The sequence below is a fragment of the Paractinoplanes globisporus DSM 43857 genome (assembly GCF_000379645.1).
GTDB classification, from domain to species: domain Bacteria; phylum Actinomycetota; class Actinomycetes; order Mycobacteriales; family Micromonosporaceae; genus Actinoplanes; species Actinoplanes globisporus.
This window is the reverse complement of record NZ_KB903306.1, coordinates 276003-329606: the sequence shown is the minus strand read 5'-3', so window position 1 is coordinate 329606 and position 53604 is coordinate 276003. Positions and strand designations below refer to the sequence as shown.

Here is a 53604-nt window from a genome sequence, read left to right as displayed (position 1 = left end):
TGGCCTGCACGACCTCGTCACGGAACGCGCGGATCGTCAGGTCGGGCGCCTTGGCCTGGTAGCTCGTCTTGGCCCGGGCCGGCACGTCCTTCGAGTACGGCCGGGCGTCGAGCTCCCACTTCTTGCGGCCGCCGTCGAGGAGCTTGACCTGGTCGTGGCCGTAGAGCTTGAAGTACCAGTACGCGTACGCGGCGAACCAGTTGTTGTTGCCGCCGTAGAGCACCACGACGTCGTTGTTGGCGATGCCACGCTCGGAGAGCAGCGCCGAGAACTGCTCCTGGTTGACGAAGTCCCGCCGGACCGGGTCCTGCAGGTCCTTCTTCCAGTCGATCTTCACGGCGCCGGGGATGTGGCCGCCGTCGTAGGCGGTCGTGTCCTCGTCGACCTCGACGAAGACGATGCCCGGAGTTTCGAGGTTCTTCTCGGCCCAGTCTGCCGAGACGAGTGCGGTGTCGCGACTCATCGGTTCACTCCCTTGATGGGTGAGAGATGGGGGAAGAGTCAGCGCACGGAGGTTTTGTCGCACCCCGCGCGGGACCCTGGACAACAGATCTCGTGCTTGTGCGACGGCGCCACTGCCGGGCTTTGAAGAGCTAGAAGGTGCTCAGCACAAGTGGCCCCGTCAGATGACAGGGCGACACAGGCAGGCGGCCATGCGGCACAGGTCGACCGCACGCCTCTTGGTGAGCAACGGGCTCATGGAAAACGACCCTACCAGCGGTTCCAGACCGCGGAACAGCCTCGACCACGATCCGGGAACGAGTCTGCGGTCACAGCCCGGCCGAGTTGAGCGCCACGTCGGTCGCGCCCGCGGTGATTTTCAGGCCGTCGGCCTGCGGTTCCACCGACTTGAGCTTGAGATTCAGCGGCAGGGCCGGGACCTTCAGGTTGAAAGCCAGCTTCTGTACGTAGGAGTTGACGAGTCCCCGCACGAGCGCGTTATCGGGCAGACCCTCGGCCTTCACATCGCTGAAACTGACCTGGACCGTGTCGCCGTTGACCTTGATGGCCGCCGTGGCGCTCACCTTGACGGTCTGGCCGAGCACCTGGACGGGCGCCGAGCCGACGAGCTTGCCGTTCTGCTCGCCTAGCGTGACGCCCGGCTGGCCGATCAGCTGGCCGATCTGCGCGTAGTCGATGAGCCCGGTGCCGGTGACCGTGCCGGCGGTGATCTGCCCGTCCCCCGAGCGGATCGTCGAGAGCGGGGCCCGCACGTCGTTGGCCCGCACGTCGAGCAGCTTCATCCGGATCGTCCGGCCCTCCCCGGCCGGTCCCGAGAAGTCCGCGAGCTCGATCTTGATCTCGTGGTACAGGCCGCGGGCGACCTGGGTCAGGAACGGGAAGCCCTCGATCGTGACGTCCGGCTGCTCGCTCGTGCCCTTCTGGTCGGCGACCTGCTGGGCCACCCGGTCACTGATCGTCCGCTCCGCGTAGGAGGCGGCAACCCGGTCGGCCACCGCCAGCAGAGCGCCCACGATCAGCAGCAACACGATGAACGTGATCAACAGGCGCCTGCCCCACCGTCGCCGCGGCCGGACTCGCGCCCCGTACACCTCGCCCACCGGCCCTCCCAGGGATCGACTGTGGTGGACGGTACATGCCCTTTCCCAGGGTTTCCTGAAACGCCTATGACAGGTACCAGTGGGCCAGGGCGTAGGCGGCCGGCGCGGTCAGGGCGAACGCGCCCAGCGGGCCCTGCATGTGCCGGGCCACCCAGAAGGTCGGCGCGTCGCCGGCCAGCCGCCGGCCCGCCTCGCCGAAGTTGACCGCGAGGTCGACCAGGCTGGCGACCACCGCGGCGACCAGGCCCACGATGGCGCCCTTGGCCGGAGTGAAGGGCAGAACCAGCACGCTGCCCAGGCCGGCCGCGGCCAGCGTGCCGAGCATCGCGCCCAGCACCACCCCGGTCGCGCCGCGGGGCACCTGGAGGGCGATCCGCGGTTTCGGGAAGATCGCGTCGGTCACCCGGGCGACGAAGAGCGCCACCCCGGCGCCGGCCGCGCTGACGATCATCGTCTGGGTGCCGACGGGCTGGCGGGTGAGGACCATCGGGATCGCGTACGCCACGACGCCCAGCACGATCAATAGGGTCGTGCGCCAGGAGTCGGTGACCCGGGCACGGTCCTCGGCCCGGAAAAGCTGACCGATCAGCGCCACCACGAAGCCGCCGACGGCGACAAGGATCAGCGGGAGCAGTGCCGCGGGCGTACTCGTGACGGCAAGATAGTCGGCAGCCACCGCGACCAAACCGCTGACCGCGGCCGTCGCGCCCGCCGCCGGTGGGTGCAAGGCCATGATCCAGGCGAGCAGGTAGAGAAGCTGAACACCGAACAGGACGATCGCGTACGGGAGACGGTTGTCGGGCGCCGACGTCTGCGCGCCGAGCGCGAGGCCGAGACCGAGCAGCGCGGCGAACCCGGCGATGGCCAGCGACAGCTGCCGGCGGACCGGGACGAACTCGATCTCCTCGAATTCCTCCTCGTCCTCGCCGGGCTCGTCGCCGTTGTCGGACGGCGGGTCCTCGTCGGGCACGGCGCCGTAAAAACCGGCCGAGGGGCGGCCCGGACCGGAGCGCGCGATCTCGCGCGACGCGTCGGCATCCCAGGCGTCGTCCTGCGGCATGGAGGGGAACACGCCTGCGATGGTACTGAGCTGGCTGGCTCCGCTGCGCTCCGCGGGCGATCGCCCCTCTCACGCTGATGAGGAGGCAGCCAATTTCCGGCACCGCAAACCCCGCGGCGACGAAAATCGACTACCTCCTCATCAGCGGGGCGATCGCGGGCCGTGCCCTGATATGGGGTCCACGGTGATGACGGGGTTAGCTCCGGCATTCTGGATGATCACCAGCAAGCGCGGTCGTGTAAAAGGCTTGTTAAGAGTCGGCCATTCGGCCACCTTACGAGCGTTTACTACATCACTCGGCCGTTCGTTTAAGGCGTCGGACCTCATGTATCGGTTAAGGTAACGCCAGCCCACCCGTCGGTGACGCCGGGAAAAAGTCCTCCGGGAGCGGTTTCACGAAACACCGCATACCGGGTCACCCGAGCGGCCTGACGCCGCAAGGACGGAGGTGAGTGTGGAAATCCTTCTCTTGGTGACGGCACGTGCGGGCGAACCCTCGGCCGTGCTCCCCGCGCTGGATCTACTTCCCCACTCCGTACGCACCGCCCCCCGCGACGTCCGCACCCTGGTGTCCGGGCCGAGCCCCGACGCCGTGCTCGTGGACGCCCGCTCCGAGCTCTCCGAGGCGCGTGCCACCTGCCGCATGCTGCACGCCACCGGCATCGGCGTGCCGCTGGTCGCCGTGGTGACCGAGGCCGGGCTCATCGCGCTGAACGCCGACTGGGGTGTCGACGACGTCATCCTGGCCAGTGCCGGTCCGGCCGAGGTCGAGGCCCGGCTGCGCCTGGGCGTCGGCCGGCTCAACAACGCGACCGCCGGGGCCGGCGGCTCGATCCGCGCCGGCGAGCTCAACATCGACCCCGACACGTACGCGGCGAAGCTCAAGGGCCGCCCGCTCGACCTCACGTACAAGGAGTTCGAGCTGCTCAAGTTCCTGGCGCAGCACCCGGGCCGGGTGTTCACCCGCGACCAGCTGCTGCGCGAGGTCTGGGGCTACGACTACTTCGGTGGCACCCGCACGGTGGACGTGCACGTGCGGCGGCTGCGCGCCAAGCTCGGCTCCGAGTACGAGTCGATGATCGGTACGGTCCGCCAGGTGGGCTACAAGTTCGTGACGCCGCCCAACGGCCGCCAGCTGCCCGACAACGAGCCGGTCTCGCTGCCGGTCTAAGTTTGCCGTATGACGAAGATCCGGTCGGTTGACCGGCTGGACGCACCGGTGGTGGCCGACGTGCTCGCGTTGGCCACCGCCGCGGAGCAGGCGGACGGGGTCTATCCGCTCTCCGAGGACGTGGTTCTTCGCGTACGCAATGGGGGCGGAACCCACCTGCTCGCGTTGGCGGACGACGGTGCCCTTGCCGGCTATGCCTTTGTAGATTCCGCAAATTCTGGGGAACTGGTCGTTCACCCCGGATACCGTCGGCGCGGTTATGGATCGGCGTTGCTGGCCGCCGCGGGTGACGGGGAGCTGGCCTTCTGGGCTCACGGCGACTCACCCGGCGCCGCCGCCCTAGCCACCAAATCCGGATTCATCCGTTCTCGGGTGCTATGGCAGATGCGGCGGTCTCTTGCCGATTTTTCCGCCGAGGCGATCCTGCCTGACGGCGTGACGCTGCGACACTTCCGCCCCGGTCACGACGAGCAGGCCTGGCTCGCGGTCAACGCCCGGGCCTTCGCCCACCACCCCGAACAGGGCCGCTGGACCCTCGACGACCTGCGCCTGCGTGAGGCCGAGCCGTGGTTCGACCCGGCCGGTTTCCTGCTCGCCGTCGACATCGAGGACACGCTGCTCGGCTTCCACTGGACCAAGGTCCATCCGCCGGCCGGCGACGACCCCGCGCTCGGCGAGATCTACGTGCTCGGCGTCGACCCCGGCGGACACCGGCGCGGGCTCGGCGCCGCGCTGAGCGTGGCCGGCCTCCGTCACCTGGCGGACACCGGCCTCACCCAGGCCATGCTCTATGTCGACGAGTCGAACGGAGCGGCGGTCAGTCTCTACCGCAAGCTCGGCTTCGACATCTACAAGACCGACATCATGTACTCGCGGCGCGGGTGATCACTTCGGTGAGCACCCGGTGCGCGGCGGCCAGGTCGTTCTCGTCCATCCCCGCGTAGAGCCGCGTCGTGGTCTCGGCGACCTGCTCGGCGACCCGCTGATAGAGCTCGGTTCCCGCGGGGGTGATCGCCCCCTCGACCAGCAGCCCGCGCATTTGCAGGCCGCGCACCAGCGCGGCGGCCGCGTCGGCGTCGAGATTCAGCTGCGGCTGACTCGCGAGAAAGCCCGCGAGGTCGTCCGCCCGGCGCGCGATCGCCACGCGCAGGGCCACGTACTCGTTGCTGTCCAGCCCGCTGCCCGCGAGCGTCCGGTCGAGCAGGGCGCGCACCGCGCCCTGCGCCTCGGCGATGGTCTGTCCGGTCAAAGTGGGCATGTCACTCCAATCCCAGCAGCACACGAAGGGTGTCGGCGAGCTCCCGGGCGCGTACGCCCTCCGGCCCGCCGATCGGCGCGGTCAACTCGGCCTGCAGCCCCCGGACGACCGGAATCGCCTGGCCGATCACCTCGACACCGCGCGTGGTGAGCGCGAGCCCGAAGGCCCGCGGATCGTGCGGATGGCGGGCCCGCTCGAGCAGGCCCGCCTGCTCGAGCCCGCGAGCCACCTTGGAGACGTACATCGGCTCGAACCCGGCCCGCTCGCCGAGCTCCCGCTGACTAGGGGTCAGCCCCTCACGACCCATGCCGTACAGGGTGGCGAGCAGCGAGTACTGCGCGTGGGTGAGCCCGACCGGCGCCAACGCCCGATCGACGGCGGCCCGCCACCGGTTGGTGACCCGCCACAACAACGCCCCCACCGTCTCCATGTCCCAAGCTAAACATGGCAACCATAAACATGGCAACTATCCCGTCGCTATGGGACGACGGTGACCGGCCAGCGGCCGTAGCGGACCAGGCGGACGGCGAGTGAGCCGGCGATGCGGTGGCCGACGCTGGCCGAGGAGCCGACGATGACCGCGTCGGCGCGGGTTTCCTTCGCGACCTCGGCGAGCACCGTGAGCGGGTCGCCCTGGCGGACGATGAGCTCGGTGTGCGCGCCCCACGCGCCGATCTCGGCGCGCAGCTGGCGTTCCGTCTCCTCCTGCGCCTCCAGCACCGCCTTCATCGCCATGCCACTGTGGTCGGCCAGGGTGATCAGTGTGGTGGGCGCGCTGCGGGCCCAGACCGCGATCAGGCGGGTGCGCTGCCGCCGGGCCAGGCCGGCCGCGTAGGCCGCGGCGCGCATCGACGTGGGGGAGCCGTCCACTCCGACGAGGATCGCGCCGGGGCCGTCGGTGCCGAGTTCGAAGGAACCCATGGCGGCAACCTAAGCCCGGCGCGCGGTGGCCGGCACCACCGTGTGCGGCTGGCGCGGAGACCGCTTCGGCGCCCCTCCCGGAACCATAGCTGCATAATACAGCTAAATGGTTGAAGATTAGAGTCTCACGCGTCACGGGACGGACAAGCGCGGGTCTCGGGGCGATAAACACCCGGGCGACATAAAAGACATGTACGACTTCTTTCACCGGGTTAACGGAACGGACAACTCGGGCTCGTCAGAAAGCAAACTTGAGTGGCATACGTGTTCACCACGCGTTCATTTGCGGCCGGGTAACCGGCTACCTGGCCCTCCTAGCTTCGGGGTGTGCCGATGAGAGATCGGCATGCGCACCTCACCCCGAAGGGACAATCGTGAAGTTCCAGCGGTCCGGTTACCTGGCCGGCATTGCTTTGACTGCGACGCTCGCGCTCGCCGCCTGCGGCTCGGACAACAACGACGGTGGTACCGGGAGCACCGGTGCTTCCGCGGCCCCTGGCAGCTGCGGCACCGGCAGCCTCACGGCGCAGGGCTCGACGGCCCAGAAGAACGCCATGGACGAGTGGATCAAGAACTACCAGGCGCAGTGCTCCGGCGCGAAGGTCGACTACCAGGGCACCGGTTCCGGCGCCGGCGTTCAGGCCTTCATCTCCGGGACGGCCGACTTCGCCGGTTCCGACTCGGCCATCAAGGAAGACGACCTGACCAAGGCCAGCGCCAAGTGCGGCAGCGGCCCGGCGATCAACCTCCCGATGGTGGTCGGCCCGATCGCGGTCGTCTACAACGTGGACGGTGCCGACAACCTCCAGCTCGACGCCTCGACCATTGCCAAGATCTTCTCCGGCAAGATCACCAAGTGGAACGACCCGGCGATCGCCGCCCTGAACTCGGGCGCCAAGCTGCCGTCGACCGCCATCCAGGCCGTCCACCGCTCGGACGAGTCGGGCACCACCGACAACTTCACCAAGTACCTGAGCAAGGCCGCCGAGGCCGACTGGACCTTCAGCAACGCCAAGGCGTGGAAGGCCCCGGGCGGCACCGGCGCCAAGGGCTCCGACGGCATCGCCAGCCTGGTGAAGAGCACCCCCGGCACGATCAGCTACGTCGAGCTCTCCTTCGCCGAGAACAGCGACCTGAAGAAGGCGAAGATCAAGAACGGCGCCGGTGAGTTCACCGAGCTGACCGGCGACAGCGCCGGCAAGACCATCGAGGGTGCCAAGGTCACCGGCACCGGCAACGACCTCACGCTGTCGATCGACTACAACACCAGCACCGCCGGTGCGTACCCGATCGTCCTCGTCACTTACGAGATCGCCTGTGAGAAGGGTTCGCCGAAGGCCGCCGACATCAAGGCCTTCCTGAACTACACCTCGAGCACCGGTGGCCAGTCCGCGCTCGGCGACCTCGGCTACGCCCCGCTGCCCGAGTCGGTTCGCGCGAAGGTGGCGACCTCGGTCGCCGCCATCAGCTGACCCGGAACCACCAGCTGATAAGTCAATCCCTCCGAGACGACAGCGAGCGAGCAGATGGGTGACAACCCCTCCGGCTCGACGAACGCCCCAGCCGGCGGACCGGGTGTGACAGGACGTCACGCCCGGGCCGCCGGCAACGGCGTTTCGCCGAGTAGTTACGACGAACCTCCGATTGGCGGCGGGGGCGCCCTGCCCAAGAAGGCCCGGTTCTCCATGGAGACCGGGTTCCGTGGCCTCTCCACCTCGGCCGGCGCGATGGTGCTGGTCATCATCGTGGCCATCGCGATCTTCCTGATCGCGAAGGCCGTCCCGGCCCTGCGCGCCAACACGGTCAACTTCTTCAGCTACGAGCAGTGGTTCCCGAACGACGCGCAGCCGAAATTCGGCATCGCGGCCATCGCGTTCGGCACTGTGCTCTCCTCGGTGATCGCTCTGATCGTCGCGGTGCCGATCGCGCTGGGCATCGCGCTGTTCCTCTCGCACTACGCCCCCAAGCGGCTGGCCAACCCGCTCGGCTTCTCGATCGACCTGCTCGCGGCCGTGCCGAGTGTCGTCTTCGGCCTCTGGGGCCGCGACGTGTTCGCCCAGCCGGTGCAGGACTTCTCGATCTGGCTCAACAAGTACTTCAGCTGGATCCCGCTCTTCGGTGGCGACGGCCCGTTCGGGCGCTCGATCATGCTCGGCTCCCTGGTGTTGGCGATCATGGTGCTGCCGATCATCATTTCCCTCTCTCGCGAGGTCTTTCAGCAGACCCCGACAGCGAACGAGGAGGCGGCTCTCGCCCTGGGCGCCACCAAGTGGGAAATGATCCGCACCGCCGTTCTGCCGTACGGCAAGCCCGGCGTGATCGCCGCGGTCATGCTCGGCCTCGGCCGGGCCCTCGGCGAGACCATCGCCCTGGCGATGACCCTCGGCACGGTCTTCAACATCTCGTTCAACCTGATCCAGACCGGCGGTAACTCGATCGCCGCCAACATCGCCAACACCTTCGGCGAGGCCAACGACACCGGCCGCGGCGCACTCATCGCCTCCGGTCTGGTGCTGTTCGCCATCACTCTGGTGGTCAACATGGCGGCCCGCGCGATCATCTACCGCCGTCGCGAGTTCCGGGACGCCGCCGCATGAGCACGATGACGCAGAGTGATCTCCCCGGCGTCGGGATGACGCCGGGCAACATCCGCAGCAAAAAGCTGCCGCTGGCCATGAACCTCGCGGTCGCGGTCGTCGCGTTCGGGCTCGCCGCCGCGATCGTGTACGGCTTCGGCATCGGCAACTGGGTGCTGGTCGTCGTGCTCGGCTGGGTCCTCTACCTGGTCGGCCTCCTGATCGCCGCGAGCCGGGTCGAGGGTCGCCGCGCGGCCCGCAACCGGGCCTGGCGGTCGCTGATCTACTCGGCCTGCATCCTGGCGATCCTGCCGCTGGCCTCGGTGGTCTGGACGCTGATCTCCAAGGGCGTCCAGCGCCTGGACGGCGACTTCTTCAACTCGTCGATGAACAACATCGGCGCGCGTGACCCTGGCGGCGGCGCGTACCACGCGATCATCGGCACGATCCAGCAGGTCGGCATCGCCACCATCATCGCGGTGCCGCTGGGCGTGCTCGGCGCGATCTACCTGGTCGAGTACGGCCGGGGCCGGTTCGCCAACACGGTCCGCTTCTTCGTCGACGTGATGACCGGTATCCCGTCGATCGTGGCCGGTCTGTTCATCCTGTCGTTCTGGGTGCTGATCGTGAGCCCCTGGTTCAACAACGGTGAGCCGCGCTTCTCCGGCTTCGCGGCCGCGCTGGCCTTGTCGGTGCTGATGTTGCCCACGATCGTCCGCTCGACGGAGGAGATGCTGCGCCTGGTGCCCGGGCCGCTGCGGGAGGGCGCCTACGCGCTCGGTGTGCCGCAGTGGAAGACGATCCTCAAGATCGTCGTGCCGACCGCGCTTCCCGGCATCGTCACGGGTGTCATGCTCGCCATCGCGCGTGCGGCGGGCGAGACGGCCCCGGTTCTCCTGGTCGCCGGCGGCGCTGCCGCGATCAACTTCGACCCGTTCAACGGCAACCAGTCCTCGCTGGCACTCTTCGTGTACCAGCAGGCCGGAGACGCCTCGAAGTACGCCCCGGCGCGGGCCTGGACGGCCGCGCTGACCCTGGTCGCGATCGTCCTGATCCTCACGATCGCCGCCAAGATGCTCGCCCGTCGCAACAGTTTGACCCGTTAAGAGGTATCTCCCATGGCCAAGCGCATCGAGGCGAGCAACGTCACCTCGTACTACGGCTCGTTCAAGGCTATCGACAGCATTTCGATGACCGTCGAGCCCAAGTCCATCACCGCCCTGATCGGCCCGTCCGGCTGCGGCAAGTCCACGTTCCTCCGGTCGATCAACCGGATGCACGAGGTGCTGCCGGGCGCCCGCATCGAGGGCCGGCTGACCATCGACGACCAGAACATCTACGACGCGGACGTGGACGTCACCGCCGTCCGCCGCATGATCGGCATGGTCTTCCAGCGGCCCAACCCGTTCCCGACAATGTCGATCTACGAGAACGTCGTCGCCGGCCTCAAGCTCAACGGCGTCAAGAAGAAGTCCCACCTGGACGACGCGGCCGAGGCCTCGCTGAGGTCGGCGAACCTCTGGGAAGAGGTCAAGGACCGGCTCGGCCGGCCCGGCGCCGGTCTCTCCGGCGGCCAGCAGCAGCGCCTCTGCATCGCCCGCACCATCGCGGTCGAGCCGCAGGTCGTGCTCATGGACGAGCCCTGCTCGGCGCTCGACCCGATCTCGACGCTGGCGATCGAGGACCTGATGTTCAAGCTGAAGGACCGCTTCACGATCATCATCGTCACGCACAACATGCAGCAGGCCGCCCGGGTCAGCGACAAGACCGGGTTCTTCTCGATCGACAAGACGGGCGACCCCGGCCGCCTGATCGAGTACGACGACACGCAGAAGATCTTCAGCAACCCGACGCAGAAGAAGACCGAGGACTACATCACCGGTCGCTTCGGCTGAGTCTCACGAGGTTTCACGACGGCGGGAGCGCTATGTGCAAGATGGCGCTCCCGTCGTCCTTCACTTCCACGCGCGGCATGACCGGGGTCACCGCATCACGGCGACTCGCGGCCGCGATGACTTCCGCGATTTTCCCGTACGCGAGCAGAGAGTTCACGGTCGACCTCGTAGGTGGGAGCATGGCCAGGCCGTTGGCGGCCGCCGGGCTGACCCACGTGGCCGACTCACTCTCCCCGGACACGTCGCGCGCCGTCTGGTCCTGCGGCAGGAGAGCGACGAAAAACCAGGTGTCGAACCGCTTGGGCTCGAATTCCGGCGTGATCCACCGCGCCCACGGCAGCAGCAGGTCGTCGCGCAGTCGCAGTCCGCGCCGCCGGAGCAGCTCCGTCATGGTCAGCTCGCGCGCGGCCAGGGCGGCCCGGTCGGCCTCCCAGTCCTCGGCGCTGACGTCGCCGACCACCCCGTTTCCCCCGGCGGCTTCACTCCCGTGGGTGACGATGCCGGTCAGGCTGCCGTCGCTGACCGTGCGGTCGGGCTCGCCGACCGGGCCGGCCAGCAGAATGCCGGCCTCCTCGAACAGCTCGCGGGCCGCCGCGCCGACCACGGCCCTGGCCTGCTCGTCGGGGATGCCGAGGTGGTGCGACCAGTCCGGACGGATCGTCTCGGGCCGGTCGGACGGATCCACGCCGCCGCCGGGGAAGGCGTAAAGGCCGCCGAAAACCATCGTCGCGGCGCGCTTCAGCACGTACAGCTGAAATGTCTCGCCCTCGGGGCGCAGGAGAACGACGGTGGCCGCGGGCTTGGGGGTTGCTGGGTCTCCGCGGAACTCGCGGGCCCGGCGCACCATGGCCTCCGGAATCGGAAAACTCAGGGTCGCGGGGTTCGAGTCGGTCACGGCTCGATCCTCGCACTATCGGAGGCCATCGGAGGGATACGGTACTGATCATGACCGAACAGAAGGTCCGCTGGGGCATCGTCGGCCCCGGCGGGATCGCCGCCCAGTTCGCCAAGGACCTCCCGCTGGTGGCGGGCGCCGAGCTCGCCGCCGTCGGGTCGCGGTCACTCGAGACCGCCACCGCGTTCGCCGAGCGGTACGGCTTCGCCCGCGCCTACGGTTCCTACGCCGAGCTCGCCGCCGACCCGGACGTGGACGTCGTCTACGTGGCCACCCCGCACGCGCAGCACTTCGCCGCGGCAATGCTCTGCGTCGAGGGCGGCAAGGCCGTGCTGGTGGAGAAGCCGATCACGCTGGACCTCGCCTCGGCGGCCCAGCTGATCCAGGCCGCGCACACCAGGAACGTCTTCCTCATGGAGGCGATGTGGATGCGCCTCAACCCGGCCGTCCGCCGGGCCGCCGAGCTGGTCGAGGAGGGCGCGATCGGCTGGGTGAGCGCGATCCACGCCGACTTCGGCCTGCAGGGACCGTTCCCGGCCGAGCACCGCCTGCGCAACCCGCAGCTGGGCGGCGGCGCGCTGCTCGACCTCGGCGTCTACCCGATCAACTTCGCTCACCTGTTCATGGGCAACCCGACCGTGGTGAAGTCGTGGGCGCACCTGACCCCCGAGCGCGTCGACGAGAACACCGGCGTACTGCTCGGCTGGGAACCCGGCGCGGTCGCGGCCCTGACCTGCAGCATCAACGGCGAGAGCCGCAACGCCGCGTCGATCACCGGCACCGACGGCCGGATCGACTTCGGCCCGGGCTTCTGGGTGCCGCGCGAGTTCACCCTCACCCGATCGGGTAAGGCGCCGGAGACGTTCTCGTTCCCGTTCGACGGAAACGGCTACCAGTTCGAGGCGGCCGAGGTGCAGCGCTGCATCCTGGCCGGCGAGCGGGAAAGCCCGCTCATGCCGCACGCGACCACATTGGAGGTCATGGGCCTCCTCGACACGATCCGCGAGGAGATCGGCGTCGCGTACTGACTACAGTGGCTCCATGCCGTCGAGAAAGGTCGGCGGCAAGCCGACGTCCAGCGATGTGGCCGCGGCCGCGGGTGTCTCCCGGTCCGCCGTCTCGTTCGCGTTCAACAACCCGCAGCGCATCTCGGCGGCCACCCGCGAACGGATCCTCGCGGTGGCCACCGAGCTCGGGTACACCCCCAACACGCTGGCCCGGATGCTGCAGGCGGGCACCACGAACTCGATCGGCGTCCTGCTGCCGCAGCGCCTGGCCCAGATCCTGGAGAACCCGTACTACGCCCGCTTCCTGATGGGTGTCGGGCAGATCTGCGACCAGGAGGGCTACACGCTCCTGCTCACCCCGCCCTTGCAAGACTCGGTTCTCAAGGCCATCCCGTACGCGGCGGTGGACGGCTTCATCGTCTGCGGGCTCGAGACCGAGGGCGCCGAGGTCGTCGAGCTGGAGCGGCGCGACATCCCGTTCGTGCTGATCGACTCCGACCGGTACGAGAACGCGCCGAGCGTCGAGGTCGACGACCGCGGCGGTGCCCGCGAGGTCACCCGGTACCTCCTGGAGCTGGGCCATCGCCGCCTCGGGGTGCTCTCGATCGACCCGGGCGCCGACGTCGCCACCCGCGGTTATCGCGGGCCCCTCGGCCGCCGGATGACCGGCATCACCGAGGCGCTGGCCGGTTCGGACCTGACCATGGCCGACGTGGCGCTGGCCGAGGTGCCGGTGACCCGGGTCGACGGCTATCGGGCCACCAAGGCGCTGATGGCCGGCGATCCCCGGCCGACCGCGATCATGGCCCTCTCCGACGTGCTCGCGTACGGCGCGGTCGACGCGCTGCAGGAGCTCGGGCTGTCCGTGCCCGATCAGGTCTCGGTGACCGGTTTCGACGACCTCGCCGAGTCGGCCTGGTTCCGGCCGCGGCTGACGACGGTGCGCCAGCCCATCGTCACGAAGGGCCGTAGCGCCGCCTCGTTCCTCATCTCCGCCATCCGGGGGGAGGACCAGCATCCCCATCAGCTGCTCGGCACCTCGCTGATCGTTCGTGACTCGGCGGTCAAACCGTTGATGTAACACGAGTTAGTAACCTGATACCGTCGCGTCATGAGCGATCTACCCCCGGCCTGGTGGCGCGACGCGGTGATCTATCAGATCTATCCGCGCAGCTTCGCCGACGCGAACGGCGACGGCATCGGCGACCTGCCCGGCATCCGCAGCCGGCTGCCCTACCTGCGCGACCTGGGTGTCGACGCGGTCTGGCTCTCGCCGTTCTACCTGTCCCCGCAGGCCGACGCCGGCTACGACGTCGCCGACTACCGCACCGTCGACCCGATCTTCGGCTCGATCGACGACGCCCGGTCCCTCGTCGCCGACGCCCACGACCTGGGCCTGCGCGTGATCGTGGACCTGGTGCCCAACCACTCGTCCGACCAGCACGAGTGGTTCAAGCAGGCGCTCGCCGGGGGCCCCGGCTCGCCGCTGCGCGCCCGGTACCACTTCCGCGAGGGCCGCGGTTCGTCCGGGGAGTTGCCGCCCAACGACTGGCCCTCGATCTTCGGCGGGCCGGCCTGGACCCGGGTGGCCGACGGCGAGTGGTACCTGCATCTGTTCACTCCCGAGCAGCCCGACTTCAACTGGGATCACCCGGCCGTCGCCGACGAGTTCCGTACGATCCTCCGCTTCTGGCTCGACCTCGGCGTCGACGGATTCCGGATCGACGTGGCGCACGGCCTGGTCAAGGAGAAGGGCCTGCCGGACATCGGTCGGGACACCACATGGCACCTGCTGGACGTCGGCGAGAGCCCGTGCTTCGACCAGGACGGCGTGCACGACATCTATCGCAGCTGGCGCGCGATCCTCGACGAGTACCCCGGCGACCGGATCGCCGTGGCCGAGGCCTGGGCGCCCACGCTGGCCCGGGTCGCCGACTACGTGCGTCCCGACGAGCTGCACCAGGCGTTCAACTTCAGCTACCTGAGCACCGCGTGGAAGGTCCCCGCCCAGCACTCCATGATCGACGCCTCGCTCACGGCCAACGACGCGGTCGGCGCGCCCACCACCTGGACGCTTTCCAACCACGACGTCGTACGGCACAGCAACCGCTTGATGCAGGAGGAGCAGGGCGAGGTCGCCGGCAAGAAGCCCACCGAGGTCGACCCGATCGCCGGCCTCCGCCGGGCCCGCGCCGCCTCGCTGCTGCTGTTCGCGCTGCCCGGCTCGGCCTACCTCTACCAGGGCGAGGAGCTGGGCCTGCCCGAGGTCGTCGACCTGCCGCCGGAGGCACGCCAGGACCCGGCGTTCCACCGCGCCGACGGCCAGGACGGCTACCGCGACGGGTGCCGGGTGCCGATCCCGTGGTCGGGCACGTCCGCGCCGTACGGTTTCGGCCCGGACGGCGGCCCGTCATGGCTGCCGCAGCCCGACTCGTGGGCCGAGCTGAGCGTGGCCGCCCAGGACGGCGTGCCCGGCTCGACGCTGACCATGTACCGCGACGCGCTGGCCCTGCGCCGCAAGGTCGTCGCCGGCCCGGAGCCCCTGACCTGGCAGGACGCGCCGGAGGGGATCCTCGCCTTCGACCGCGGCGCCAACTTCCGCTGCACGGTCAACATGACCGCGTCGCCGGTGCGCCTGCCCGCGCCGGGGGAGCTGCTCATCGCCAGCGGCCCGGTCACCATCGAGGACGACACGATCGTGATCCCGCCCGACACGACGGTCTGGTGGTCGCTGTAGCAGTCACCGGGTGAGGTGCCGGCCCCCGGCCAGGGACAGCACCTCACCGTTGACGTGCCCGTTCGCGGCCGAGCCGAGGTAGGTGACCGCGGAGGCGACTTCCTGGGGCGTACAGATGCGGCCGGTCGGGGTCTTGGCGCCCTCGGCGTCGATCACGGATCGTCCGAAGCCCGGGGTGGTCAACGCCCGCTCGGTGAGCGTGAAGCCCGGCCGCACCACGTTGGTGAGGATGCCGTGCCGGGCCTCTCGCGCGGCGAGCACGCGGGCGGCCGTCTCGAGCGCGCCCTTGGCCGCCGGATAAGACGCGGCGGCCGGCAGCGGCTGCTCCACCACGTCGGAGGAGATCAGCACGATCCGGCCCCAGCCGGCCGCCCGCATCCCGGGCAGGACCGCCTCGACCAGCGCCAGCGTGCCGACCACGTTGGCCGTGAGGCCGTCGAGAAGCGACTCCCACGTGTCGGCCGCGGCCCGCTCCGGCCAGGCCACGGCGTTCGCGACCAGCACCGCCACCGGGCCGAGCCCTTCGGCCACCCGCGTGATCGCCTCCGCGGGCTGCTGGCTCAGGAGCCCGCCGGCCTGACCGTCTCGGAGCTGGCCTGCCGCCTCGGCGTCGAGCCACCCACCGCCACCCGCGGCCTGTCCCACTTGGGCGGCGGCGGCTGGTTCCGCAGAGAGGCGGTCCCCGGCGACCGCCGCCAGGTCCGCATTGTCGTGACGGAGGCCGGCCGCGACGTCCTCCCCGAGATCGAGCAGGTCTGGTCCGACCTCGCCGAGCTGGCCCTGGACCCGACCGCCCCCGATCGCCGCGACCAGGCCCTCACCGTCCTGGAGGAGGCCAGCGACCGTCTACGCGGCGCAATCGGCGACGGCCCCCTGGCCGAGTAGCGGCGGCTATCGACTCTGTGGTCGAGCCGGGGCGGGGCGCCGCGGTGCCGACTCTCGCGTGTCCCACCGGGTGCTGGCGAGCTGGCGCTCCGTCGACGTCAACAGGTCGAACACGTCACGGGCGAGGTAGGCGGTGGTACCCCGGTCGACCTGTTTCCGGCCCAGGATGCCCGCCTCCGCGAGATCCTCCAGTGCGGCCCGCGCGGCCGGGAAGGAAAGCCCCAGGAGGCGCTGCGCCGACTGAGTGGTGAGCACCGGCGCCTCCGGTAGCAGCGGCAGCAGCCTCATCACCGCGGAATCCGCCCGCGGCTGGGGGCGCGCGCCCGCGCGTAGCCGGTGCGCCGAATGTCGCTCCGCCCACAGGCGTTGGAGCTCGGCGAGCTGGGTGACGAACTGCCGCGCCTGCTCGACGGCCACGCTGACGGCTTGGAGGAAGGTCTCGAACCACTGAGCGACACCCCCCGCCGCCTCCGGGCTGCCCGCGGCGCCGAGGTACCGGTAGGCGGTCAGCCCTTGGATGTACTCCTGTGACCTGGTCAGAAGGACGAGGCTGACCGGCAACACGGCCGTGCGGGTGAGCCCGCGGCGAGTCAGAACGGTGTGGATCAGCGCCCGGCCGACTCGTCCGTTGCCGTCAGCGAACGGGTGAATAGTCTCGAACTGGGCGTGAACGAGCGCGGCCTGCAGGAGCGGCGCGTGAACCGCCCCGCTCAGGTAGTCGGCCAGATCCTCGATCAGCCGAGGGACCTCCTCCGGAGGTGGGGGCACGAAGTCGGCGGTGAGCGGATGCCAGTCGCTGCCGCCGATCCAGTTCTGGCGATCGCGAAGACCCTGCTGGGGATGCTCGGGGAGGAGTGCCTGGTGGAGGTCGCAGAAGCTTCGCGGTTTGATCGCGTCGCACTTGGCCAGATCACCGGCGGCCTGCCGCAGGGTGACGATGTTGTTGGCAACCAGCCGAGCGTTCTCGGTGAATCCGGCGATGGGAGTCTGCTCCATGGTCGCCAACTCGGCGAGCGCCACCTGTTGTGCCGAGACCTGGAGTCCCTCGATGCGGGACGAGGCGATCGCCTCCGAGCGCAACAGGAACCGGGCAAGGCTTTCCAGGCCCATGGAGGCGGGTGCGTCGGTCAGCCCGCGGACGGCGTTCTCCACCTGAGCGGCCGTCCTCGCCAGCGTCGGGCTCAGCACGATCGGCCTGGTGAGCAGGTCGTCGGGAACATAGGTTTTGAAGTGTCCGCCGCGCTGATCCCGGCGCGCTGGGGCGTGCCAGGAGATGTCCCAATGTGCTTCGCGGAGCTCAGCCATCGTCGCTAACCTTTACTGAACCGGCACTCTGTTAAAGGATAGCCACTAAGGTTACATGGGCTGCCGATCCATTCAAGGAAAACGCCCATCGCGGCCGAGTCGGATGGCCGACTGATCAGGCGAAGAGGGGGCGGGTGGCGAAGTAGCAGAGGGCGGCGAGCAGGCCGGCGCCCGGGAAGGTGAGGAGCCAGGCGCCGACGATGTTGCCGGCCACGCCCCAGCGGACGGCGGAGAGCTTCTTGGTGGCGCCGACGCCCATGATGGCCGAGGTGATCGTGTGGGTGGTGCTGATCGGGGCGCCCAGGCCGATGCCGAAGGTGAAGAGCAGGGTGCTCGCGACGGTCTCGGCGGCGAAGCCCTCGGGTGGGCCCAGGTCGATGATTTTCCGGCCCAGGGTGCGGATGATGCGCCAGCCGCCCGCGTACGTGCCGAGCGCCAGCACCGTCGCCGACGTCCAGTACGTCCACTGCGGGATGTCCGTGGTCGTGTCCTGATAGCCGCCCACGTAGAGGGCCAGGACGATCACGCCGATCGTCTTCGCGGCGTCCTGGAGGCCGTGGCCGATCGACATTGCGGCCGCCGACACCGTCTGGGCGTACCGGAAACCGCGGTTGAGCTTGCTCGGACGGCCGGTTCGGAAGATCCACATCAGGGCGAGCATGAACAGGAAGCCGGCGACGAAGCCGGCCAGGGGTGACGCCACCATCGGGATGACGACCTTGTCGAGGATGCCGTCCCACTTCACTGTGTAGCCGGCGCCGAGGGCCGCGCCGACCAGGCCGCCGATCAGCGCGTGCGTCGAGGATGACGGCAGGCCGAAATACCAGGTGACCAGGTTCCAGAGGATCCCGCCGATCACGCCGGCGAAGACCACGCCGAGGCCGCTCATCGTCTGCGGCACGTCGATGATGCCGCTGCCGACGGTCTGCGCGACCTTGCCGCCGAAGTGGGTGCCGATGAAGTTGCCGGCCGCGGCCATCAGCAGCGCCACGCGCGGGGTCAGGGCGCGGGTGCTGACGCTGGTGGCGATCGCGTTGGCCGCGTCGTGGAAGCCGTTGGTGTAGTCGAACACCATCGCCACCACGATCACCGCGAGGACGGCGACGAACTCGGCGGACAAGGTCTACGACTCCTTGACCGCGATGGTTTCGACCGTGTTCGCCACGTGCTCGAAGGCGTCGCAGGCGGCCTCGAGCTCGTCGGCCACCTCCTTCATCTTGAGCACGGTGAGCGCGTCGTACTCGCCGGAGAAGAGCCGGACAAGCAGCATCCGGTACGCCCGGTCGCCGTCGTTCTCGAGCCGGTTGATCTCGATCCAGTACTCGTCGAGACCCTTCATCGAGCGCAGCCGCGGCATCGCCTCGGCGGTCACCTTGGACTGCTGGTCGAGCACGTTGATGAGCTCGTGCATCTCGCGCGGCAGCGAGGGCAGCTCGGTCAGCCCGTACAGGTAGAGGAGGTTGCCGACCGCCTCGAGGTGGTCCATCACGTCGTCGAGCTGGGAGCCGAGCGAGTAGATGTCGGCCCGGTCGAACGGGGTGATGAAGGTGGAATTGATCTTCTTGTACAGATCGTGGGTGATCTGGTCGCTGTCGTGCTCCACATCGGTCAGCCGCTCGCTGACCGACTGGACGTCCACTCCGGGCAGTGCCAGTTCGTTGAGAAGCTCGGTGCCCTTGACGAGATTGCGCGCGGCGGCGGTGAAGAGATCGTAGAAGGCGCCCTCGACGGGGCGGAAGGAGAACTTCACAGCGCGGACCTCGATCGACGGGCTTGGGATGGATCTCCACGCATGCTAGCGGTCCTTCCCGGTTCACCTCGTGTTTGCCCGCCCGGGTGAAGGGTGATACCTGTCGCTACACCGATTCCGTACGGCGGTCGGGCCGGGGCGCGTGCGGTCGAGGCGACGTGCGCCGGACCGCCCGGGTCGGCAGCGTAGCGGCCGGCACCCGGCTGACCGGGTGGCGGCGCAGGTGACGGACCAGGCCGCGCTGGTCACGGTCCGCGATCACGTCGACCCCGGCCGCGCCCAGTTCGGTCCAGATCGCCCGCCGCGCCCGGCCGGAACCCGCCGGGAGACCGGCGATCCGCACGATGCGGCCGTCGTCGTGGGCCTGGCGGACGATCGCGTGCAGCAGGTGACGCTCCTCGGCCGGGATCGGCTCGCGGCCGTCCCAGCCGAACCGGCGGGTCCACGGCTCGCTGATCACCGGGACCAGGGTGGGCGGCGCCGACTGGGAGCCGAGATCGTCGAACGTGCCGTCGGCGAAGGCGTACCGCGTGCGCTGGGTGGCGAGCAGTTCGCGTACGTCGACGATGCCGCACACGGACACGGTGACGGCGCCCGGGACGAGGGTGTCGCCGTCGCAGTGGCTGAGCAGCGCGGCGTGGTCCCGCAGCTGCTGGTCGAGCATCGCGTACGCGCGCAGCAGAGTCTCCGCCTCGCGGTTGGCGCCGGTGAACTCGACGACGAGCCGGAACGGCGTCTGCTGCTCCCGGGCGAGCCGCCCGCCCCGGCTCTTGGCTCGGGCGAAGAGCGGGGTCAGCACGAGCCGGCGCAGCGTACGCCCCGGCTGTGGGCCGCCGGGTCCGATGAAGAGCTCGCCGTGCGGACCGGGCGTGACCGGCACCGTGAGCCCGCCCAGCCCGCGCCGGAGCACCTCGGGGAGCGGGTCGGCCGCCTTCGGCCCGGGCAGGGCGTGCCCCGACGGCTGGTACGGCCCGGGCCGGCGGAGCAGGATCGTCCGGGCGGAGACCGCACCGGCCACTGCGGCGAGGCCGGTCAGCCCCCCGGCGATCGTCGCACCGTTCACCGTGCACCATCCGATTAGTCCGAAATGCGTGTTACTACTGTGTCACATCCGATACCCGTGCCCGGGCAATGTCGCGCAGAATTCCCCCATGCCGTCCCTGACCACCACCGAGTTCGAGGCCGAGCGGCCGCACCTGATGGCCGTCGCCTACCGGATGCTGGGCAGCCGGGCCGAGGCCGAGGACGCGGTGCAGGAGGCGTGGCTGCGCTACGCCAAGGCGCGCGACGGCGGCGAGATACGCGATGTGCGCGGCTGGCTCACGACGGTCACCGGTCGCATCTGCCTGGACGTGCTCAAGTCGGCCCGGGTGAGCCGCACCGCCTACCCGGGACAGTGGCTTCCGTCGTACGTGATCGAACCGGACGCCGGACCCGCCGCCCGCGCGGAGATGAGCGACCAGGTCGGTCTCGCCCTGCTGGTGGTCCTCGAAAAGCTCACGCCGGAGCAGCGCGTGGCGCTGGTCCTGCACGACGCGTTCGGGATGCCGTTCGAGGACGTGGCCACCGTACTCGGCACCACCGAGAGCGCCGCGCGGCAGCACGCCTCCCGGGGCCGCCGGGCCGTCGCCCAGGACGGGGTGCGGCACACCGCCGACCTGGCCGAGCAGCGCCGGGTGCTCGACGCGTTCCTCGAGGCGGCCAACGGCGGCGACCTGCAGGCGCTGGCCGCGCTGCTCGCGCCGGACGTGGTGGCGATCGGCGACGGCGGCGGCCTGGTGCCCGGCGTCGGCACCCGCCCGGTCCTCGGGGCCGACAAGGTGGCCCGCTTCTACCTCGGCATCCTCGCCGGGCTGGGCGAGGTCGAGGTCGAGACGGTGCTGGTCAACGGCTCGCTCGGGCTGCTCGCGACCGGACACCATGCGAGCGGGCGGCCGCTGCGCGCGGTGCTCGCGATCGCCGTCGACAACGGTCAGATCACCGGCCTGTTCAGCCAGCTCAACCCGGAGAAGCTATTGCTGAGCGACCTGCTGTAGGTATTTGTGGTACTGCCCGGCGAACGGCTCGCTGCCGTCGCCGAGCGCCACGAGCAGCCGGCTCGCCGCGGCCCGGGCCTCGTCGACCAGGTAGTCGGGGTAGCCGAAACCGACCCGGTGGTCCTCGAACTCGTCCTCGTCGCGCAGCTCGACCAGGCCCGTCTCGCGCCGGCGCACCACGTCGAGGTCGAGGTCGATGATGTGCACCGTGTCGCCCTCCCAGCGGGCGGGCGTGGTGATGTCGCAGTACACCTCGCTGGTGCGCGGCTGCGGGTTGAACATGCCGGTCCACCACGCGTGGTGGGGGATCAGCAGCACGAACGGGATCTGCTCCACGGACGGCCGGCCGTGATAGACCGACGGTGTGCCGCGCGTCACACCGACCCAGACGCCCAGGTCGTCGGAGTCGAAGCGGCGCGCCGGATAGTCCCGGTGGGCCGAACCGTCGTACTTCGTGTAGACGACCCGGACCATGTCGTCGTGCGGCATGCGAGAACCCTAACGGTGGTCGGCTTCTGTCGGTGGTGGCGGGTACCGTCTCTGCGTGCCCGCAGCTACCAAGAAGGCGACCGCCGAACAACTTCTCTCGGCCGCGGTCGGCGCGGTCCCGGGTGGCTCCGCCCGCCCCGGTCAGCAGGCGATGGCGAGCGCCATCGACAAGGCCGTGCGCGACCGCGAGCATCTGCTCGTCCAGGCCGGCACGGGCACCGGCAAGAGCCTGGCCTACCTGACACCGGCCCTGCTGGTCGACGGCCCGGTCGTGGTCTCCACCGCCACCCTCGCCCTGCAAAACCAGCTCGTCGAGCACGACCTGCCCCGGCTGGCCGACGCGGTCGAGCCGGTCCTCGGCCGCCGCCCCACGTTCGCCGTGCTCAAGGGCCGCCACCACTACCTGTGCCTGGCCAAGATGGAGCACGCCGACGAGGAAGAGCCGACCGACACCCTCTTCGACGACGCGCCGCGGCGCGCCACCCAGTGGCTCGGCGAGGCGGGCAAGCTCGGCAAACAAATTCAACGCCTGCGTACGTGGTCGGAAAAGACGGACACCGGCGACCGCGACGAGCTCGACCCCGGCGTCGACGACACGGCCTGGCGGCAGGTGTCCATGCCGGCCCGCGACTGTGTCGGCGCCTCGAAATGCCCGTACGGCGCCGAGTGCTTCGCCGAGGCCAGCCGCGTCCGCGCCCGCGAGGCCGACGTGGTGGTGACCAACCACAGCCTGCTCGCGGTCGACATGCTCGCCGACCGGCACATCGTCCCGCCGCACAAGCTGCTGGTCATCGACGAGGCGCACGAGCTCGCCGACCGCGTCTCCTCGGCGGCGCAGGCCGAGCTGACCCCCGACGCGATCGAGCGCTCGGCCCGCCGCTCCGGCAAGCTCATCCCGCCGGCCGCCTCCGAGTCGCTGGCCGAGGCCGCCGACGCGCTCACGGTCGGGCTGGCCGACATCCCGGCCGGCCGGCTCACCGCCGGCCTGCCCCCGCCCCTTCATCAGGCGGTCACCCTGCTCGAATCGGCCGCCCGCGCCGCGCTGAGCGCGATCGGCGAGATCAAGAGCGACGACCCCGATCCCGTACGCAAACAGCAGGCCAAGGCGGCGCTCGACGACCTTTTCGAGACGGCCCAGCGACTGTTGGAGGAGTCCGATTTCGACGTGGCCTGGGTCGAGAAATCCGACCTCGGCACCGGCCGCCGTGCGCTGGTGGTCGCGCCGCTCTCGGTCGCCGGCACGCTGGCACAGGGGCTGTACTCCGACCGTACCGTCGTCGCCACCTCGGCCACGCTGACCCTCGGCGGCCGGTTCGACACGGTGGCTCGCTCGCTCGGCCTGCCGGTCGCCGCGCCCACCGTGCCGTCCGCCCGGGGCGCGGTCGCCGAGACGGCCGCGCCCGGCGCGCTCACCCCGCAGGCCCCGCCGACGGCCGGCGACGGCTGGACGTCACTCGACGTCGGCTCCCCCTTCGACTATCCCAAGCAGGGGATTCTGTACGTGGCGGCGCACCTGCCCCGCCCCGCCGCCTCCGGCCTGCCCGACGCCGCCGGCGAGGAGCTCATCACGCTGGTCACCGCGCTGGGCGGCCGCACGCTGGGCCTGTTCTCCTCCCGCCGGGCCGCGACCCAAGCCGCCGAGCTGCTGCGCGCCCGCACCGACCTGCCGATCCTGCTGCAGGGCGAGGAAGCGCTGCCCCTGCTGGTCCGCAAGTTCCGGGAAGACAAGGCCAGCTGCCTGTTCGGCGTCATGTCCCTGTGGCAGGGCGTCGACGTCCCCGGCGAGGCCTGCCAGCTGGTGGTCATCGACCGCCTCCCGTTCCCCCGCCCCGACGAGCCGCTCGCGGCCGCCCGCTCCGCCGCCGTCGACGCGGCCGGCGGCTCCGGTTTCGCCGCGGTCAGCGTCCCGATCGCCGCGATCCGCCTGGCCCAGGGCGTCGGCCGCCTGATCCGCTCGTCGGGCGACAAGGGCGTCGTCGCCGTCCTCGACTCGCGGCTGGAAACCGCCCGCGGCTACGGCGCTTTCTTGCGCAAGTCGCTACCGCCGTTCTGGTACACGACCCGCCCCGACGTCGCCGTCGGCGCCCTCCAACGCCTCGCCAAGAGCTGAGCCCGGGGCTCAGCGCATCCTCAACCACAGGCCTCCGAACCGGGCGCCGACCTCGACCTCGCCGCCCAGGCCGGCCACGTACTTCCGCAGCACGTCCAGGCTGACCGGCTCGCCGCGCTCGATCTGGCTGATCCGGCCCCGGCTCAGCCCGATGGCCGCGCCCAAGGTGGCCTGGGTCAGCCCGGAATCCTTGCGGATCTGGGCCAGCTGGGCACAGCCCACGGTGACCAGGAGCTGCTCGCAGACCCGCCGGCGTTGCTCGGGACCGTCGCCGGTCGTCTCCGCCCAGTTCCTTGACCCGCCCATGTGCGCTCCCTCTCCGCGACGCCCTCGGTGGCATCGATTCTAGTCCTACGACTAGCTGCTCCGCGACAACGCACCCCGAGTTGGCGTCCCCGATGACGCGGCGTGTCACCATGGCTGCCGTGACGGCTCAGCTGGGAGAGGCGCCGCCGGCCGGCAAGCGGCGGCGGTGGCTGGTTGGGCTGGTTGTGGCGTGGATTGTCGTGATTGTGGTGGTCGGGAGCTGGTCGGTGTGGCATTCGCCGGCGACCGTGCCCGAGCAGCGGGACATCGCGCAGGCCGTGCCCGAGCTGCAGCGGGCGGCGGGAGTGGTCTACGCGGCGGCCGACGGGGACGGGCGGGTCGTCGTGCTGGGCGAGCTGGAGCTGATCGGGGACTGCCGGATCACGCCGGTGCGGCACGGGTGGATGGCGGCCCGGGACCTCACCGTCTACGTGCGCGAGGGGGACGCCAAGGGTGTGCTCGACGCGATCGCGGGCGGGCTGCCGGCGGCATATCAGGCCGGCGTCGGCGAGAGCCGGGGCGGGACCCGGCTCGGGATGCACGCGGACGCGGGGAACTTCATCGGGATCGACACCTCGGCGGCGGCCACGGCGAAGGTGCTCACCCTGCGGCTGACCAGCGGGTGCCGGCCGGGGCCGGAGAGCACGGTGAACAAGGCCGACCCGGCGGCGGGGGCGGTGCCAGGTGAGCTGGTGACGGTGCTGAGCGGGCTGGGGGCCAAGGACGCCAAGCCCGAGGTGCGGGCTGTGGACTGTCCGGATGGCGGGGTCGCGGCCAGCTACACCGTGGACGTCCCGCCGCCGTCCGATCTCGCGGCGCGGATGGGGACGCTGAGCGCGGGGGCGGCCATCGTGCGGTCGGATGCGGCCGCGTGGGCGTACCGGAAAACGGGTTTGTCAGTCGTTGTGGTGCCCGACGCCGAGCAGCTGCGGGTAAGTCTGAGCACCGGTTGTCAGTAGACCAGGGCCTGCGCGCCCTCGGCGGTGACCTCCTCGACGAAGACCGCGGCGCCGGCGATGCGGATGCCGGGCAGGACGTCGCCGGGGGTGATGTCGCGGCGGGCGGCGCACTGGGTGCAGGCCGTCACCCGGCCGTTGGCCAGCAGGATGTCGAGCAGGTCGGGCAGGGGCGCCGCGTGCGGCAACTCGAACTCGGCGGCCCGGCCGGGCAGGGCGAACCAGGTGGACTCGCCGGTCAGCCAGAACGAGACGTCCACGCCGGACGCCACGGCGGTCGACGCCACCGTGAAGGCCTGTGAGCAGCGCTCGGGAGCGTCCGCGCCGGCGGTTGCCTTGACGACCAGCAAACGTGCCATGCCGGTCAGCATAAGATGGGCCGGTCATGGTTACGGAGATCGGGTTCGTGAGCCTGCTGGTCGCCGGTTTGGGCGCGCTGGCGGGTGGGTTCGGCTATCTGGCCATTCGGATTTCGAGGGGGCGTTGGTGAGCGGCGAGTCGGAGAACCCCCTGGGCCCACCTCCGTGGTTGAACGCGCCGCCGGTCGACCCGTCGCCCTACGAGGACACCCACGACCTGCGCCAGGGCGCCGACCTGCACCCCGCGCTGCTCGGGCTGCTGCCGTTCGTGGGGTTGTGGCGCGGGCGCGGGCAGGGCGGCTTCCCCGCGGACGACGACTACAACTTCGCCCAGGAGATGCGGATAAGCCACGACGGGCGGCCGTTCCTGCGCTTCGAGTCGCGCTCGTGGCTGCTCGACGACGAGTCGAAACCGATCGGCCCGTGGCTGGTCGAGTCCGGGTTCTGGCGGCCGGTGCTGGTCGACGGCCGGGCCGGCGACGAGATGGAGGCGACGATCATCTCGCCCGAGGGCACGGCCGAGCTGTACCTGGGCAAGGCGATCGGCACCACCCGGCTCGAGATGGAGGCCGACGCGGTGGCGTACACCCCGACCGGCCTGCACGTGACCGGGGCGCACCGGCTGTTCGGCGTGGTCGACGGCGCGCTGCTCTACGCGCACGAGATTGCGGTCGACGACAGCGGGCTGCGGCCCCACATGTCGGCGCGGCTGCTCCGGATCGGCGGCTAGACACCTTCGGGATCCGCGTCCCCAGCGGTTCGCCGCGGCCTTCCGAGTGGTTCGGCTGCGCCGACCACGACTGAACATTGATACGCACGTGTTCACCACGCACACGTAGCCGTCATTGTTCGCCGGCCGTCGCCGAACGTTGCGACGCACGCGTCCGATGCGCACACCAAGCCTTCAAACTTGCCCCGTACCGCCGCCGCAACGCCGACCGCAACCGGCCGCACCCCGCGCAACAGGTAGCCGCCGGGCCGTGGCACGCCCGGCCCAACCGTCCACCGAGCCGGCCGGGCCGCACCCCGCGCAACCATGCAGCGGCCCGGGCCATGGCCCCCCGGCCGAGCCACCGGCTGTGCGTGACCGGCGCGAACGGCGGTTCAGCAGGTGGGACGGCGGCGGGGCACGAGCGCTGTGCGGAAGACCGCGGGACCGATCGGCGGCTAGTAGCCCAGGAGGTCCCGCAGGATCGGCGTCCAGGGGGAGGGGCGGCGCGGTGCGTCGTCGAGTGCCGTCACGGAGGCGAGGCCGCGCAGCGCGGAGGCGAGCCAGATCGCGTCGGCCCCGCGCAGTTCGTCGATCGTGATCATGCGGTGGGCGGGGCGCAGGCCCACCGACGGCGCCAGCGAGAGCAGGTGGGCCGCGGTCGTGCCGGGCAGGATCTGTGCCTCGGCCCACGGGACCGTGCAGAGGTCGGAACCGGCCAGCCAGACCAGGGAGGCGGTCGGGGACTCCAGCGCGTAGCCCTCGGTGGAGAGCCACAGCAGGTCGTCGGCGCCCCGCTCCCGCGCCCAGCGGCGGGCCGCGAAGTTCGGGGCGTACGACAAAATCTTGGCCTCCCAGAGCGACCAGGGTGGCTTGCCGCCGAGGGCGAAGCCGAGGCCGGCGCTGATCACCCGGACACCGGCATCCCGCTCGCGCAGCGTGTCCGGCGGAATCGGGGAGACCGTGACGTGCTGCGACCGGCGGGTGCGGATGATCCGCAGTGCGCTCTCCGGACCGTCCGAGACGAGGCCGGTGAGATCGAGTGGCAACGGCTCGAGATCCAGGAGAGCCGCCGAGCGCGACAGCCTTTCCACATGAGCCGAGGCCAGGAACGGACCCGACGGGCGCAGGTGGATCGTCTCGAAGACGCCGTCGCCGAAGAGCTCGGCCGGCGAGACCAGGACTTCGTCGGGCACGGGCGGAGCGTAACCGTCGGCCTATGCTTGTCACGTGTCCGCCACTTCGCTAGCCGAGATGCTCCGGGAGCGCGGGCTGAGGCTCACGCCACAGCGCCAGCTGATCCTGGAGGCGGTGCACGACCTCGGCCACGCCACGCCCGAGCAGGTGCACACGGCGGTGCGTGAGCGCGTCGCCGGCGTCAACATCACGACCGTCTACCGCACGCTCGAGCTGCTCGAGGAGCTCGGCCTGGTCAACCACACGCACCTGTCGCACGGCTCGCCGACCTATCACGCCGCGGGTGAGGATCAGCACGTTCACCTGGTCTGTCGTGGATGCGGATCGATTTCTGAGGTAGACCCGACAGTGATGCTGCCGGTGACCGACCGGCTGCTGGCGGAGCGGAGCTTCCGGGTCGACGTCGGGCACGTCTCGCTCTTCGGTGTGTGTGGCCAATGCAAGGAGTTGTAAATGACCGTCGTGATGGTCGAGGACCTCGATCCCTCGTCCGCCGACGCGGGGGTGGCCGCGCACTACGGCGACCCGATGCGGGAGCAGCGCACCCTGGCGACCGCGGTCGGCCTGGTCGACCGCTCGAACCGCGACGTGATCGCGGTTCCCGGCGAGGAACGCGCGTCGTGGCTGCACACTCTCACCACTCAGCATCTATCGGATCTGTCGGCCTTTTCGGGCTCTGAGCTGCTCGTCTTGTCGCCGCACGGGCACGTCGAGCAGCACGCCTACGTCACCGAGGACGGCGAGACCGCCTGGCTCGACACCGAGCCGGGCGCGGGCGCGGGGCTCCTGAAATACCTCGAGATGATGCGCTTCTTCACCAAGGTCGAGCCGCGCGACGCCACCTCGGAGATCGCGGTGCTCTCGCTCGTCGGCCCCGGCGCCGCCGATCTCTTCCCCGAGCTGGAAAACCCCCGGGTGGGCGCGGTGCCGGGTCCGAAATTCGCCGCCGGCTCCGTGCCCGCGCACGCCACCAGCCAATATGCCGTACGAGGTTTCGAGGGCGGCCTGGCCCGGCGGGTGCCCCTCGGCGTCGACCTGCTGGTGCCTCGCGCGGCCAAGACGTCGGTGATCGAAAAGCTGGCCGTGCCGCCGGCCGGCCTGCTGGCGTACGAGGCGATCCGCGTCGAGCACCGCATCCCGCGGCTGGGCTGGGAGACCGACCACCGCACGATCCCGGCCGAGGCCGACTTCATCGCTTCCGCCGTGCACCTCGACAAGGGCTGCTACCGCGGGCAGGAGACGGTCGCCCGGGTCCACCACCTCGGCCGCCCGCCGCGTCGCCTGGTGCTGCTGCACTTCGACGGCATCGCCACCGACCAGCCGCCGGCCCACGGCACACCGGTGACCCTCGACGGCCGTGAGGTCGGCTTCGTCGGCACCGCGGTCCGCCATCACGAGCTCGGCCTGGTCGCCCTGGCCGTCCTCAAGCGCAACGTCACCGCGGGGGAATTGCGGGTGGGTGAGTCGGTGGTCTCGGTCGACGCCTCCTGAACTACCGTTCATGTCATGACCGGGACCGTGATCACTGTCGCTCCGACCGGCGCGGAAGTCAGCAAGGCCGACGTGCCCGCCCTGCCCGTCACCCTCGACGAGCTGGTGCGGACGGCCAAGGAGTGCGAGGCGCTCGGCGCCTCGATCGTCCACGTGCACATCCGCGACGCCGCCGCCGAACCCACCCTCGACCAGGGCCGCCTGCGCGCCACCGTGGCTGCGCTACGCGAATCCACCGACCTGATCGTGCAGCTCTCCTCGGGCGGGGCGGTGACCGACCCCGAGTCCGACCGGCTCGCCGTGCTCGACGCCGGTCCCGAGATGGCCTCCTGCACGATGGGCACGGTCAACTTCGGCGACGGCGTCTTCCTGAACCGGTGGGAGTTCATCGTCGACCTGCACACCCGCATGCAGGAGCGCGGCATCGTGCCGGAGTACGAGATCTTCGACCTGGGCCAGCTGACCACCCTGCAGCGGCTGCTCGGCAAGTACGGCCTGCCGGCCGGCGGCCACGTGCACGTCGACCTGGTGATGGGCGTGCCGGGCGGTATGCCGGGGACGGCCGCCGCGCTGGTCGCATGCGAGCAGGTCATTCGCGACCTGCCCGCGGGTACCACGTTCTCGGCGACGGGCATCGGCCGCAGCACGATTCCGGTGATGCTGGCGTCGCTGTCGGCGGGCGGCCACCTCCGGGTCGGGATGGAGGACACGACCACGTACGCGAAGGGTCAGCCGGTAGAGTCGAACATGCAGCTCGTGGCCCGTGCCGCCGGTTTCGCGCAGCTCGCGCAGCGCCCGCCGCTGACGACCGACGCGACCCGTTCGCTACTCGGCGTCGCGCCACGGTGACCTGATTCACGCTAGCAATAGTTAGCATTCTGCTTGCAACAGCTAGCACCCCGAGCTAACTTCGGACACATGGCCACGCCGAAGGATCTGCCGCAGGACATCGGAAGTTTCATCCGTGACCTGCGGGAGAACGCGAAGATCTCGCTGCGCCAGCTCGCCGACAAGGCGGGCGTGAGCAATCCGTACCTCAGCCAGATCGAGCGTGGCCTTCGCAAGCCGAGTGCCGAGGTGTTGCAGCAGATCGCCAGCGCGCTGCGGGTCTCCACGCCCGCGATGTACCTGCGCGCGGGTCTGCTGGACGGCGAGGGCCAGCAGGGGGTGCTGGCGGCGATCGCGGTCGATCCCGACCTCACGATCGCGCAGAAACAAGCGCTGTCGCAGATCTACGAGACGTTCCGCAACGAGAACGCCCGGCACACGCCCGAGACCACCCAGGATGCCGAGGAGACGAAATGACCGACCAGACCAAGACCAAGTTCCCCGCCCCGCTCTACGCCGCCGCCGGTGCCGGTGACCTGGCCTACCAGCAGCTGCGCAAGCTGCCGGCCGTGGTGACCGAGCTCAGCGAGAAGGCCGCGGCGTCGCTGCGCACCTACAACGAGCAGGCCAACGCCAAGGCCGTCCAGCTGCGCGAGAAGGCCCAGACCACCGACTTCGACGCCCTCCGGGGCAACGCCGCCAGCGTGGCGACCTCCCTGGCCCAGCTGGCCCAGGAGCGCACCCTCGCGGCGTACACCGCTCTGGTCGCTCGCGGCGAGCGCGTCGTCGGCGAGGGCGTCGTGACCACGGCCGACGTGGTGAACGCCGACATCGAGGCCACCGAGGCCCCGAAGGCCGTCGAGGCCGCCCCGGCGCCGAAGCCCCGCAAGCGGGCCACCAAGCCGGCCGGCGAGTAACAGAGGCCAGTAATCAATTGTGATCGCGGGCCCCGGCAGACGCCGGGGCCCGCGGCATAGACTTTTCGTCATGGCCTATTCCGCGCCGATCTTCTACCTCGATGTGCAGAGGTACATCGAGATCCTCATCCTGATCCTGTCGCTGGTCGTGCAGGCGGTCGCTCTGATCCACTGCCTGACCCAGCGGGGCGACGGATTCCAGGCCATCGGCACCCTGCCCAAGGGTGCGTGGGCGGCGATCCTTGCGGTCTGCATCGTCCTGACATTGCTGGTCAGCGGCGCGGTCGGCATCTTCAGCCTGATCGGTATCGGTGCCGCCCTGATCTATCTGCTCGACGTCCGCCCGGGGCTCAAAGACCTGTCGGACGGCAAAGGTTTCTGGTGAGGCGGTTCGGGCCGCCTCCCCCCGACGGCGGGCCTCGTCTGCATCGTCCCGACCCGACCGGGCCGCGCTCCGGGCGTCCGACACTGCCGGGTCCCCCGACCGAGCTGATTTCCACCCCTTCTGGCGTACGCCTCGAGCAGCTGACCACCGGAGTGGGCGACCCGGTCACCGTCTTCGCGCACGGCCTCGGCGGGGACATCGCCGGCACTCGCCCGCTGGGCAGCGCGGTCACCGGCCGCCGCGTCTTCTTCCACTTCCGTGGGCACGGCCGCTCCGACGCGCCGGTCGGCCCGTGGACCTTTGGTGATCTCGCCGACGACCTGCGCGCCGTGGCCGACCTGGCCGGCGCCACCCGGGCGCTGGGCGTCAGCATGGGCGCCGGGGCCCTGTGCCGCCTGCTGAGTCAGACGCCCGACCGCTTCGAGCGGGTGGTGTGCTACCTGCCGGCGCCGCTCGACGGCACGCGTCCGGCCGCGGCCGAGGCGCGGGTCGACCGGCTGCTGGCCGCCGTCGAGTCGGGCGAGGCCGCGTCGATCGCCGCCGCCGTGGAGTACGAACTGCCCGCCTCCGTGCGCAACACGCCGACCGGGTGGAGCTACCTGCGCCAGCGGGTCGAGCAGCTGCAGCGGGACGGGCTGGCCGCCGAGCTGACGTCGCTCTGGCACGAGCCGGCCGTGGCCGACGAGTCTCTCCTGCGCGCCTTCCGCGGCCGGGCGCTCGTTCTGGGCTGCCTGGGCGACGAGGTGCACCCGGTGGCCTGGGCCGAGCGGCTGGCCGGCCTGCTGCCGGGGGCCGAGCTTCATGTGTACGACCGGCCGGCGGTGCTCTGGACCAACCGCGCCGAGCTCCGCGAGCGCATCTCGGCCTTCCTGAACGCGTAACTTTTCACGGGCGTGGCGCGGTGTACCCACGTGCGGTTATCCCCTAAATCCATTTTTTTCGGACTAGTAGCGCTTGGGCTGCCGATCGCGGTGGCGGCCGGCTGGACGCTGGCGACCCCGGCGCGCAAGCCGGCCCACGTCGGCGCGCCGGCCGACTCGGGCGGTCTCGGCGCCGGCAGTGGCAGCGACGGGATCGGGAAGGCGCCCCGGCGGGCCGGTACCTCGCAGCCGCTGACCGAGGCGCAGGCCACGGTGCGCCCGGCCACCAGCGCCGTCCCGCCGCTGGCCACCGCGCCCTCGGCGGCGCCGGTGCCCACCTCGGCCGCGCCGTCGGCCTCGACCACCGAGGCGTCCCCGGTCTCGGCACCGGTCACGTTGACGCCGCCGCTCGAGCCGCCGGTCCCGACGCCCACCGAGATCTCGGTGACGCCCACCGGCTCGGCCGGACCGTCACCGGGCGACCCTCCCACCGACGCCCCGCCACCCGGCCCCTGAACGCGCCCGGGGCCGGCCGGGAGCCAGCCGCTTTCTGCGGGCGCGCCGGGCCGGCCGGGACCCAGCCGCATTCCGAGGCCGCGCCGGGCCGGCCGGGGCCCAGCCGCATTCCGAGGCCGCGCCCGGGGCCGACCGGGCGTCCGTTTGCGGGGGAGGCGGGCGACCGCCGGTCGCTCCGGCGAGCGGGGCTGGCGGGGAGGCAATAGGCTGCCGGGTCGTGACCGCAGTTCGGCAGTTCCTGTTCGGCGCCTCCCTGCTCGCCCGGGGCCTCGGCCTGGTCGTGCGCAGCCCCAAGCTGCTGTTCATCGGCCTGTTGCCCGCCGTGATCTCCGGCGTGCTCTACACGGCCGCCCTGGTGGCGCTCATCGACTTCCTGCCGGCGCTCTCCCGGGACGTGACCTGGTTCGCCGACGGCTGGGCCGAGGGCTGGCGTGAGCTCACCCGGGTGCTGGCCGGGGCCGGCCTGCTCGGCGTGGCCGCGCTGCTGGGCATCCTCACCTTCACGGCGGTGACCCTGCTCATCGGCGACCCGTTCTACGAGCGCATCTCCGAGCTGGTCGAGGACCGGTTCGGCGGCGTGCCGGGCGAGGTCGAGGTGGGTTTCTGGCGTTCGCTCGCCCGAAGCCTGGCCGACTCTCTGCGGCTGATCGGTATCTCGATCCCGGTCGGCATTGCGCTGTTCCTCGCCGGGTTCCTGCCGCTCGTCGGCCAGACCGTGGCCCCGGTGATCGGCGCCGCGGTCCTGGGCTGGCTGCTCGCGGTCGAGCTGACCGGCGTGCCGTTCCAGCGCCGCGGCCGACGCCTGGCCGATCGGCGGGCGGCGCTACGGACCCAGCGGCCGGTGGCGCTCGGTTTCGGCGTGGCCGTCTTCTGCTGCTTCCTGATTCCGCTCGGCGCGGTGTTGCTGATGCCGGCCGCCGTGGCCGGCGCCACCCTGCTGGCCCGCGCGGTGCTCGGCGACCCGCTGACCGAGACGGCTGGTTCCGCTACGCCCGGCCACCCCGCGGCGATCAACTCACGCTGAGTCGCGGATTACCAGCTCGGTTGGCAGGACCACGGCGTCGGCCTGGTGTGGTTCGCCGTTGATCAGGCCGAGCAGCTGACGGGCCATCGTGCGGCCCATCTCGACGATCGGCTGCCGGACGGTGGTCAGCGGCGGTTCGCTGTACCGGCTGATCTCGAAATCGTCGAAGCCGACCACGGCGACATCGGCCGGCACCCGCCGCCCGGCGTCCTTGAGGGCGAGCAGCGCGCCGTGCGCCATCATGTCGGAGGCCACGAAGACCGCGTCGAGGGCCGGGTCGTCGGCGAGCAGCGAGCGCATCGCCACGATCCCCGACTCGCGGGTGAAGTCGCCGAGCGCGACGTGCTGGGCGAGGCCGGCCTCCTCGAGCGTGGCCCGGTACCCCGCGAGGCGGTCGATGCCGGCCACCATGTCCTGCGGGCCGGCGATGGTGGCGATCCGGCGCCGGCCGGAGGCGACCAGGTGGCGCACGGCCGAGCAGACCCCGCCGTAGTGGTCGACGTCCACGTACGGGACCGCGGCCTCGCCGATCGGGCGGCCGCTGCAGACGACCGGGATGCCGAGCCGCACGAGGGTGCCGGGTAGGGGATCGGCGCCGTGCATCGAGGCGAACATGACGCCGTCGACGTGACCGGCCACCGCGTACCGCTCGACCCGGTCGTGGCTCTTGGCGGAGCCCGCCATCATCAGCACCAGTTGCTTGTCGGCGGCCTCGAGCTCGCCGCCGACGCCGCGGATGATCGCCGGGAAGAACAGGTCGTCGGAGAAGACCCGGTTCGCCGTTTCCGGCAGGATCAGCGCTATCGACTCGGTCCGCTGGGTGACCAGGCTGCGGGCGGCCTGGTTGGGGACGTAACCCAGCTCGTCGACCGCGCGGTTGACCGCCTCGCGGATCGAGGCGGCCACCGACGTCGAGCCGTTGACGACGCGGGAGACGGTCGCCCTGGAAACTCCGGCGCGTCGCGCCACTGCCTCCAGGGTCGGCCGCTCCCGCGTCACCACCAGGTCACCCCTCGCTCTCCCCCGGGTCGGCGATGCCGTTGCGGCGGATCACCTCCCGGTACCACTTCGCGCTGTCCTTGAGGACGCGCTGCTGCGTCGTGTAGTCGACGTGCACGATCCCGAAGCGCTTCGCGTACCCCTCGGCCCACTCGAAGTTGTCCATCAGCGACCAGACGAAGTATCCGCGCAGATCGACGCCCGCCGCCAAGGCATCATGGCAGGCTCGCAGGTGGCCGTCGAGGTACTCGATGCGGCGGGTGTCGTGAACCGCGCCGTCCTCGGCCGGTCCCTCGGGGTACGCCGCGCCGTTTTCGGTGATCAGCATGGGGATGCCGTCGTAGTCGTCGTGGATCCGCTTGAGCAGGCGGGTCAGGCCGGACGGCTCGATCAGCCAGTTCATGTCGGTGACCGGCCCGTCCGGGTCGCGGTACGCGATGCCCTCGCTGCCGGGCTGGTCGGGCGCGGCCGGCGTTCCGGGCTTCGCCGACACGTACGACGGCTGGTAGAAGTTGATCCCCAGCACGTCGATCGGGGCGTTGATCGCGGCCAGGTCGCCCTCCTGAATGTAGGAGAGGTCGGTGAACCGGGCCATGTGGGCGAGCATGTCGGCCGGGTAACGACCCTTGAGCAGCGGGTCGAGGAACATCCGGTTGGACAGCCCGTCGATGATCCGCACGGCCTCGCGGTCGGCCGCGCTCTCCGGGTCGACCGGGAACGTGACCGACGGGTTCAGCGTGATGCTGACCGAGCGGGCGCCGGCCGAGCGCAGCGCCCGCGCCGCCAGGCCGTGGCCGAGCAACAGGTGGTGCACGGCGGCGAAGGCGGCACCCGGCTCCTTTCGGCCGGGCGCGTGCCGTCCGCTGGCGTAACCGAGGTAGGCCGAGCACCACGGCTCGTTGAGTGTGGTCCAGGTGCCGACCCGGTCACCGAGCCGGGCGTGCACGATCTGGGCGTACTCGGCGAACGCCTCGGCGGTCAGCCGGTTGGTCCAGCCGCCCAGGTCCTCCAGCGTCTGCGGCAGGTCCCAGTGGTAGAGCGTGACCACCGGGTCGATGCCCTTGCCCAGCAGCTCGTCGGTGAGCCGGTCGTAGAAGTCCAGGCCCTTGACATTCACCGGGCCGGTGCCGTCGGGCTGGACCCGCGGCCAGGCGACGGAGAACCGGTACGACGCGAGTCCGAGATCGGCCATCAGCGCCACGTCGTCGACGTAACGGTGGTAGTGATCGCAGGCCACGTCGCCGGTGTGCCCGGCGAAGACCCTTCCCGGCGTACGGCTGAAGGTGTCCCAGATGGATGGGCCGCGACCGTCCTCCCGCGCCGCGCCCTCGATCTGGTATGACGCGGTTGCCGCGCCCCAGACGAAGCCGTCGGGGAAGGTGATCCCGGCGAGGGCCGGCTGCGCCGACGTGGACGTGACGGTTGCCGTCATGCGTTCCCCGCTTCCTGGTGTGCTCCCGAAGTCAACTTAACCGGTTAATCATAGGGGCCGCAACGAACCCGCGATGTGCCGGTAAGACGAATTTAATCGGGTCAGCCTGTGCGTAGGGCACCGATGAGCCGAGGATCACCGGTCACCACCAGGCGATCGAGCCGCTGGCGGCCCATCAGCGCGAGCAGGAGGTCGCTCGCCGTGCCGGTGGCCTGGGCGCGGGCGTGGTGGTCGTCGGAGTCGAGGATCGTGCCGGTGTCGAGCAGCGCCACGCCGGCGCCGCGCAGGCGCACGAACCACTCGTACCCCGCGTCGCCGGCCACCAGGTGGGCCACGCCGTGCAGGTCGGTCGGGCCCTTGCGCTTGCCGGCCGGCAGCCAGGTGTCGAGCACCTCGCTCACCCCGTCGGCCGCCAGTTTCGTCTCGATCGGCGTGGGCCGCCCGGCCGTGGCCTCGGCGTCCCAGCGGTGGATCGAGATCTCGTGGGCCATCCGGCGGTGCCAGAAGCCGGCCTGCTTGCTCTGCGGCGCCCAGTTCCACGCCGGGAAGTCGGCCTCGACCGCCTCGAGCGTCTCGATCGTGCCGGTGAGCTCGCGGCGCAACTCGTCGAGCGCGGGCTCCCACTCGGGGCGGGCGGCCGCGCGGACCGGCGCGGTCGTCGGATGCGCCGTCGTGCCGCGGGGCACCGTCTCGCGCACCCAGTGCAGCTCGGTGGTCAGGTGCTCGACCAGGTCGGCGCAGGTCCACTCCGGGCAGGAGGGCACCTCGGCATCGGGCCCGGCCTGGGCCACGGCGTCCTGCAGCGCGGGGCTGTCGGCCCGCAGCGCCGCGAGCCAGAAGTCCTTTGTCGCGTGCAGCCTGTTCATCGCGCTTCTCTCCACTCCACCGGACCGCCGATGAGGTGCCCCCGGCACCTTGAGCCTAGGGTGAACGTCGTGCCTGACGTTAGTCGCGAACGCCAACTCGACACACCCGCACCGTCCCCCTTGGGTAACAGGGCACTCGGGGCGTACACGACGCTACGCCTCGGTGGCCCGGCCGGCACCCTGACGGTTGCCACCGAAACCGACGAAGCGGTCACTACCGTGCGTAAGGCCGCCGCCGAGGGCCGTCCCGTTCTCGTGCTGGCCGGCGGCAGCAACGTCGTGATCGGCGACGCCGGCTTTCCCGGCGAGGTGCTGCTGCTGCGCACGCGCGGTATTCACGTGGTGGACGCGCGGGCTGAGAGCGTGGTCGTCCGGGTTGCCGCGGGCGAGGCTTGGGATGACTTCGTCGAGTACGCGGTGAGCAACGGCTGGTCGGGCGTCGAGTGCCTGTCCGGCATCCCGGGCTCGGCCGGCGCCACCCCGATCCAGAACGTCGGCGCCTACGGCCAGGAGGTGGCGCACACGATCGTGGCCGTGCACGCGTACGACCGGGAGCACGACACGATCCGCGCGATGCCCCCGGCCGAGTGCGACTTCGCGTACCGCTCGAGCGTCTTCAAGCACAACGACCGCTTCCTCGTGACCCACGTCGATTTCCGGCTCGCGGTCACCGGCGATTCCGCGCCGATCCGCTACGCCGAGCTGGCGCGCAACCTCGGCGTCGAGGCCGGCGACCGGGTACCGCTGCGCCAGGCCCGCGACACCGTCCTGAAGCTGCGGGCCGGCAAGGGCATGGTGCTCGACCCCGACGACAAGGACACCTGGTCGGTGGGCTCGTTCTTCACCAACCCGGTGGTGTCGGCGGAGCGCTGGGCCTCGCTGCGGCTGGACGCGCCGCACTGGCCGGGCGACGACGGCGCCGTGAAGATCCCGGCGGCCTGGCTGATCGAGCACGCCGGCTTCCCGAAGGGATTCGCCGGCAACGGCGTCGCGATCTCCTCGAAGCACACGCTCGCGCTGACCAACCGGGGCGGGGGCCGGGCCGACGACCTGCTCGCCCTGGCCCGCACCATCCGCGACGGCGTCCGGGACCGGTTCGGGATCGAGCTGCACCCCGAACCGGTCCTGATCAACTGCGCGCTCTAGCTACAGCGGCAGCCAGAGGGCGAGCACGTTCGGCGGTTCCCAGCCGGGCAGCGAGGTGTGCGACTGCCGGCACTGGTAGCGCTTGCCGTTGTAGGTGACGATCTGCCCCACCGTGTACGCCGTGTACGGCGCCCACGTGGTCGTCCCCGGCGCCGTGGTCGGCGGCGTGGTGGGAGTCGTCGTCGGCGGGGTCGTGGGTGCGGTCGTCGGTGTGGTTGTGGGCGGCGTGGTCGCCGTACCGGAGCTGAAGCTTTGCATGATCTTGCTGAATTGCCAGGTGCTCTGGGACACGCCCGAGCAGTTGTCGGCGGCGGCGCCACCCGGGCACCCGCCGTTGTCCCGCTGCAGGGCCCAGAACGAGAGCGACCGGATGCCCTGGGTCTTGGCCCAGTTGGTCACGGTCTGCGCATTGGCGATCGTGAAGGTCTCGGCCGGGCCGAAGTCGTCGACGCCGATCATCTCGGTGATGCCGACCATCTGCCACAGCTGCGCGGTGGTCTTGCCCGGGTAGAGCGAGCGCAGCTGGTTGACCAGGCCGTTGGCCGAGGTCTGGGTGTCGGTGGCCATGTTGTGCGAGGCGTTGTCGTAGTAGTCGAACGTCATCATGTTGACGATGTCGACCCGGGCGTTGTTGCTGACCGCGTTGCGCAGCACGGCCAGGCCCGAGTCGGCGAGGCCCGCGGTGGTGGTCGGCAGGGTGTAGCTGAACTCGACGAGCCGGCCGTTGGCGGCGGCCCAGTCCTCGACCTTCTTGATCGCCTTGTTGCGGCGGTCGATGCCGGCCGTGTTGGTCAGCGAGTTGTCCTCGATGTCCAGGTCGAGCCGCGTGACGTCGTACGTGGTGATGACCTTCTCGAACTGCGCGGCGATCGAGTCGACGTTGGTGCAGCTGTCGGCGATCTCGGTGCCGCCGTTGTCGGCCGCGTACCCGCCGAACGAGGGGATGACGTCGCCGCCGCCGGCCCGGATCGCGGTGATGTCGGAGCCGAACGTGCCCGACGCGATCGGCATCGAGGTGTCGCCGTTGAAGTAGACGGTGCACGAGCCCCGGCTCGGGGTCTGCACGAAGGCGAGCGTGAGGAACTTGTCGCCGGACTGGCTGGACAGCCCGGAGAGGCTGTCGCCGTTGTACGCCTCGAAGTACGGCGCGAAGACGTGCGCGGGGATGCGGGAGGTGCTGGCGGCCTGGGCGTTGGGGGAGGTGGCGGCAACGAACGCGGTCGCGCAGACGGCGGCCGCGGCAACCGCCACGAGAGTTCGGCGCATGGGACCTTCTTCGGGGGAAGTTAGGTTAGTTAACCTAACTAATAGAAGGACCCAGCGAGGATTGTCAATAGATCACTCGTATCCGAAGACCTGGGTGTAGTACGGCAGGCCGGTCGGTCCGTACGCGACGCCGGTCCCGATCGAGTGCGCGTCGCAGTTCAGGATGTTCTCCCGGTGGCCGGGGCTGGCCATCCACGCGTCCATCACCTCGGTCGCGGTGCGATAGCCCCAGGCGATGTTCTCGCCGGACGGCTCGGCGTACCCGGCCTCGTGCGAGCGGGCCACGAACGTCGTGCCGTCCTGCCAGACGTGGCTGAACTGGCCGGTGCGGGCCATGTACAGGCTCTGCTGGATGGAGGCGACGGTCAGCTCCGGGTCGACCGCGAGCTGGCCGCAGCCGTTCGCGTGCCGCTGCTGGTTGGTCATCGTGATGACCTCGGACATCAACTCGGCCGGCGCGACCGCGGTGACCGGAGCGCCCGGCGGGAGCGGCGGGGCCGGCACTCCCGCGCGCGCCGGCGAGCCGATCAGCAGCAGTGCGGGTGCGGCCGTGAGCAGGGCGAGACGTCGTAGCACGGGGTGCCTCCGGTGGCCGGGGCGGGCCTTATCGCCCACCAGTTGATATCGCACCGGTTTCTCGGCCGTACGTCCCTTATTTGGCGGAAACGGGAATAGGCGTACGCAAAGGTGTCAGGCTGGTGGGATGGCCCAGCGCATTCGCCCCAGGGGCCTCTCGGTTCGCGATCGTCGGATCCTGCGGACAGGCCCCGCGTGCCGAATAGCTCGCTAGACTGTCACTGTCCGTAAATAGGCAGTGACATCACGCTATCGGGTTCTTTGCGTGGATAAATACGGCGAGGGGTGGGGCAGGGTGAGCACACGATGAGTCGCCTTCTCGTCGTCGAGGACGACCCGGACATCGCGCTCGCCCTGCGGCTGCTGTTCAGTCGAGCGGGCTACGAGGTGGCGCACGCCGGCGACGGCCGCACCGGCCTCAAGGAGGCCTACGCGGAGCACCCCGACCTGGTCGTGCTCGATGTCGGCCTGCCCGAGATGGACGGCTGGCAGGTGCTCGAGCGGCTGCGCGACGTGTCGGACGTCCCGGTGCTGGTGCTCACCGCGCACGGCCAGGAGGCCGAGAAGGTGCGCGGCCTGCGTGGCGGCGCCGACGACTACCTGACCAAACCGTTCGCGAACAACGAGCTGCTGGCGCGGGTCGAGGCCCTGCTGCGGCGCTCGTCCAGCGGACAGAACAGCTGGGCCAGCCAGGTCTACGACGACGGGCTGGTGCACCTCGACCCGACCAAGCGCCGGGTCTACGTCAAGGGCGACGAGAAGCGGCTGACTCCCACCGAGTTCCGGCTGCTCAACGCGCTGGTCCGGCACGCCGGCGCGGTTCTGAGCCCCAATCAACTGCTGACCCAGGCCTGGGACGACCCCACCGGCATCGGTCAGGAGCGGGTGAAGTTCGCCGTCCTGCGGCTGCGCCGCAAGCTCGGCTGGTCCGACCCCGATGAGTCACCCATCGAATCAGTCCGGGGATTTGGCTACCGCTACCGCCGACCGGGCGGAGAGTCCTGATTTCGTCGTCTTGGTCACAGGTGCTCTCAGATGACGGGCGCGCCCGTCGATGAGAGCTGTGGAAGCCGAGTGGGAGGTACGTGAGCGTGGAAGACCTTGGCGAAATCGTTGGCGAGTTCCTTATGGAGAGCCACGAGAACCTGGACCAGATCGACCGCGACCTGGTGTCTCTCGAGCAGGAACCGGACTCGCGCGACCTGATCTCCCGCATCTTCCGGGCGATCCACACGATCAAGGGCACCAGCGGCTTCCTGGCGTTCAGCCGCCTCGAGAAGCTCGCCCACGCGGGCGAGTCGCTGCTGTCCAAGCTGCGCGACGGCGTGATGCCGGTGACGCCGTCGACGATCACCACACTGCTCGCGACGATCGACGGCGTGCGCTCGATCCTCTCCTCGATCGAGGAGACGCAGGCCGAGGGCGACGTCGATATCGACAGCATCATCGCGCAGGTCAACGCGCAGATGAAGGCGGGCGAGGCCCCCGCGGCCGAGGTTCCGGCGGCGGCGCCCGCGGCGGCCCCGGCGGCGGCCCCCGCGGCCGAAGCGCCCGCGGCCGAAGCGCCGGCCGCCGAGGCCGAGCCGGCCCCGGTCTCCGTCGAGGACACGCCCAAGCGCCCGGCGCCCGAACCGGTCGAGAACCAGCGCAAGCCGATCGGCGAGATCCTCGTCGAGCAGGGCGCCGCGCAGGCGGCCGACGTCGGCTCGGCGCTCGCCCAGCAGATCGAGGGTGACGAGCGCAAGCTCGGCACGATCCTGCTCGACCAGGGCAAGGCCAAGCCGGCCGCGGTCAACGAGGCGCTCCAGGCGCAGACGCCGAAGCGGAGCATCGCCGACAGCGCGATCCGCGTCGACGTCGACCTGCTCGACACCCTCATGAACATGGTCGGCGAGCTGGTTCTCGCCCGGAACCAGCTGGTCCGCGGCGTCATGGAGATCGGCGACGCGACGCTCGTGCGCAGCGCCCAGCGGCTCGGCATGATCACCAGTGAGCTGCAAGAGGGCATCATGAAGACCCGGATGCAGCCCATCGAGCACATCTGGTCGAAGCTGCCCCGAGTCATCCGGGACCTGAGCAATTCGCTCGGCAAGAAGGTCGAGCTGGTCATGGAGGGCAAGGAGACCGAGCTCGACCGGAGCCTGCTGGAGGCGGTCAAGGACCCGCTGACCCACCTGGTCCGCAACGCCGTCGACCACGGCATCGAGGAACCGGAACGGCGCGAGGCGGCCGGCAAGGGCCCCGAGGGCACGCTGACGCTGCGCGCGTACCACGAGGGTGGGCACGTGGCGGTCGAGGTCGCCGACGACGGCGCCGGCCTCAACGTGGAGCGGATCGCGCAGAAGGCGGTCGAGAACGGGCTGCTGCGCGCCGAGCAGATCCCGAACATGGACAAGCGCGACATCATGGCGATGGTGTTCCAGCCCGGCTTCTCCACCGCGGCCAAGGTCACCAACGTGTCCGGCCGCGGCGTGGGCATGGACGTGGTGAAGACCAACATCGAGAACATCGGTGGCGCGGTCAGCGTCGACTCGACGCCGGGCGAGGGCACGGTCTGGCGGCTCACGATCCCGCTGACGCTGGCCATCATCCAGGCGCTGACGGTCGACTGCGGCGAGCAGCGCTACGTCGTCCCGCAGGTCGCCGTGCTCGAGCTGGTCTTCATCGACGGCAATTCCACCAAGATTGAGTACGCCTCGGGCGCGCCCGTCTACCGGCTGCGGGGCAAGCTGCTCCCGCTCGTCCGGCTGGACCGTGCACTCGGCCTCGAGGTCGGTGGCGACCAGGGCGTCTACATCATGGTGCTGCAGGCCGACGGCCGGCGGTTCGGCCTGGTCGTGGATCGCGTGCTGAACACCGAGGAGGTCGTGGTCAAGGCCCTCAACACCAGGTTCAAGGACATCGGCCTGTACGCGGGGGCCACGATCCTCGGCGACGGCAAGGTGGGCCTGATCCTCGACGTCTCCTCGCTCGCCCGGCGCAGCCACCTGGCCGCCGACGCCGACCGCCAGAACATGGAGGCCTCGGCGCGAGCGAACGCGGGAAGCGGCACGGGGGAGCGGCTGCTGGTCACCGCGGTCGGCGAGCGGCGGGTCGCCATCCCGCTGGACACGGTCACCCGGCTCGAGGAGTTCCCGCGCGACCGGATCGAGCACGCCGGCTCCCGCGAGGTGGTCCAGTACCGCGGTCAGATTCTCCCGCTGGTGCGGCTGTCGCACCTGCTCGGGGCGTACGGCGAGGAGCCGGAGGGCGACACCGTGTCGGTGGTCGTCTACAGCGAGGGCGGACGGAGCGTGGCACTGGTGGTGGACCGGATCGTCGACATCGCCGAGAACTCGACCACCGCGCGCCGGGACGCCGAGGAGGACGGCCTGGTCGGCACCGCGGTCATCCAGCAGCGGGTGACCGAACTGCTCGACGTGCGCCGGGCGATCCTTGCCGCCGACCCGAACTTCTACACCGACCTGGAGAACGACGAGATGCTGGTGGAGGCCTAAATGGCGAGCCGACAGTTCGCCACGTTCGAGGTGGCCGGTCAGCTTTTCGGCGTCGAGGTGCACACGGTGCAGGAGGTGCTCTCGTACAACGAGTACACCCCGGTGCCGCTCGCGCCGCCGGCGGTGGGCGGGCTGTTCAACCTGCGTGGCCAGGTGATCGCGGCGGTGGACCTGCGGGTTCAGCTGGGCATGGCCCGCAAGGCGCTGCAGGGGCCGGTCATGAACGTGATCCTGCGCGGCGACGGCGAGCCGGTCAGCCTGCTGGTCGACAAGATCGGCGAGGTGGTCGACCTGGACGACGAGCGGTTCGAGCCGCCGCCGGACACGCTCAGCGGTCCGACCCGGGAGCTGGTGGTGGGCACCTTCAAGCTGGACGGGCGGCTGATGCTCGCGCTCGACGTCAACCAGGCCGTCGACACGTACCGCGCCACCACCTGATGTACAGCCTCGTCAGCGCCCCGGTCCTCGGCTTTGACCTGACCCGCCTCGCCGGCGGGTCGGCCACGGCCGAGGTGGTGCTGCGCGGCCTGCGACTGCAGAGCGACGACCTGGCGATCCTCGCCGAGCGCCTGCCGGACGAGGGTGTCCGCGGCCCGCTCTGGGTCGAGGTCGAGAGCGCGGCACGCCGGATGCCGTCGCTCAAGGGCATGTCGAAGGAGGACCCGGCGAGCAGCCTCGCGCTTGTCGAACGGGCCCCGATCGGCTCGGTCGACGCGCTGCTGACCTGCCTGCGCTACGACGTCATGTCCTGGACCTGGAGCGGCACCGGCCGCGAGGCGACGCAGAGTGAGACGGCGGCGGCCGCCACCGCCCTGCTCTGCGACGCGGCGGTCGGCAGCTACCTGCGTGAGGTGCTGGACGACGACTCGCGCCGGCGCCTCGGCGCCGGCTGGGTGTCGGCCATGCGCAAGCTGCCGGTCGGCGCCCCGATCGACCTGGGCCCCCATCACTACGTGGTGTCGGCCCTGCTGGACCGGCTGCGCTCGCTGCGGTCGATGGATCTCGACCGCCTCGCGTCCTCGGCGGAGGACGCGCGGCGCAACGCCGGCGGCTGGTCTCCGGCCGTCCATTCGGCCTCGTGGGCCGCGTATCTCTCGGATCGGGTCCGCACCGCCGCCGCGGCGCAGATGCTGTTGGTACAGGCCGTCGACACGGCCGACATTCCGCTGGCCGACCGGGCCGGCGGCGTCTGGAACATGCTCAGCGGTGCCGTGCAGGCGCTGGTGGTCCGTGACCTCTTGGACACCTCCACCGCGCATCGACTGCTCGCGCCGGTGGTCGCGGCTCTGGGCCCCGCGTGGCTCGGGTGAAGGGGGTGGTCGGATGATTTCGGTCCTCGTCGTAGACGACTCCGTGGTGGTCCGTCGGCTCATCGTCGACGCGCTCGGGGGTGCCGAGAACATCGAGGTCGTCGGCACGGCCTCCAACGGCCTGCTGGCCCAGGCCAAGATCGACCAGCTCAAGCCCGACGTGATCACGATGGACATCGAGATGCCGCAGATGGACGGCATCGCCGCGGTCAAGGAGCTGCGCAAGCGGCACAAGCAGATCCCGGTGATCATGTTCAGCACGCTCTCCGCGGCCGGCGCGAGCGCCACCCTGGAGGCGCTGGCGGCCGGCGCGACCGACTACGTCACCAAGCCGAGCAACGTCGGTTCGGTGAACGAGTCGATCGCCGCGGTCCGCGAGGAACTGGTCCCGAAGATCTACGCGCTCGGCGGACGGCGACGGCAGACGGGCCTGCCCGGCGCGCCGCCCGGCGCCCCACCCGGACGGCCCGGCCCCGCGCCGGCCCGGCCGGCGCGGCCCGGCGCCGCCCCGCCCCGGGCCGGACTGCCGCCCTCGGGCCCCGGCCGACCGGGCGCCGCTCCGGCCGGACCGCCCGGCGCGCCGCCCCGTCCGGTCAAGCGCGCCGCGCCCGGCGGCAAGGTCGACATCCTCGCGATCGGCTCGTCCACCGGCGGACCGGACGCGCTCACCAAGGTGCTGACCGGCATACCCGCCGATCTTCCGGTGCCGATCGTGATCACCCAGCACATGCCGCCGGTGTTCACCCGGATGTTCGCCGAGCGGCTGGACCGCAGCACCCCCCTGCACGTGGTCGAGGCGACCGACGGGATGGAGCTGACGCCCGGCTGGGCGTACATCGCTCCCGGCGACTCGCACCTCGTGCTGCATCGCCGGGGCACCTCGACGCTGACCCAGCTCAGCGGCGCGCCTCCGGAGAACTCCTGCCGCCCGGCCGTGGACGTGATGTTCCGGTCGGTCGCGGCCCTCTACGGAGGATCTGCTTTCGCCACGGTATTGACAGGAATGGGACAAGATGGACGAGGTGGTGCGAAGGTGCTGAGAGACGCGGGTGCCGAGATATTGGCCCAGGATGAGGCGACCTCGGTGGTGTGGGGCATGCCGGGTGCCGTGGTCGGCGCCGGGCTGGCGGACGAGATTCTGCCGCTGGACCGGATCGCGGCCTTCTTGGTCAACCGGGTGAAGACCGGACGATCGGCGGCGGTGGCTCGATGACGCTCTCCCAGCCCGAGTTCGCCTTCGTCTCCACCCTCGTCCGGAAGGAGGCCTCGATCGTCCTGGCCCCGGGCAAGGAGTACCTGGTCGAGGCCCGGCTCATCCCGGTCGCCCGGGCGGTCGGCGCGGCCAACGTCAACGAGTTCCTCGCCGAACTGCAGCGCCGGCCCAACCCGGCGCACCAGCGCAAGATCATCGACGCGCTGACCACCAATGAGACCTCGTGGTTCCGGGACCGGGAGCCGTTCGCCGCGCTCACCGACGTGATCCTGCCCGAGCTGATCAAGTCGCGCGCGACGACCCGCAAGGTCCGGTTCTGGTCGGGTGCCAGCTCCAGCGGGCAGGAGGCGTACAGCCTCGCCATCACCCTGCAGGAAGCGCTGCCGTCCGGGTGGAACTACGAGATCGTCGGGACCGACATCTCCACCGAGATGGTCAAGCGGGCCGAGACGGCCGAGTACAGCCAGGTCGAGGTCAACCGCGGCCTGCCGGCCAGCCAGCTCGTGCAGTACTTCGAGCGGGCCGGCGCGCACTGGCGGGTCACCTCGCAGCTGCGCAAGAACGTCTCCTTCAAGCTGATGAACCTGACCGCGCCGCTGCCGGCCATGCAGCCGTTCGACGTCATCTTCATGCGCAACGTTCTGATCTATTTCGATGTCGCGACCAAACGGACCGTGCTGCAGAACGTGGCCAAGCTGCTGCGGCCGGACGGATGGCTCTTCCTCGGCGCGGCCGAGACGACCATCGGGATCGACGACAACTACGAGCGGGTGGCCGCCGGCCGCACCTCCGCCTACCGAGTTCGTACCGGAGTGCCCGCGGGTGCTTCGAGAAGGGGATGACGCCGCGATGCGCGCCATGGTGATCGACGACTCCCGCGCGATGCGCATGATCCTCAAGCGCATTGTCACCAAACTGAACTTCGATGCGGTGGAAGCAGGCGACGGCCAGGAGGCGCTCGACCTGCTAGCCGACATGCCCGAGGTGCCGGAACTGGCCCTCATCGACTGGAACATGCCCAACATGAACGGGCTCGAGTTCGTCACCAACGTCCGGGCCGACCCGCGTCTGCGTGAGATGACGCTGGTCATGGTCACCACCGAGAGCGAACAGAGCCAGATCGTACGGGCGCTCGCCGCGGGCGCCCACGAGTACGTGATCAAGCCCTTCACCGAGGGCGCCATGATCGAAAAGCTGGCCCTGCTGGGCCTCGTCCCGACCGGAGCGAACTCATGAGCGTCGAAGTCGAGGTCAATGAGAACGACCTCGCCGAGATGGTGGAACAGGTGTGGGAGTCGTATCTGGATCCGGAGGGCATCAACCCGCTGATCCCGACGTACGACGAAAATCAGCCCTCCGAGGTGCACTCCTCGGTCTCCATCTCCGGATCATGGACCGGACACATCGTTTACGCGTGCTCCATCGAGGCCGCCCGCCGGGCCGCCGCCGCCTTCCTCGCCATGGAGCCGGACGAGGTCTCCCAGGAGGACCTCTCGGACGTGCTGGGTGAGCTCGCGAACATCGTCGGCGGCAACGTGAAGGCGATGTTGCCGCCCGGCGCCTTTCTCTCCCTGCCCCAGGTCGTGCTGGCCCCCGAGTCCACCGCCCGGTTCCCGAACACCGAGCGGATCAGCGGGGTCTACGGCATCTGGGACGGCGAACCCGTGTCAATTTCCATGTGGCACAGCCGCGCGGACAACAACCAGGAGGATGGCGCATGAAGATTCTCATCGCCGACGACAGCCGGGTCATGCGGCAGATCGTGGTCCGCACGATGCGGCAGGCCGGTTTCGGCGATCACGATCTGATCGAGGCCTCGAACGGCCGCGAGGCGTTCGACATGGCCAAGGCTGAGAACCCCGATCTGATCCTCTCGGACTGGAACATGCCCGAGATGACCGGTATCGAGCTGCTTCGGCAGCTGCGCGCGTCGGGCAGCGACGTCAAGTTCGGTTTCGTGACCTCGGAGAGCACGCCCGAGATGAAAGATCAGGCTCAGGCCGCCGGTGCGCTCTTTTTCATCGTCAAGCCGTTCTCGGCTGAGCGATTCGATGAGGTCTTCGCTCCTATTTTGGGATGATTACGACATGTCCGATGTCTCGGTTCTTCCTGGCACTCTGGCCGTCCGCAACCTCTTGGAGGATCTGCTCGGCCGCGAAGTGACCGTCAGCCCCGGCGATCCGATCTCCGCGGAGGAGGTCGCCACGGCGACGGTCGCGATCTTCACCGACACCTCGCAGAAGGTATACGGCGTACTCGGCATGGACCTGCCTTTGGCGGCCAACGCGGGCGCCGCGCTGGGCCTGCTCCCGGCCGGCGCGGCCGAGGACAGCATCGACGAGAAGCAGCTGTTCCCGAACCTCGCCGAGAACGTCTTCGAGCTCTGCAACGTCCTGACGAGCCTGCTCAACCGTGAGGGGGGTCCGCACATCAAGCTGTACCAGGTGGTGTACCCCGGCGACCCGCTGCCGGCGGACGCCCGGGCGCACCTGATGGCGCTCGGCCGCCGCGTCGATCTCGCGATCGAGGTCAACCGGTACGGCAAGGGCAAGTTCAGCCTGTCCCTCGCGCCCTGACCGAGCGCATCGTGCTCCGCCTTCGCGGGCCTGCCCCTATCGGGCGGGCCCGCGTTTTTGTGGCTAAGCAAAATCTGGGGGCGGTCGAAGCTTAGGTCGAGCAAGCAAACGGACAGGAGAAGTCATGACCTCGCCGACCTCGGGAATCTCCGGCACCACCGGGCCTGTCGGTACGACCGGCACCTCGCCCTCGACCAGCAGCGCCGCCAAGGGCAAGGAGCTCGGGGACAAGGACACCTTCCTCAAACTGCTCGTGGCCCAGCTCAAGTACCAGGATCCCAGCAACCCGGCCGACTCGACCCAGTTTCTGGCGCAGACCGCCCAGTTCACCCAGGTCGAGAAGCTCGGCGACATCGCCGATCTGCTCAAGTCGCAGCGCCTGGTCGGCGTGAGCGGCCTGGTCGGCCACAACGTGACGTACATGGACGAGAACGGCGCCAGCCAATCGGGTGTCATCTCGGCCGCCAAGCTCAACGGAGACAGCGAACCGATGCTTCGGATCGGGAACACGGATGTGCTGCTGTCCAAGGTCATGGAAGTCCTACCGACGGCCCCGACGACCGGCTCGACCGGCACGGCGGCCCCGCAGTCGGATGACAAGAAGGTCACTCCGACGACCGGTCCCGCGACCGCCTAGTCAGCGTTCCCGAACCCGCAAAGGACTCACTACATGCTGCGCTCTCTCTACTCCGGCATCAGCGGCCTGCACGCCCACCAGCAGATGATGGACGTCACCGGCAACAACATCGCCAACGTCAACACCGTCGGCTACAAGGCCAGCGTCGTCCAGTTCCAGGACACGCTCAGCCAGATGCTCGGCGCGGCCGGCGCCCCGCAGAACGGCCAGGGCGGCACCAACCCGGCGCAGGTCGGCCTCGGTGTGCGCAATGCCGGCATCCTGTCCAACTGGTCGCAGGGCTCCCAGGAGACCACCGGCCGGGCCGGCGACATGATGATCCAGGGCGACGGCTTCTTCATCGCCCGCAGCGGCAACGAGGACCTCTACACCCGGGCCGGCTCGTTCTCGTTCGACGCGAACGGCAAGCTGGTGACCGCCACCGGCGACGCGGTGCAGGGCTGGACCGCCACCAACGGCATCGTCAACGCCGCCGGCAAGCCGGGCGACATCCAGATGCCGCTGGGCGCCACGATCTCACCCAAGCCGACCTTGAACATGACGCTCAAGGGCAACCTGAGCAGCGACGACGTCCCGGACCCGCTGAACCCGACGAACTCCGGGCCCAGCGCCACCAACCCCGGCAACTACGTCACGACGATCCCGATCAAGGTGTACGACCCGCAGGGCGCGACGCACTCGGTTCTCGCGACCTTCACCCGGACGGCGAACGACAACGTCGCCGACACGTCGACCTGGACGGTGGACTTCACCAAGGACGACCCGGCCAACCCCGGCACCCCGATCACCATCGGCTCGACGACCATGAACTTCGAGGGCGGCAAGTCGACCGACGGCGCCGGCACCGCGGTGACCAAGCTGCCGGCGATCGGCACGGCGCCGGATGGGCCGTACACGGTCGACGTCACCGACATCACGTCGTACGCCGGTCTCTCCGATGCGCGGGTGTTCGACACCGACGGCCAGACGGCCGGCGCGCTGACGTCGCTGTCCTACACGGTCTCCGACACCGGCCAGATCATCGGCGTCTACAGCAACGGTCTGAAGCAGGTGCTCGGGCAGATCGGGATGGCGACCTTCAAGAACGTCAACGGCCTGGAGAAGACCGGCGACTCGATGTACCGCTCGACGGTCAACTCGGGTTACGCCCAGGTCGGCCAGCCGGGCAGCGCCGGCATGGGCCAGGTGATCAGCGGCGCGCTGGAGATGTCGAACGTCGACCTCGCCCAGGAGTTCACCAACCTGGTCATCGCCCAGCGCGGCTTCCAGGCCAACTCCCGCATCATCACCACCTCCGACGAGATCCTCCAGGAACTCGTCAGCATGAAGCGCTAGTAGCACCACGAGACCGGCCGGCGGCCGGGGCGGGCACCGACGTGCCCGTCCCGGCCGTTGCCATATGACCGTTCGGCTGCACCCGTAACGCGACCAGGTGGATCTCATCCGCAACGGTCAAGCGGTCGATGGTTCCCATGACGGGCCACGGACGGCCCACCAGCCCAGGACCACACCACCACCCAAGGACGGATGTAAGTGATCCTCGTAACCCGCATCAACGGTGCCGTGTTCGCCCTGAACCCGGACCTCGTCGAGCGCGTGGACTGCACGCCCGACACGGTCGTGACGCTGGTGGACGGCACCAAGTACGTCATCTCCGAATCCGTGCCCGAGTTCATCGACTCGGTGCGCCACTACCGCGCTTCGCTGATCGCCCAGGCGAGCCGCATGGAGGCCGAGCCCACGGCCATCGTCCCGTCGTCAGAGGACGACGACCAAGACCACGACGCCAAGGTGCTTCCGCTGCACCGGAAGGAACGCTGATGGACATCTCCACCATCGTCGGTGTAGTCGTCTCGCTGGCCATCGTCTTCACGGTCCAGATCCTGGAGGGTGGCTCGCCATCCTCGATCATCCTGATTCCCTCGATGCTGCTGGTGTTCGGCGGCGCGTTCATGGCCGGTATGGCCGGCGGCGTGCTCAAGGACGCGACCGGCATCGGCAAGCAGCTGCAGAAGGCGTTCCTCGCGAAGGTCACGCCGCCCACCACGCTGGTGGAGAACATCGTCAAGCTGGCCGAGCGGGCCCGCCGCGAGGGCCTGCTGGCCCTCGAGGACGCGGTCAAGACGGTCGAGCACCCGTTCCTCAAGCGCGGCCTGCAGCTGGCGATCGACGGCACCGACCCGGAGGAGCTGCACGACATCCTCCATGCCGAGATCGCGGCCAAGAAGAAGGCCGACAAGGCCGGCTCGAAGCTCTTCGAGAACATGGGCGGTTACGCCCCGACGATCGGCATCATCGGCACGGTCATGGGTCTCGTGCACGTGCTCGAGAACCTGAACAAGCCGGAGTCGCTCGGTCACTCGATCTCCGCGGCGTTCGTCGCGACGCTCTGGGGCGTGCTCAGCGCCAACCTGATCTGGCTCCCGGTCGCCGCCCGTCTGACCCGCCTCAGCGCGGTCGAGGCGGAGGAGATGGAGCTGGTGGTCGACGGCGTGCTGGCCATCCAGGCCGGCTCCAACCCCCGCCTGGTCGCTCAGAAGCTGCGCAGCCTCCTCCCGCCGGATGAGGCGAAGAAGGCCGAGGCGGCCGCGAACACCAAGAAGGCGGCCTAACCGATGAGCTCAGGCGGCGGGGGCGCCAAGCGTAAGAAGGGCAAACACGAAGAACACGAGGAGCACGTCAACCACGAGCGCTGGCTCGTGTCGTACGCCGACATGCTCACCCTGCTGTTCGTGCTCTTCGTGGTGCTCTACTCGATGTCCGACGTCAACATGAAGAAGTTCGCCGAGCTGGCGTCCGGCCTGTCCGCGGGATTCGGTGCCGACAGCGCCGCGTTCTCGGGCCAGACCTCGACGCTGGACGGCGCCGGTCAGAGCGCCGAGATCGTGAAGATCGACCCGGGCGCGAACCCGGGCGACGGCAAGACCGGCACCTCGAACATGACCGAGAAGGAGAAGGCGGCGGTCGAGGCCGCCGTCCAGGCCGAGAGCCGCTCCACCGCCTCCAAGAACGCCCAGGCGGCGACCAAGGAGGCGGAGAACCTCAAGAAGATCGAGAACAAGCTCTCCGACGCGCTGGCCAAGGCGAAGCTGCTCAACACGGTGCAGTTCACCATCGACCGGCGCGGCCTGGTGGTCACCATCGTCACCAACGAGGTGGTGTTCGCCGGCAACCGGGCCGACCTGCAGACCGGCGGCAAGAAGATCCTCGACGCGCTGGCGCCGACGCTGGCCAAGCTCAAGAACAACATCGAGGTCGACGGCAACACCAACCAGCTCAAGGCGGTCACCACGTACTACCCGAGCGGCTGGGAGCTGTCCGCGGCTCGCGCCTCGACCACGGTCCGGTACCTGACCGGCCACGGTGTCGCCAAGAACCGCCTGAGCGCGGTCGGCTTCTCCGACACCAAGCCGCTGATCGACCCGGCCGACCCGCGGTCGATCACGATGAACCGCCGGGTGGACGTCGTCGTCCTCACCACGCTTCCGGCCGACCAGGCGGCACTGTTGCCGGCCGCGGCGGGCTCGGACGCGAAGCTGCACACGGGTCAGACCACGCAGCAGGCCGCCGAGATCGAGAAGGCGGTCGAGGCGGCGGACAGCACGACCACCAGCACGTCGACCACTACCACCACGACCACCACGAACTGACGGGGGGAGCAATCCGATGGCTGAAGAGAAGGATGGCGCTGCCGAGGCGCCGAAGAAGTCCAGCAAGAAAATGCTCATCATCATCGTCGCGGCGGTTGTGCTGCTCGGTGGTGGCGGGGGCGCGTTCTTCATGATGAAGAGCGGCTCCTCCGCCGCGGTGGCGGCGCCCAAGAAGGGCACGGTCGTGGCGATCACCGACGCGCTGACGGTCAACCTGGCCGACAGCCACTACCTGAAGCTGCAGTTCTCGCTGCAGCAGACCACCGATGCCAAAGAGGACGTGGACACCAGCGAGGCGGTCAACCTGGCGATCGACGAGTACACCGGCAAGACGGTCGCCGAGCTCTCCACCGACAAGGGCCGCACCGCGGTCAAGGAGGAGCTGCTCGCGAAGATCGTGAAGGCCTACACCGTTGACAAGAAGCAAGAGGTCATGGACATCTACTACACCCAGTTCGTGACCCAGTAATCCGGACATCGAGGACGGGCGGGCTCACTCCGGTGAACCCGCCCATCCGCCGATTTTGGGTAGAAACGGCTCTCGCGCTCAGCGCCCGGAGGAAATGAGCCGATAGGGACGACGTGACCTCCGCTACACGATCACCGGGCAAGATGTCGCGTCGCGGCCAGAGCGGAGGGCCGGCGCCCTACGACTTCCGTCGCCCGATCAAGCTCTCCCGGGAACACGTCCGCACGCTGCAGATCGCCTTCGAGACGTACGCGCGTAGCTGTGGCACCCTGCTGACCACCCGCCTGCGCGTGGTCAGCAGCGTCACGCTCGCCTCCATCGAGCAGCTCAACTACGACGAGTACGTCGCCTCGCTGGCCAATCCGACCGTGATCGCGGTGGTCAACTTCGACCCGCTGCCCGGCACGGCACTGATGGAGATGTCCTCCTCGGCCGTGATGACGGCGATCGACCACATGCTCGGCGGCCCCGGCGGCCCCCAGCCCGAGCGGCCGCTCACCGAGGTCGAGATGCCGCTGCTCCGCGGCCTGATGGAGCGGATGCTGGGCGAGCTGCGCTACGGCTTCGAGACGCTGGTCGACATCCGGCCGAAGCTCAAGGAGATCGAGTACAACGCCCAGTTCCTGCGCGCGCACGCGCCCGGGGATGCCTGCGTGGTGGCCACCTTCGACATGAAGATCGGCGCGGAGGAGTGCCTGGCCAGCCTCTGCATGCCGTTCAACATGATCCTGCCGGTGCTGTCCCGCACCGAGGCGGTGGTGC

63 protein-coding genes and 1 pseudogene (2 of these 64 running past the window's edge) are annotated in these 53604 nt (G+C 70.0%); 42 read left to right on the top strand and 22 right to left on the bottom strand.

The window, feature by feature from the left end:
- From A3CQ_RS0121935 to A3CQ_RS0121925, 4 genes are all read right to left on the bottom strand, one after another.
- Nucleotides 1-463, bottom strand: partial view of a sulfurtransferase gene (locus A3CQ_RS0121935; RefSeq protein ID WP_020513098.1) — the 5' portion only. It extends 386 nt beyond the left edge of the window; only the first 463 of its 849 coding nucleotides appear in the window; its start codon is at nucleotides 461-463; its stop codon lies off the left edge, out of view.
- Between the two features lie 159 nt (nucleotides 464-622).
- Entirely contained in the window at nucleotides 623-700 is a 78-nt protein-coding gene (locus A3CQ_RS64055; protein ID WP_322112171.1) for an Ms5788A family Cys-rich leader peptide, read from the bottom strand.
- A gap of 70 nt (nucleotides 701-770) precedes the next feature.
- The gene (locus tag A3CQ_RS0121930; RefSeq protein ID WP_020513097.1) at nucleotides 771-1505 is read right to left on the bottom strand and encodes an LmeA family phospholipid-binding protein; all 735 of its coding nucleotides are present in this window, start codon (nucleotides 1503-1505) and stop codon (nucleotides 771-773) included.
- A 121-nt stretch (nucleotides 1506-1626) separates the two neighbouring features.
- The gene (locus A3CQ_RS0121925; RefSeq protein WP_020513096.1) at nucleotides 1627-2622 is read right to left on the bottom strand and encodes a hypothetical protein; all 996 of its coding nucleotides are present in this window, start codon (nucleotides 2620-2622) and stop codon (nucleotides 1627-1629) included.
- A gap of 454 nt (nucleotides 2623-3076) precedes the next feature.
- On the opposite strand from A3CQ_RS0121925, the gene A3CQ_RS0121920 reads away from it, so the two are divergent.
- Both A3CQ_RS0121920 and mshD read left to right on the top strand, forming a co-directional pair.
- A complete protein-coding gene (locus tag A3CQ_RS0121920) occupies nucleotides 3077-3793 on the top strand; it encodes a winged helix-turn-helix transcriptional regulator (protein ID WP_020513095.1) in 717 nt (238 codons plus the stop codon).
- Between the two features lie 9 nt (nucleotides 3794-3802).
- Nucleotides 3803-4678: a mycothiol synthase gene (gene mshD, locus A3CQ_RS0121915; protein ID WP_020513094.1), complete on the top strand. Its 876-nt coding sequence runs from the start codon at nucleotides 3803-3805 to the stop codon at nucleotides 4676-4678.
- On the opposite strand, the gene A3CQ_RS0121910 is transcribed toward mshD, so the two are convergent.
- Genes A3CQ_RS0121910 through A3CQ_RS0121900 form a run of 3 tightly spaced genes read right to left on the bottom strand, consistent with a single transcriptional unit; the run spans nucleotide 4656 to nucleotide 5972 of the window.
- The gene (locus A3CQ_RS0121910) at nucleotides 4656-5051 is read right to left on the bottom strand and encodes a winged helix DNA-binding protein (protein WP_040432663.1); all 396 of its coding nucleotides are present in this window, start codon (nucleotides 5049-5051) and stop codon (nucleotides 4656-4658) included. The two genes, mshD and A3CQ_RS0121910, sit on opposite strands and share 23 nt — an antisense overlap.
- A gap of 1 nt (nucleotide 5052) precedes the next feature.
- Nucleotides 5053-5481, bottom strand: coding sequence for a MarR family winged helix-turn-helix transcriptional regulator (locus tag A3CQ_RS53640; protein WP_020513092.1), 429 nt, complete (start codon nucleotides 5479-5481; stop codon nucleotides 5053-5055).
- Between the two features lie 47 nt (nucleotides 5482-5528).
- Nucleotides 5529-5972, bottom strand: coding sequence for a universal stress protein (locus A3CQ_RS0121900; RefSeq protein WP_020513091.1), 444 nt, complete (start codon nucleotides 5970-5972; stop codon nucleotides 5529-5531).
- 374 nt (nucleotides 5973-6346) lie between these two features.
- Between A3CQ_RS0121900 and pstS the strand changes: the two genes are divergently transcribed.
- The 4 genes from pstS to pstB are packed head-to-tail and all read left to right on the top strand — an operon-like array spanning nucleotide 6347 to nucleotide 10443.
- Nucleotides 6347-7444, top strand: coding sequence for a phosphate ABC transporter substrate-binding protein PstS (gene pstS, locus A3CQ_RS0121895; protein WP_020513090.1), 1098 nt, complete (start codon nucleotides 6347-6349; stop codon nucleotides 7442-7444).
- Between the two features lie 54 nt (nucleotides 7445-7498).
- A complete protein-coding gene (pstC, locus tag A3CQ_RS0121890; RefSeq protein ID WP_026206009.1) occupies nucleotides 7499-8569 on the top strand; it encodes a phosphate ABC transporter permease subunit PstC in 1071 nt (356 codons plus the stop codon).
- Nucleotides 8566-9654, top strand: coding sequence for a phosphate ABC transporter permease PstA (gene pstA / locus A3CQ_RS0121885; RefSeq protein ID WP_020513088.1), 1089 nt, complete (start codon nucleotides 8566-8568; stop codon nucleotides 9652-9654). The genes pstC and pstA overlap by 4 nt, the downstream gene beginning before the upstream one ends.
- A gap of 12 nt (nucleotides 9655-9666) precedes the next feature.
- The gene (gene pstB, locus A3CQ_RS0121880; protein WP_020513087.1) at nucleotides 9667-10443 is read left to right on the top strand and encodes a phosphate ABC transporter ATP-binding protein PstB; all 777 of its coding nucleotides are present in this window, start codon (nucleotides 9667-9669) and stop codon (nucleotides 10441-10443) included.
- A 13-nt stretch (nucleotides 10444-10456) separates the two neighbouring features.
- On the opposite strand, the gene A3CQ_RS0121875 is transcribed toward pstB, so the two are convergent.
- A complete protein-coding gene (locus A3CQ_RS0121875; RefSeq protein ID WP_051115313.1) occupies nucleotides 10457-11290 on the bottom strand; it encodes an NUDIX hydrolase in 834 nt (277 codons plus the stop codon).
- Between the two features lie 98 nt (nucleotides 11291-11388).
- On the opposite strand from A3CQ_RS0121875, the gene A3CQ_RS0121870 reads away from it, so the two are divergent.
- Genes A3CQ_RS0121870 through A3CQ_RS0121860 form a run of 3 tightly spaced genes read left to right on the top strand, consistent with a single transcriptional unit; the run spans nucleotide 11389 to nucleotide 15082 of the window.
- Nucleotides 11389-12366, top strand: a complete 978-nt coding sequence (locus A3CQ_RS0121870; RefSeq protein ID WP_020513085.1) for a Gfo/Idh/MocA family protein — start codon at nucleotides 11389-11391, stop codon at nucleotides 12364-12366.
- A 13-nt stretch (nucleotides 12367-12379) separates the two neighbouring features.
- Complete coding sequence (locus A3CQ_RS0121865; protein WP_020513084.1) at nucleotides 12380-13426, top strand: LacI family DNA-binding transcriptional regulator; 1047 nt, start codon at nucleotides 12380-12382, stop codon at nucleotides 13424-13426.
- A 30-nt stretch (nucleotides 13427-13456) separates the two neighbouring features.
- A complete protein-coding gene (locus tag A3CQ_RS0121860) occupies nucleotides 13457-15082 on the top strand; it encodes a glycoside hydrolase family 13 protein (protein WP_020513083.1) in 1626 nt (541 codons plus the stop codon).
- Nucleotides 15083-15085: 3 nt separating this feature from the next.
- Here the strand turns inward: A3CQ_RS0121860 and A3CQ_RS53635 are convergent, their stop codons facing one another.
- Nucleotides 15086-15727 carry an SDR family NAD(P)-dependent oxidoreductase gene (locus A3CQ_RS53635; protein WP_020513082.1) on the bottom strand — a complete coding sequence of 214 codons (642 nt, stop codon included), beginning with the start codon at nucleotides 15725-15727 and terminating at the stop codon, nucleotides 15086-15088.
- On the opposite strand from A3CQ_RS53635, the gene A3CQ_RS64050 reads away from it, so the two are divergent.
- On the top strand, nucleotides 15635-15967 hold the full coding sequence (locus tag A3CQ_RS64050) for a MarR family transcriptional regulator (protein WP_085944327.1): 333 nt from the start codon (nucleotides 15635-15637) through the stop codon (nucleotides 15965-15967). The two genes, A3CQ_RS53635 and A3CQ_RS64050, sit on opposite strands and share 93 nt — an antisense overlap.
- A 6-nt stretch (nucleotides 15968-15973) precedes the next feature.
- Here A3CQ_RS64050 and A3CQ_RS0121845 read toward each other — a convergent pair whose 3' ends face one another.
- The 4 genes from A3CQ_RS0121845 to A3CQ_RS0121825 form a co-directional block, all read right to left on the bottom strand.
- Nucleotides 15974-17272, bottom strand: coding sequence for a Fic family protein (locus A3CQ_RS0121845; RefSeq protein ID WP_020513080.1), 1299 nt, complete (start codon nucleotides 17270-17272; stop codon nucleotides 15974-15976).
- Nucleotides 17273-17387: 115 nt separating this feature from the next.
- On the bottom strand, nucleotides 17388-18347 hold the full coding sequence (locus A3CQ_RS0121840) for an inorganic phosphate transporter (protein WP_370657618.1): 960 nt from the start codon (nucleotides 18345-18347) through the stop codon (nucleotides 17388-17390).
- Nucleotides 18348-18395: 48 nt separating this feature from the next.
- Nucleotides 18396-19022: a DUF47 domain-containing protein gene (locus tag A3CQ_RS53625; RefSeq protein WP_020513078.1), complete on the bottom strand. Its 627-nt coding sequence runs from the start codon at nucleotides 19020-19022 to the stop codon at nucleotides 18396-18398.
- 106 nt (nucleotides 19023-19128) lie between these two features.
- Nucleotides 19129-20085, bottom strand: a complete 957-nt coding sequence (locus A3CQ_RS0121825; protein WP_020513077.1) for a PI-PLC domain-containing protein — start codon at nucleotides 20083-20085, stop codon at nucleotides 19129-19131.
- Between the two features lie 88 nt (nucleotides 20086-20173).
- Here A3CQ_RS0121825 and sigJ point away from each other — a divergent pair, with 88 nt between their 5' ends.
- On the top strand, nucleotides 20174-21058 hold the full coding sequence (gene sigJ / locus A3CQ_RS0121820; protein WP_020513076.1) for an RNA polymerase sigma factor SigJ: 885 nt from the start codon (nucleotides 20174-20176) through the stop codon (nucleotides 21056-21058).
- On the opposite strand, the gene A3CQ_RS0121815 is transcribed toward sigJ, so the two are convergent.
- Nucleotides 21035-21547 (bottom strand): DUF402 domain-containing protein, encoded by a 513-nt coding sequence (locus tag A3CQ_RS0121815; RefSeq protein ID WP_020513075.1) that lies wholly within the window; start codon nucleotides 21545-21547, stop codon nucleotides 21035-21037. The genes sigJ and A3CQ_RS0121815 overlap by 24 nt on opposite strands.
- Before the next feature lie 55 nt (nucleotides 21548-21602).
- On the opposite strand from A3CQ_RS0121815, the gene A3CQ_RS0121810 reads away from it, so the two are divergent.
- Nucleotides 21603-23657 carry a helicase C-terminal domain-containing protein gene (locus tag A3CQ_RS0121810; protein ID WP_020513074.1) on the top strand — a complete coding sequence of 685 codons (2055 nt, stop codon included), beginning with the start codon at nucleotides 21603-21605 and terminating at the stop codon, nucleotides 23655-23657.
- 9 nt (nucleotides 23658-23666) lie between these two features.
- Here the strand turns inward: A3CQ_RS0121810 and A3CQ_RS0121805 are convergent, their stop codons facing one another.
- On the bottom strand, nucleotides 23667-23963 hold the full coding sequence (locus A3CQ_RS0121805; protein ID WP_020513073.1) for a helix-turn-helix domain-containing protein: 297 nt from the start codon (nucleotides 23961-23963) through the stop codon (nucleotides 23667-23669).
- Between the two features lie 119 nt (nucleotides 23964-24082).
- Between A3CQ_RS0121805 and A3CQ_RS0121800 the strand changes: the two genes are divergently transcribed.
- A complete protein-coding gene (locus A3CQ_RS0121800; protein WP_157296131.1) occupies nucleotides 24083-24922 on the top strand; it encodes a hypothetical protein in 840 nt (279 codons plus the stop codon).
- On the opposite strand, the gene A3CQ_RS0121795 is transcribed toward A3CQ_RS0121800, so the two are convergent.
- Nucleotides 24916-25290, bottom strand: coding sequence for a DsrE family protein (locus tag A3CQ_RS0121795; protein ID WP_020513071.1), 375 nt, complete (start codon nucleotides 25288-25290; stop codon nucleotides 24916-24918). The two genes, A3CQ_RS0121800 and A3CQ_RS0121795, sit on opposite strands and share 7 nt — an antisense overlap.
- Before the next feature lie 14 nt (nucleotides 25291-25304).
- Between A3CQ_RS0121795 and mtfM the strand changes: the two genes are divergently transcribed.
- A complete protein-coding gene (gene mtfM, locus A3CQ_RS63705) occupies nucleotides 25305-25409 on the top strand; it encodes a small membrane protein MtfM (RefSeq protein WP_020513070.1) in 105 nt (34 codons plus the stop codon).
- Entirely contained in the window at nucleotides 25406-26008 is a 603-nt protein-coding gene (locus A3CQ_RS0121785) for a heme-binding beta-barrel domain-containing protein (RefSeq protein ID WP_026206005.1), read from the top strand. The genes mtfM and A3CQ_RS0121785 overlap by 4 nt, the downstream gene beginning before the upstream one ends.
- Nucleotides 26009-26445: 437 nt before the next feature.
- Here the strand turns inward: A3CQ_RS0121785 and A3CQ_RS0121780 are convergent, their stop codons facing one another.
- Nucleotides 26446-27183, bottom strand: a complete 738-nt coding sequence (locus tag A3CQ_RS0121780; RefSeq protein WP_020513068.1) for an aminotransferase class IV — start codon at nucleotides 27181-27183, stop codon at nucleotides 26446-26448.
- A 58-nt stretch (nucleotides 27184-27241) separates the two neighbouring features.
- Here A3CQ_RS0121780 and A3CQ_RS0121775 point away from each other — a divergent pair, with 58 nt between their 5' ends.
- The 9 genes and pseudogenes from A3CQ_RS0121775 (at nucleotide 27242) to A3CQ_RS0121735 (ending at nucleotide 33205) form a co-directional block, all read left to right on the top strand.
- Nucleotides 27242-27637 (top strand): Fur family transcriptional regulator, encoded by a 396-nt coding sequence (locus A3CQ_RS0121775; protein ID WP_020513067.1) that lies wholly within the window; start codon nucleotides 27242-27244, stop codon nucleotides 27635-27637.
- A complete protein-coding gene (gene ygfZ / locus A3CQ_RS0121770; protein ID WP_020513066.1) occupies nucleotides 27638-28675 on the top strand; it encodes a CAF17-like 4Fe-4S cluster assembly/insertion protein YgfZ in 1038 nt (345 codons plus the stop codon).
- A 15-nt stretch (nucleotides 28676-28690) separates the two neighbouring features.
- Nucleotides 28691-29524: a beta-keto acid cleavage family enzyme gene (locus A3CQ_RS0121765; protein ID WP_020513065.1), complete on the top strand. Its 834-nt coding sequence runs from the start codon at nucleotides 28691-28693 to the stop codon at nucleotides 29522-29524.
- 69 nt (nucleotides 29525-29593) lie between these two features.
- Nucleotides 29594-29938 (top strand): annotated as a pseudogene (locus A3CQ_RS53620) (helix-turn-helix domain-containing protein); the annotation flags it as partial.
- A gap of 38 nt (nucleotides 29939-29976) precedes the next feature.
- Nucleotides 29977-30420, top strand: coding sequence for a hypothetical protein (locus A3CQ_RS0121755; protein ID WP_020513063.1), 444 nt, complete (start codon nucleotides 29977-29979; stop codon nucleotides 30418-30420).
- Nucleotides 30421-30490: 70 nt separating this feature from the next.
- Nucleotides 30491-30805 (top strand): DUF2516 family protein, encoded by a 315-nt coding sequence (locus A3CQ_RS0121750; RefSeq protein WP_020513062.1) that lies wholly within the window; start codon nucleotides 30491-30493, stop codon nucleotides 30803-30805.
- Nucleotides 30802-31686, top strand: a complete 885-nt coding sequence (locus A3CQ_RS0121745; RefSeq protein ID WP_026206003.1) for an alpha/beta fold hydrolase — start codon at nucleotides 30802-30804, stop codon at nucleotides 31684-31686. The genes A3CQ_RS0121750 and A3CQ_RS0121745 overlap by 4 nt, the downstream gene beginning before the upstream one ends.
- A 90-nt stretch (nucleotides 31687-31776) precedes the next feature.
- Nucleotides 31777-32181, top strand: coding sequence for a hypothetical protein (locus tag A3CQ_RS0121740; RefSeq protein ID WP_020513060.1), 405 nt, complete (start codon nucleotides 31777-31779; stop codon nucleotides 32179-32181).
- Nucleotides 32182-32383: 202 nt separating this feature from the next.
- Nucleotides 32384-33205, top strand: coding sequence for an EI24 domain-containing protein (locus A3CQ_RS0121735; RefSeq protein WP_051115306.1), 822 nt, complete (start codon nucleotides 32384-32386; stop codon nucleotides 33203-33205).
- Here the strand turns inward: A3CQ_RS0121735 and A3CQ_RS0121730 are convergent.
- The 3 genes from A3CQ_RS0121730 to A3CQ_RS0121720 all read right to left on the bottom strand — a co-directional run bounded on the left by A3CQ_RS0121730 (nucleotide 33197) and on the right by A3CQ_RS0121720 (nucleotide 36502).
- Nucleotides 33197-34207, bottom strand: coding sequence for a LacI family DNA-binding transcriptional regulator (locus A3CQ_RS0121730; RefSeq protein ID WP_020513058.1), 1011 nt, complete (start codon nucleotides 34205-34207; stop codon nucleotides 33197-33199). The two genes, A3CQ_RS0121735 and A3CQ_RS0121730, sit on opposite strands and share 9 nt — an antisense overlap.
- A gap of 4 nt (nucleotides 34208-34211) precedes the next feature.
- A complete protein-coding gene (locus A3CQ_RS0121725; protein ID WP_020513057.1) occupies nucleotides 34212-35636 on the bottom strand; it encodes a GH1 family beta-glucosidase in 1425 nt (474 codons plus the stop codon).
- Between the two features lie 101 nt (nucleotides 35637-35737).
- The gene (locus A3CQ_RS0121720; protein WP_020513056.1) at nucleotides 35738-36502 is read right to left on the bottom strand and encodes a maleylpyruvate isomerase family mycothiol-dependent enzyme; all 765 of its coding nucleotides are present in this window, start codon (nucleotides 36500-36502) and stop codon (nucleotides 35738-35740) included.
- A 69-nt stretch (nucleotides 36503-36571) separates the two neighbouring features.
- On the opposite strand from A3CQ_RS0121720, the gene A3CQ_RS0121715 reads away from it, so the two are divergent.
- Nucleotides 36572-37648: a UDP-N-acetylmuramate dehydrogenase gene (locus tag A3CQ_RS0121715; protein ID WP_370657617.1), complete on the top strand. Its 1077-nt coding sequence runs from the start codon at nucleotides 36572-36574 to the stop codon at nucleotides 37646-37648.
- Here the strand turns inward: A3CQ_RS0121715 and A3CQ_RS53615 are convergent, their stop codons facing one another.
- Together A3CQ_RS53615 and A3CQ_RS0121705 are read right to left on the bottom strand one after the other, a co-directional pair.
- The gene (locus A3CQ_RS53615) at nucleotides 37649-38914 is read right to left on the bottom strand and encodes a carbohydrate-binding protein (RefSeq protein ID WP_084699165.1); all 1266 of its coding nucleotides are present in this window, start codon (nucleotides 38912-38914) and stop codon (nucleotides 37649-37651) included.
- Between the two features lie 72 nt (nucleotides 38915-38986).
- On the bottom strand, nucleotides 38987-39490 hold the full coding sequence (locus A3CQ_RS0121705; RefSeq protein WP_020513054.1) for a CAP domain-containing protein: 504 nt from the start codon (nucleotides 39488-39490) through the stop codon (nucleotides 38987-38989).
- Nucleotides 39491-39796: 306 nt separating this feature from the next.
- Between A3CQ_RS0121705 and A3CQ_RS0121700 the strand changes: the two genes are divergently transcribed.
- The 17 genes from A3CQ_RS0121700 to A3CQ_RS0121620 form a co-directional block, all read left to right on the top strand.
- Nucleotides 39797-40495, top strand: a complete 699-nt coding sequence (locus A3CQ_RS0121700) for a response regulator transcription factor (protein ID WP_020513053.1) — start codon at nucleotides 39797-39799, stop codon at nucleotides 40493-40495.
- An 80-nt stretch (nucleotides 40496-40575) separates the two neighbouring features.
- Nucleotides 40576-42987, top strand: a complete 2412-nt coding sequence (locus tag A3CQ_RS0121695; protein WP_342663681.1) for a chemotaxis protein CheW — start codon at nucleotides 40576-40578, stop codon at nucleotides 42985-42987.
- Complete coding sequence (locus tag A3CQ_RS0121690) at nucleotides 42988-43425, top strand: chemotaxis protein CheW (RefSeq protein ID WP_020513051.1); 438 nt, start codon at nucleotides 42988-42990, stop codon at nucleotides 43423-43425.
- Entirely contained in the window at nucleotides 43425-44297 is an 873-nt protein-coding gene (locus A3CQ_RS0121685) for a hypothetical protein (RefSeq protein ID WP_020513050.1), read from the top strand. Before A3CQ_RS0121690 ends, A3CQ_RS0121685 begins: the two co-directional genes overlap by 1 nt.
- Nucleotides 44298-44310: 13 nt before the next feature.
- The gene (locus A3CQ_RS0121680; RefSeq protein WP_020513049.1) at nucleotides 44311-45510 is read left to right on the top strand and encodes a protein-glutamate methylesterase/protein-glutamine glutaminase; all 1200 of its coding nucleotides are present in this window, start codon (nucleotides 44311-44313) and stop codon (nucleotides 45508-45510) included.
- Complete coding sequence (locus A3CQ_RS0121675; RefSeq protein WP_020513048.1) at nucleotides 45507-46352, top strand: CheR family methyltransferase; 846 nt, start codon at nucleotides 45507-45509, stop codon at nucleotides 46350-46352. The genes A3CQ_RS0121680 and A3CQ_RS0121675 overlap by 4 nt, the downstream gene beginning before the upstream one ends.
- Nucleotides 46353-46368: 16 nt before the next feature.
- Nucleotides 46369-46746: a response regulator gene (locus tag A3CQ_RS0121670; protein ID WP_245577295.1), complete on the top strand. Its 378-nt coding sequence runs from the start codon at nucleotides 46369-46371 to the stop codon at nucleotides 46744-46746.
- Nucleotides 46743-47231 carry a chemotaxis protein CheX gene (locus A3CQ_RS0121665; protein WP_020513046.1) on the top strand — a complete coding sequence of 163 codons (489 nt, stop codon included), beginning with the start codon at nucleotides 46743-46745 and terminating at the stop codon, nucleotides 47229-47231. Before A3CQ_RS0121670 ends, A3CQ_RS0121665 begins: the two co-directional genes overlap by 4 nt.
- A complete protein-coding gene (locus A3CQ_RS0121660) occupies nucleotides 47228-47590 on the top strand; it encodes a response regulator (RefSeq protein WP_020513045.1) in 363 nt (120 codons plus the stop codon). Before A3CQ_RS0121665 ends, A3CQ_RS0121660 begins: the two co-directional genes overlap by 4 nt.
- A gap of 7 nt (nucleotides 47591-47597) precedes the next feature.
- The gene (locus tag A3CQ_RS0121655) at nucleotides 47598-48086 is read left to right on the top strand and encodes a hypothetical protein (protein ID WP_020513044.1); all 489 of its coding nucleotides are present in this window, start codon (nucleotides 47598-47600) and stop codon (nucleotides 48084-48086) included.
- 124 nt (nucleotides 48087-48210) lie between these two features.
- Nucleotides 48211-48723: a flagellar hook assembly protein FlgD gene (locus A3CQ_RS0121650; protein ID WP_020513043.1), complete on the top strand. Its 513-nt coding sequence runs from the start codon at nucleotides 48211-48213 to the stop codon at nucleotides 48721-48723.
- Between the two features lie 33 nt (nucleotides 48724-48756).
- Complete coding sequence (locus tag A3CQ_RS0121645; RefSeq protein ID WP_020513042.1) at nucleotides 48757-50058, top strand: flagellar hook protein FlgE; 1302 nt, start codon at nucleotides 48757-48759, stop codon at nucleotides 50056-50058.
- 198 nt (nucleotides 50059-50256) lie between these two features.
- Nucleotides 50257-50544 (top strand): flagellar FlbD family protein, encoded by a 288-nt coding sequence (locus A3CQ_RS0121640; protein ID WP_020513041.1) that lies wholly within the window; start codon nucleotides 50257-50259, stop codon nucleotides 50542-50544.
- The gene (locus tag A3CQ_RS0121635; RefSeq protein ID WP_020513040.1) at nucleotides 50544-51335 is read left to right on the top strand and encodes a motility protein A; all 792 of its coding nucleotides are present in this window, start codon (nucleotides 50544-50546) and stop codon (nucleotides 51333-51335) included. Before A3CQ_RS0121640 ends, A3CQ_RS0121635 begins: the two co-directional genes overlap by 1 nt.
- Nucleotides 51336-51338: 3 nt before the next feature.
- Nucleotides 51339-52373, top strand: a complete 1035-nt coding sequence (locus A3CQ_RS0121630; protein WP_020513039.1) for a flagellar motor protein MotB — start codon at nucleotides 51339-51341, stop codon at nucleotides 52371-52373.
- 16 nt (nucleotides 52374-52389) lie between these two features.
- Nucleotides 52390-52842: a flagellar basal body-associated FliL family protein gene (locus A3CQ_RS0121625; protein WP_026206000.1), complete on the top strand. Its 453-nt coding sequence runs from the start codon at nucleotides 52390-52392 to the stop codon at nucleotides 52840-52842.
- 143 nt (nucleotides 52843-52985) lie between these two features.
- Nucleotides 52986-53604, top strand: partial view of a flagellar motor switch protein FliM gene (locus A3CQ_RS0121620; protein WP_020513037.1) — the 5' portion only. 299 nt of this gene lie beyond the right edge of the window; only the first 619 of its 918 coding nucleotides appear in the window; the start codon lies at nucleotides 52986-52988; its stop codon lies beyond the right edge, outside the window.

What these genes read in the sequence shown, in the direction of transcription:
- A3CQ_RS64055 (WP_322112171.1), bottom strand. Translation starts at nt 700, where the DNA reads ATGAGCCCGTTGCTCACCAAGAGGCGTGCGGTCGACCTGTGCCGCATG.
- A3CQ_RS0121925 (WP_020513096.1), bottom strand. Translation starts at nt 2,622, where the DNA reads ATGCCGCAGGACGACGCCTGGGATGCCGACGCGTCGCGCGAGATCGCG.
- mshD (WP_020513094.1), top strand. Translation starts at nt 3,803, where the DNA reads ATGACGAAGATCCGGTCGGTTGACCGGCTGGACGCACCGGTGGTGGCC.
- A3CQ_RS0121910 (WP_040432663.1), bottom strand. Translation starts at nt 5,051, where the DNA reads ATGCCCACTTTGACCGGACAGACCATCGCCGAGGCGCAGGGCGCGGTG.
- A3CQ_RS53640 (WP_020513092.1), bottom strand. Translation starts at nt 5,481, where the DNA reads ATGGAGACGGTGGGGGCGTTGTTGTGGCGGGTCACCAACCGGTGGCGG.
- A3CQ_RS0121900 (WP_020513091.1), bottom strand. Translation starts at nt 5,972, where the DNA reads ATGGGTTCCTTCGAACTCGGCACCGACGGCCCCGGCGCGATCCTCGTC.
- pstC (WP_026206009.1), top strand. Translation starts at nt 7,499, where the DNA reads ATGGGTGACAACCCCTCCGGCTCGACGAACGCCCCAGCCGGCGGACCG.
- pstA (WP_020513088.1), top strand. Translation starts at nt 8,566, where the DNA reads ATGAGCACGATGACGCAGAGTGATCTCCCCGGCGTCGGGATGACGCCG.
- pstB (WP_020513087.1), top strand. Translation starts at nt 9,667, where the DNA reads ATGGCCAAGCGCATCGAGGCGAGCAACGTCACCTCGTACTACGGCTCG.
- A3CQ_RS0121875 (WP_051115313.1), bottom strand. Translation starts at nt 11,290, where the DNA reads ATGGTGCGCCGGGCCCGCGAGTTCCGCGGAGACCCAGCAACCCCCAAG.
- A3CQ_RS0121870 (WP_020513085.1), top strand. Translation starts at nt 11,389, where the DNA reads ATGACCGAACAGAAGGTCCGCTGGGGCATCGTCGGCCCCGGCGGGATC.
- A3CQ_RS0121865 (WP_020513084.1), top strand. Translation starts at nt 12,380, where the DNA reads ATGCCGTCGAGAAAGGTCGGCGGCAAGCCGACGTCCAGCGATGTGGCC.
- A3CQ_RS0121860 (WP_020513083.1), top strand. Translation starts at nt 13,457, where the DNA reads ATGAGCGATCTACCCCCGGCCTGGTGGCGCGACGCGGTGATCTATCAG.
- A3CQ_RS0121845 (WP_020513080.1), bottom strand. Translation starts at nt 17,272, where the DNA reads ATGGCTGAGCTCCGCGAAGCACATTGGGACATCTCCTGGCACGCCCCA.
- A3CQ_RS0121840 (WP_370657618.1), bottom strand. Translation starts at nt 18,347, where the DNA reads ATGGTGTTCGACTACACCAACGGCTTCCACGACGCGGCCAACGCGATC.
- sigJ (WP_020513076.1), top strand. Translation starts at nt 20,174, where the DNA reads ATGCCGTCCCTGACCACCACCGAGTTCGAGGCCGAGCGGCCGCACCTG.
- A3CQ_RS0121815 (WP_020513075.1), bottom strand. Translation starts at nt 21,547, where the DNA reads ATGCCGCACGACGACATGGTCCGGGTCGTCTACACGAAGTACGACGGT.
- A3CQ_RS0121805 (WP_020513073.1), bottom strand. Translation starts at nt 23,963, where the DNA reads ATGGGCGGGTCAAGGAACTGGGCGGAGACGACCGGCGACGGTCCCGAG.
- A3CQ_RS0121795 (WP_020513071.1), bottom strand. Translation starts at nt 25,290, where the DNA reads ATGCTGACCGGCATGGCACGTTTGCTGGTCGTCAAGGCAACCGCCGGC.
- mtfM (WP_020513070.1), top strand. Translation starts at nt 25,305, where the DNA reads ATGGTTACGGAGATCGGGTTCGTGAGCCTGCTGGTCGCCGGTTTGGGC.
- A3CQ_RS0121775 (WP_020513067.1), top strand. Translation starts at nt 27,242, where the DNA reads ATGCTCCGGGAGCGCGGGCTGAGGCTCACGCCACAGCGCCAGCTGATC.
- ygfZ (WP_020513066.1), top strand. Translation starts at nt 27,638, where the DNA reads ATGACCGTCGTGATGGTCGAGGACCTCGATCCCTCGTCCGCCGACGCG.
- A3CQ_RS0121765 (WP_020513065.1), top strand. Translation starts at nt 28,691, where the DNA reads ATGACCGGGACCGTGATCACTGTCGCTCCGACCGGCGCGGAAGTCAGC.
- A3CQ_RS0121755 (WP_020513063.1), top strand. Translation starts at nt 29,977, where the DNA reads ATGACCGACCAGACCAAGACCAAGTTCCCCGCCCCGCTCTACGCCGCC.
- A3CQ_RS0121750 (WP_020513062.1), top strand. Translation starts at nt 30,491, where the DNA reads ATGGCCTATTCCGCGCCGATCTTCTACCTCGATGTGCAGAGGTACATC.
- A3CQ_RS0121725 (WP_020513057.1), bottom strand. Translation starts at nt 35,636, where the DNA reads ATGACGGCAACCGTCACGTCCACGTCGGCGCAGCCGGCCCTCGCCGGG.
- A3CQ_RS0121720 (WP_020513056.1), bottom strand. Translation starts at nt 36,502, where the DNA reads ATGAACAGGCTGCACGCGACAAAGGACTTCTGGCTCGCGGCGCTGCGG.
- A3CQ_RS53615 (WP_084699165.1), bottom strand. Translation starts at nt 38,914, where the DNA reads ATGCGCCGAACTCTCGTGGCGGTTGCCGCGGCCGCCGTCTGCGCGACC.
- A3CQ_RS0121700 (WP_020513053.1), top strand. Translation starts at nt 39,797, where the DNA reads ATGAGTCGCCTTCTCGTCGTCGAGGACGACCCGGACATCGCGCTCGCC.
- A3CQ_RS0121690 (WP_020513051.1), top strand. Translation starts at nt 42,988, where the DNA reads ATGGCGAGCCGACAGTTCGCCACGTTCGAGGTGGCCGGTCAGCTTTTC.
- A3CQ_RS0121685 (WP_020513050.1), top strand. Translation starts at nt 43,425, where the DNA reads ATGTACAGCCTCGTCAGCGCCCCGGTCCTCGGCTTTGACCTGACCCGC.
- A3CQ_RS0121680 (WP_020513049.1), top strand. Translation starts at nt 44,311, where the DNA reads ATGATTTCGGTCCTCGTCGTAGACGACTCCGTGGTGGTCCGTCGGCTC.
- A3CQ_RS0121675 (WP_020513048.1), top strand. Translation starts at nt 45,507, where the DNA reads ATGACGCTCTCCCAGCCCGAGTTCGCCTTCGTCTCCACCCTCGTCCGG.
- A3CQ_RS0121670 (WP_245577295.1), top strand. Translation starts at nt 46,369, where the DNA reads ATGGTGATCGACGACTCCCGCGCGATGCGCATGATCCTCAAGCGCATT.
- A3CQ_RS0121665 (WP_020513046.1), top strand. Translation starts at nt 46,743, where the DNA reads ATGAGCGTCGAAGTCGAGGTCAATGAGAACGACCTCGCCGAGATGGTG.
- A3CQ_RS0121660 (WP_020513045.1), top strand. Translation starts at nt 47,228, where the DNA reads ATGAAGATTCTCATCGCCGACGACAGCCGGGTCATGCGGCAGATCGTG.
- A3CQ_RS0121655 (WP_020513044.1), top strand. Translation starts at nt 47,598, where the DNA reads ATGTCCGATGTCTCGGTTCTTCCTGGCACTCTGGCCGTCCGCAACCTC.
- A3CQ_RS0121650 (WP_020513043.1), top strand. Translation starts at nt 48,211, where the DNA reads ATGACCTCGCCGACCTCGGGAATCTCCGGCACCACCGGGCCTGTCGGT.
- A3CQ_RS0121645 (WP_020513042.1), top strand. Translation starts at nt 48,757, where the DNA reads ATGCTGCGCTCTCTCTACTCCGGCATCAGCGGCCTGCACGCCCACCAG.
- A3CQ_RS0121635 (WP_020513040.1), top strand. Translation starts at nt 50,544, where the DNA reads ATGGACATCTCCACCATCGTCGGTGTAGTCGTCTCGCTGGCCATCGTC.
- A3CQ_RS0121630 (WP_020513039.1), top strand. Translation starts at nt 51,339, where the DNA reads ATGAGCTCAGGCGGCGGGGGCGCCAAGCGTAAGAAGGGCAAACACGAA.
- A3CQ_RS0121625 (WP_026206000.1), top strand. Translation starts at nt 52,390, where the DNA reads ATGGCTGAAGAGAAGGATGGCGCTGCCGAGGCGCCGAAGAAGTCCAGC.